The organism is Mesorhizobium sp. M7A.F.Ca.US.010.02.1.1, assembly GCF_004023085.1.
Taxonomy (GTDB): Bacteria; Pseudomonadota; Alphaproteobacteria; order Rhizobiales; family Rhizobiaceae; genus Mesorhizobium.
Genome location: NZ_RZRV01000001.1, coordinates 322,162 through 377,037, shown reverse-complemented (window position 1 = coordinate 377,037; position 54,876 = coordinate 322,162). Strand labels below are relative to the sequence as shown.

The following is a 54,876-nucleotide window of genomic DNA, read 5'->3' as shown; positions in this document are numbered from 1 at the left end:
AATTGCGGCTTTGAAAGACAACGCCGTCGATCTGAGTTTCAGCCTGAACCGCCAATACCGAGCCGGATTCGACCTTCGCGGCGGCCAGGCACAGATTGGAACAGAATGAGATTTTATCCAGCCGCCGAACGGATCGCTTTTTTCGGCACGCTTATCGCTGTTCTTGCCCTTGCATTGCTGCCTATACCCCGACTCGAGGAGTATGGGATCGATATCGGTTTCCGGTCCGACAAGCTGAACCACGCCAGCGCCTTTGCCGTCATGACTTTCCTTGGAGGGCTCGGCTGGCCCGATCGCAAGACAAGGCTGATCGTCTTCCTCGCCATGGTTGGAGCGGCGATCGAGGTCCTCCAGGGCACGGCGCTGATACGACGTGATCTGGATGTGTTCGACTGGGTTGCCGATTGCGCCGGCATCGCATGTGGCCTCGTGGCCGTGATCTGTGTGAACTGGATCTTGCGGCGCAGAGGTTGAGCCTGTTGTCAGGCCCGGAGTCCACGGCGTGGCCACAGGAGTTGAATTCCCGCTCCATTGACTCGATGAAATCGGATTGCGACGATCCGATCGGAGAGTGGGCGGGTTTCCCAATCACAGATGGACGAATGAAACTCCGGGTGCGGGCACCTGGACGGTGCCATTCAGCATTGAGGGATGATGACGATCAAGATCAGGCTTCCGGGTGGTGTGTTGAAGGTCAAGCAACGTCATGAACTGCGGCGGCGGGAGTACAAGGGCGAAGTCCCGGTCTGGCAGTGTGGCAAATATTTCGTCATCTGGTGGCCCAATACAATTCCTGATCGACCCTCCAAGAGCTCGAATACTGACAAGGAGCTTGAAATGACCCTTCCATCGACTGGAGAAGGCACGTAAGCTCTATGCATCATGGCTTTGCGAATCAGATTGCCGGGGGGCACACTGAAGGTGAAGACCTACCGCGAACTGCGTGATCGCGAGCGGGATCGCAGGGTGCCTGTGCTGAAATTGGGATCACTCTATTTCGTCTGGGCTTCGGCCAAACAGCATTCGCACAAACACAATCCGACGCTCTGATTTTTTTGCCGGGGTTCACACTTTTCCCTAAAATCGCTCCAGAGCCGCCCATTCGCAGGTAGCGCGACCTGGGTCAGCTTGCCTCGCGCATCGCCTCGGCCGCCTGCAGGTCGACCGACACCAGCTGACTGACGCCCTGCTCGGCCATGGTCACGCCGAACAGCCGGTTCATGCGCGCCATGGTGATGGGATTGTGGGTGATGATGACGAAGCGCGTCTCGGTGGTGGCGGCCATCTCGTCCATCAGGTTGCAGAAGCGCTCGACATTGTGGTCGTCGAGCGGCGCGTCGACTTCATCGAGCACGCAGATCGGCGCCGGATTGGTCAGGAACACCGCGAAGATCAGCGACATCGCCGTCAACGCCTGCTCGCCACCGGACAGCAGCGTCATGGTCTGTGGCTTCTTGCCGGGCGGGCGGGCAAGGATTTCGAGACCGGCCTCGAGCGGATCGTCGGATTCGATCAGCTGCAATTCCGCCGTGCCGCCGCCAAACAGATGCGAGAACAGCCGCTGGAAATGGCCGTTGACGACGTCGAAGGCGGCAAGCAACCGCTCACGACCTTCGCGGTTGAGGCTCTGGATCGCCTGCCGCAACTTGCGGATCGCCTCGATGATGTCCTCGCGCTCCGACACGATCGCTTCCAGCCGGTCGGATAGCTCCTTCTGCTCTTCCTCGGCGCGCAGGTTGACGGCGCCGAGCCGTTCGCGCTCGATCTTCAGCCGGTCCAGCTGACGCTCGATCTCGGCCATCTCAGGGATCGGGCTGTCAGCCTCAAGACCGGTATGGCGAATAACCAGATGCGGTGGTGTGTTCAGCGTCTCCTGGATGCGCGCCTCGACCTCCAGCCGGCGTTCGTCGGCTGCGGTCAGCCGCTCTTCGGCGCGAACGCGGGTCTCGCGCGCCTCGGCCAGGAACTGGATGGCGCCGGTGGCGGCCTTGTCCAGTTCGGATTGCCGGTTCTCCGCTTCCTGCAAACGGTCGGCCGCCGCCTTGCGCAAGCTCTCGGCCTCGGTGAGCTGCGACAGCAAGGCACGCCGCTTGGCGTCGATTTCATCGGGAGCATCGGCCAGCCGCTCGCGTTCGGCCTCGGCCTCGGCCTTGCGTTCGCCGAGCGATGCGATCTGCGTCGAGGCGTTTTCGGCCCGCTCCAGCCAGTTGCTGCGCTCGGCGCCAATGGCATCGAGCCGGCGCGCGCGCGCCTCGGCTTCGCGCCGCAGCCCCTCATGCACGGCACGCGCATCGGCAAGCGCGGCGCGGTCGCGGGCGACATTGGCCGAGGACTGTTCGAGCTGCAATTGCAGATCGCCAAGATCGGGCGCGTCCTGCAGCAGCATTTCCGCCTCGGCGAAGGCGGCCGAAATCTCCTCATGGCTGTCGACGATGCGGGCGCGCGCTTCATCGAGCGCGGCGCGCCGGCTCTGCAATTCGCCGCCGGCCCTCTCGGCCTCGGCCAGCGCATTGCGGGCAGCGTCCAGCCGATGCTGGGCGTCACGACCGGCCTGGCGCGTGTTGCGCTCGGCCTCGCTCGCCAGGCGGAGCGCCTGTTCAGCCTCTCCCAGCGCCTCCTCAGCCTGGCGCAGGACGAGTGTTGCTTGTATCGCCTCGGCATCGAGCTCAGCCAGCCGGTTCTTCTGCGCCAGCCGTTGTGCTGCGGCGGTCGGCGCATCGGCGCTGGCGGTGAAGCCATCCCAACGCCAGAGCGCGCCTTCACGGCTGACCAGCCTCTGGCCGGGAGCAAGCAGCGATTGCAACCGGCGGCCGTCGCCGGCGGAATCGACGATACCGATCTGCGCCAGGCGGCGGGCGAGCTGTGCCGGCGCGTGGACCACGCTGGCCAGGCTTTTGACGCCTTCCGGCAGAGCCGCGTCGCCGGACTGGATCGCGCTTTCGCCCCAATGCACCGGCGCGCTGCGGTCGAGCGGCACGTCGAGATCTTCGCCAAGGGCCGCACCCAGCGCCGTTTCGAAACCGCGATCGACGCTGATCTGTTCCAACACGGCCGGGAAGAGATCGCCGCTGGCTGCATTCAGGATTTTGGCCAGCGTGCGCGCTTCGGTTTCGATCCGTGCCAGCTCGGCCCTGGCATCCTGAAGCGGTGGCCGGGCGGCGCTTTCGGCAGCGCGGGCATCGATGACCGACTGCTCGGCCTCGGACACGGCAGCCTCGGCCTCCTCCAGCAGCGCCACGGCCTGTTCGACCAGCACCCGCTTCTCGGCCGGATCGGGCAGGCCAGCGACCTTGGAGAGTATCTCAGACAATTCCCGGTCGACATCGGCAAGCTGGCGCGCGAAGCGGTCGCGGCGTTCGGCGGTATCGCGCAGCGTCCGTTCGATCTGGTTGCGCGAGGCGGCAGCCTCGGCCCGTTCGGCGGTCAGCGCGGCGAGCTTGGCTTCGCTTTGCGAAAGCGTCGACGCCGCCTGTTCGAACGCCGCACGGGTGGTGGCTTCGCGTTCGGCGGCGCCGGCATTTTCCGAATTGAGTGCTGCCTCTTCGGTGCGCAGGCGCTCGAGAATGTCCGCATTGTCGCGGACCATGCGCTCTTCACGTGCGATATCGCCGTCGAGCTGCTGCAACCGGCGCTCCAGCTCGGTCTGACGGGCGCGGATGCGGCCGGCTTCCTCTTCGATCTGCGACTTGGCGATCGACAGGCGCTGGAAGGCAGCGGCGGCGGCGGCTTCCGCGTCGCGCAGGTCCGGCAGCCTATGAGCACCGATGCCTTGTTCCCTGGCGGCGGCCGTGTGGGCGGCGGCGCGGTCGCCGACAAGCGCTGTCGCAACCGCCAGCGCCGAACGCGCCTCGCCTTCCTGGGTCTTGGCCAGTGTCCAGCGCAAATGCAAGAGCGTCGCTTCGGCCTTGCGGATATCGGCCGACAGGTTCTTGAAGCGGGACGCCTGACGCGCCTGGCGCTTCAGGCTTTCGATCTGGCTTTCCAACTCGCCGACGACGTCGTCCAGCCGTTCGAGGTTCTGCTCGGCCGCCTTCAGCCGCAGTTCTGCCTCGTGGCGGCGGGTGTGCAGGCCGGAAATGCCTGCCGCCTCTTCGAGCAGCGCGCGGCGTGCCTGCGGCTTGGCCTGGATCAGTTCGCCAATGCGGCCCTGACCGACCATCGATGGCGAACGCGCGCCGGTCGACTGGTCTGCGAACAGAAGCTGCACGTCCTTGGCGCGCGCCTCCTTGCCGTTGATACGGTAAAGCGAGCCGGCCTCGCGCTCGATGCGACGCGACACCTGCAGTTCGTCGGCATCGTTGAAGGCAGCGGGCGCCGAGCGGTCACAGTTGTCGAGGAAAAGCGTGACTTCGGCGGTGTTGCGTGCAGGCCGAGTGCCCGAGCCGGAAAAGATGACGTCGTCCATGCCGGACGCGCGCATGTTCTTGTAGGAGCTTTCGCCCATCACCCAGCGCAGCGCCTCGACAAGGTTCGACTTGCCGCAGCCATTCGGCCCGACAATGCCGGTCAGGCCGCGTTCGATGACGAACTCGCCGGGCTCGACGAAGGACTTGAAACCGAGGAGGCGAAGGCGCGAAAACTTCATTCGCCCCGCCCACTAAGCGGATTTCCGTGATTTTGCGAAAGGAATCCGCGGCACGACAAGAAGCCGCGCGCGCCGAAGCGCCGCCGCCTCGGGGCTGACTGGACGTCAGAGCAGAGGGTCGATGATGGCCGACATTTCCTCAATCGACATCGCCCCCTTGTAGGTCTTACCGTTGATGAAGAAGGTCGGTGTCGAGTCGACCTTGAATTCATTGGCGCCGCGCTTCTGGACCGATCTCACATCGTCCAGAAGTTTCTGGTCCGTCAAGCAGGCCTCGAAGGACTCCTGTGTGAAACCGGCGAGCTTCGAGATTTGCAGCAGCGCATCCTTGGTATTCTGAACGCCAACCCAGTTCGCCTGCTGCCTGAACAGGACGTCGACCATGGGGTAATAGTTATCCTTGGCGCAGCGCGCCAGCATAAAACCGGCTTCGGCGCTCGGATCGAACGGGAATTCGCGCAGGATGTAGCGGACCTTGCCGGTGTCGATGTACTTGGTCTTCAGGTCCGGAAAGGTGGTCTCGGCGAAATGCGCGCAGTGCGGGCAGGTCATCGAGGCGTATTCGACGATGGTGACCTTGGCGTCATCCTTGCCAAGCTGCTTGTCGGGCAGCGCACCCGGCTTCATCAGCTCCGTCATGTCCACGGTGCCCTGGGCTTCCGGCGCGGTGGCGGCGGCCGGCGTGGCCGGCTTCGCGGGGGCGGCCGGGGCCGCAGGCTTCACATCCGCGGCCTTCGCCTCCTCGCCAGAGTCGCTGCAGGCGGCGAGCAGGGCCACCGCCGGAATGGCGGCCAGCGAAGACAGGAGGTTTCTGCGAGACAAGCTTTGGCCGAACGGGGGACGGTTCATACGAATCACCTGACAAGGGTTGGATTTTGCAATGCAAAGGCACGAAAAGGCGAGAGTTGGCGCGAATTAAGGCATCTCGATCCCCAATCCAATCGCGAAACCTGACAAGAGCGATCACGAATGCGAGATATTGACGACGAATCCATGACTTTCTTCGAGACGCCTATGATTTTCTCTCCCCAATAATGGTCGCGCCAAGTTTCTCCAGCGAGGCGCGCAGTTCATCATTATCGACCAGGCCGACAGTTCCCGACAATTTCGTCTTCTCAGCCGCCGTCAGCGGCCTCAGGGCCGGTTTGCGCTTTCCTTTGTCGGCTGTCACCGGCTTCTGCAGGATCCTGATGCGATTGATGGCGGTGAAGCCGAGGAAGGCGTTGACCCGGTTGATGATCTCGCCCGTCTCGTGCTGCAGATGAAGTGCCGCCATGCCTTCGCAGGCAATGACCAGCACGGCCGGCTCGAACGGATCGTCCTCATGCATACGGCGCGGCCACTGGATTTTTTCGGGGCGCGAATGGCTGGCCAGCCGCGGGCCGGCGATCTCGTCCCATGACTGGACGAGGCCGATCGAAATGCCGGCCCGCTTGCGCAGCACCGGATCGAGGATCCTGGTCGCGAGATCGCTGACCGGGACGGGATTGCCGTAGGGCGTTCTCCCTGCCATGTACGTCCTCCAGCGACGACCCAGCAGATACCGGCCAGGCCAATACAAGATCAATGGCACCAGCAGACCAGACCCGCAAGACCGCATCCTGGGATAGTGGCAAAGCCACATCCGGAGATAGCAGCACAGCTGCATCCGGTGTCAGCGACGATATCGCATCCCGCCTGCTCAGCTGGTACGATGTGCATCACCGTGAATTGCCGTGGCGCATCACACCAATTGAGCATGCGCGCGGCGTGCGGCCTGATCCCTACCGCATCTGGCTCTCCGAGGTCATGCTGCAGCAGACCACCGTCGAAGCGGTGAAGGCTTATTTCAAGGTATTCGTCGAGAAATGGCCCGATGTCGAAGCGCTGGCCGCGGCGCCCACCGAGGACGTGATGAAGGCCTGGGCCGGGCTCGGCTACTACTCCCGCGCCCGCAATCTCAAGGCCTGTGCCGATCTTGTGGCCGCGCGTGGCGGCCGGTTTCCCGACACGGAGACGGGTTTGAGAGAACTGCCCGGCATCGGCGCCTATACGTCGGCGGCCATCACGGCGATTGCCCTCGATCGCCCCGCCGCCGTTGTCGACGGCAATGTCGAACGTGTCATCTCCCGGCTGTTTTCGATCACAACCCCGCTCAGCGAAGCCAAGCCCGAGATCCGTGCCCATGTCGAGCGCATGGTGCCCGGGACAAGGCCTGGCGACTTCGCCCAAGCGATGATGGATCTCGGCGCCACCATCTGCACGCCACGCCGGCCGCGCTGCATGCTGTGCCCGCTGCGCGAAGACTGCAGCGCGGTCGTTTCAGGCGATCCCGAGCACTTCCCGGTGCGCCTGCCCAAGGCCGACAAGCCGCAGCGGCACGGCGCGGCCTTTGTCGCCGTGCGGGCCGACGGCGCCATCCTTCTGCGCAAACGGGCAGAGAAGGGTTTGCTCGGCGGCATGACCGAGGTGCCGACGACGGGCTGGACCGCGCGGATCGATGGGGCAACCACGGAAGCGGCCGCGCCCTTTCCCGCCGACTGGCGGCATGCGGGCCGCATTGCGCATGTCTTCACGCATTTCGCTCTCGAACTCGAAGTCTTTCACGCTCACATCAAAGGTGATGCGCCAGACGGGCATTTCTGGTCGCTCGCTCACGAGATTTCCGGCGAGGCGCTGCCGACTGTCATGAAAAAGGCAATCGAGGCTGCGATACCCGGCGCGACGAAAAAGCCGTCGCCACACAGTGCAAAGAGGCCCCATGACTGAAATACGCCACATCGTTTTCGACATCGGCCGCGTGCTGATCCACTACGATCCCAACATTCCGTTCAGCCGCCTCATTCCGGATGCCGAAGAGAGAAAGTGGTTTTTCGACAATGTCTGCACGCATGATTGGAACATCGAGCAGGATCGCGGCCGCACCTGGGAAGAGGCCGAGGCGCTGCTGATCGCGGACCATCCCGATCACGCGGAAAACATCCGCGGTTTCCGCCGCCATTGGCACGAGATGGTGCCGCATGCTTATGACGACAGCGTCGCCATCATGGTCGGCCTGATCGAGAGCGGCCACGACGTGACCATGCTGACCAACTTCGCCAGCGACACGCTGGCCGAAGCCCGCGAGCGCTTCGATTTTCTCAATCGTCCGCGCGGCGTCACCATCTCCGGCGAGATCGGCATGATCAAGCCCGATCGCGGCATTTACGATCATCACATCGCCGCCTTCGGCCTCGAACCGGCCGCGACGCTGTTCATCGACGACAGCCAGAAGAATGTCGACGGCGCCAAGGCGGCCGGCTGGCAGTCGGTGCTGTTCACCGATGCAAAGGCGCTTCAAGCAGACCTTGAGCGGCATGGCATCGCGACCTGATCGAGACCGGCAATGGGCAAGCTCGTTCTGACCTTCAACCCGGAATGGTCAATACTTGACGCCAGTGTCGAGCATGGCCACTTTCGAGGACGTGGCGATGCCTATTTCCCGACCGACGAGGTAAGCGAATTTATTGTGTCATTGCAGGCCTATCCGCTTAAACGCGCGGATCTGGTCCTGAGATCGCCCGGCCTGATAAGCATCTCGGTTTTCCCGGCGGATGGCGTCGGTCACCTGTTCGTCCGGATCGAGGTCGCGGAGGAGATCGAAGCCCGTGACTTCGCGCGTGTGCGACTCCGGACGGACTATTCGCGTCTGTCGCGTTTTGCCAGTCAGCTCTCACTGATGGCGAAAGGCGAGGTCAGCGAAATCATCCTGGAGGAAGACAAGGCCTGAGCTGCCGATCAGGCCCCTGCCCGCTCCATGCCGAGCCGCGCGATGCGGCGAAGCTCGTCGATCGGGGTCAGGCCACCGCTGCGCTCATAATGCCAGAAGGTCCAGCCGTTGCAGGCGTCCAGCCCCTGCACTTCGGCACCGATCTTGTGGATCGAGCCGGCGCTGTCGCCGATCGCCACCGTGCCGTCGGCGCGCACCTTGGCCGCCCAGCGCTTCTTGGCATCGTAGAGCGTCGCGCCCGGCATCATCAGGCCGGTGTCGATCAGGCTGACAAAGGCGACGCGCGGCTCGGCGCGCTTGCCCGTGAGAACGGTCAAGTCGGCCTCTTCCAGCGGCCGCACCGCGTCGATGCGCTCGTTGGCGGCGTCGATATAGGCCTGCTCGCGTTCGATGCCGACGAAATGGCGGCCGAGACGCTTGGCCACCGCGCCCGTGGTGCCTGAGCCGAAGAAGGGATCGAGCACGATGTCGCCCGGTTTGGTCGAGGCCATCATGATGCGGGCAAGCAGCGCTTCCGGTTTCTGCGTCGGATGCAGCTTGTCGCCATTGTCGTTCTTCAGCCGCTCGCCGCCGGTGCAGATCGGAAACAGCCAGTCGGAGCGCATCTGGATGTCGTCGTTGGACGCCTTCATCGCTTCGTAGTTGAAGGTATAGCCCTTGCCCTTCTGATCGCGCGTAGCCCAGATCATCGTCTCATGCGCGTTCTGGAAGCGGCGGCCACGGAAATTTGGCATCGGGTTGGTCTTGCGCCAGACGACGTCGTTAAGGATCCAGAAGCCGAGATCCTGCATCTTGGCGCCGACCCGGAAGATGTTGTGATAGGAGCCGATGACCCAGATGGTGCCGTTGGGCTTCAGCACCCGGCGCGCCGCCAGCAGCCAGGCACGCGTGAAAGCGTCATAGGCCTCGAAACTCTCGAACTGGTCCCAGTCGTCGTCGACGGCGTCGACCTTGGACTGATCGGGGCGGTGCAGGTCGCCGTCGAGCTGCAGATTGTAGGGCGGATCGGCGAAGATGACGTCGATCGATTTTTCGGGCAACCGGTCGAGCGCGGCGACGCAGTCGCCCTTGAGGATCGTGTCCAGCCATTCGGATTGCTGGGGAGCGTGGGATAGCTCGTCGAGAAGACGCACGGCAGACATTCTGACACCCAAGGCACGCGTTACTGTTTACTCTCCGTTATGGTTACCGATCAGCGTAAATATTCCGTGAAGGCCAAGGGACGGGTGTGGCGAATTTGCGAAGGCGGCCCTGTTGGTGTATGCCGCGCCGCCTGAGCCTTCCGAGGCCACTTCGCCCTCCTATTGTCCGGATCACCATGCCCCAGCCAGACCTTGTCATCTTCGATTGCGACGGCGTGCTCGTCGATTCCGAGATCATCGCCGCCCGCGTCGACGCCGAGCTTTTGACCTTGGCAGGATACGAGATATCGGCTGAGGAGATTTCGGAGAGCTATGCCGGCCTGACCTTCAAGGACATCATGCTGCGGGTCGAGGAAAAGTCCCGCATCCCCTTCCAGGCCTCTCTGATCGACAGGGAGGAACAATTGGTCGACCGCAAACTGCGCAGCGACGTCCGCGCCATCGATGGCGTGCGCGAGGCCGTTGCCGCGGTAAGCGTGCCGCGCTGCGTCTGCTCGAATTCACGCTCCGAGCGGATCGAATTCATGCTGGAAAAGGTGCATCTTCTGCCGTTTTTCACCGACCGGATTTTTTCGGCGATGGAAACACCGACCGGGAAAACGAAACCGGCGCCGGACGTGTTCCTGTTCGCGGCGGAGAAACTCAGCGCCAACCCGGCGAACACTTTCGTTATCGAGGATTCCGTGCACGGCGTTCACGGCGCAAGGACGGCGGGCATGCGGGTGATCGGCTTCACCGGAGCCGCCCACAGCTATCCCGGCCATGCCGACGCGCTCACCGAGGCCGGCGCCGAAACGGTGATCCGCCGCTGGGCAGAGTTGAAAAGCGTGATCGCGGCGCTGTCGGAGTGGTCGGACGCCTGAGGGCGATTGAATTTCGCCCTCGTGGCGGGACTTTTCTCGCCCGGTCGGTCTACCGTTCTCGTGCTTCAGAGTGGTAGGAGGCGATACTGCAATTTTGGGAGCTGGTTTTCATTTCAAAACCCTGATGGCTATGCGATGATTGCGTCATGACGATTGAGCTTGAAATCACGCCAGAGTTACAGGCCCGCATCGATGCTATCGCGGCGCGGTCCAGCCTGTCCGCGTCGGAAGTCGTTGCGGACGCGCTTGAGAACGGCCACTCCCTTGAGTGGCAGGAGCGGTTTTTAGACAAGGTGAACGCAGGAATTGAAGCGGCCGACCGTGGTGAATTTGCCAGCCGTGCCGATATCGAGCGGGTGTTGAACAAGTACCGCCCCACCTGATGCAGGTTTCATGGACGAGCGCCGCTCTCGACGACCTCGACCAGATTCAGGATTTTATCGCGCAGGACAGTCCCGTTGCGGCGTATCGGCTAACAGCCGATCTGATTGGTCGCACCGACGAACTCTTGGCGTCAAATCCCATGGTCGGACGCAAGGGACGAGCGGGCGGAACCCGCGAGCTTGTGATAGCGCGGACATCCTATATCGTTGTTTATCGGGTGCGCGGCAGTGACGTTGAAATCATCGCCGTTGTCCATGGGGCCAGAGAATGGCCGGAGAGCCTCACATAGCCCGCCCATGTCTTGTGTTCGCCGCTTAGTTCGTCGCGGCGGCTCTCTTCCTCTGCTTCTTCTTCGGCTTGTCGGCCGTTGCCTGATGCGCGGTTTCGTCATAGCCGGCAAAGGCCTGATAGTCCTGCGCCGTCGGCTCGGGCACGACAATATTGGAATCGGTGAAGACGAACTGCGTGGCGACCGAAGGATCGGTGACCTGGACCTGATACTGGTGGATCTGCGAATAGAGGACCTCGGTGCCATGCATCACAGCCGTGCGGATGGGCATGGTGATGGTGCCTGGAGAAAACTTCGGTCCGGGGACAATCTTGCCGGCGACCGCGATCTTCATCGTCAACTGGCCGTTGGCACGGCTGCAGTCGCGTGTCACGTCGCTGACCGATGCCTGGTAGATGATGTTGGCCGATTCGTCGGGCGGAGTTGCAGCAGCGGCGTCAGCCTCGGCCTGGGCCGCGGCATCCTGCGCGGCGTCGCCGGTCTTCTTGATCCTGGGCTTGGGCTTCTGAGCTTCCTTGGAATAGGTGTTGAAGAAAGCCGTGCCGTCCCGCACCGTCACCCTGGGACAATAGGCCTGCAACTGGCTGGCCAGTATCTTGGGATCCTGGGGCGGCGGTGGCGCCGTCGGGTCCTCCTTCTTGCCTATGCCGAGGTTCAGGATGCCATTGTCGCCCGATTGGCAGCCGGCGGCGGCAAGCATAAAGCCGGTGAGCGCAAGACCCGCCAAAAAGCGACCACTGAATGTACGAAACGCCATGAAACTGCACTTCCCTCTCGCAAAGCTGGTGACGTATATCAACCGCGCGGCAAAAATGCGACTGAGCCAGCGCAGAAATTAACCACCTTGCGGTGGATGGAAAAGCCAAGCAGTAACGGAATTGTGACATGCATTATGTGAGTACCCGCGGGGAAGCCCCCGTTCTTGGATTTTCCGACGCCGTGCTGGCCGGGCTGGCGCGCGACGGCGGGCTCTACGTGCCGCGCGAGTGGCCACAGTTTTCCGCCGCCGAGATCCGCGCCATGCGCGGCCTTGCCTATCCCGAACTTGCCATCCGCGTGCTGTCGCCGTTCCTTGGCGACGAGATCCCGGCCTCCGTTTTCGAGCGGCTGGTGCGCGAAGCCTATGCCACCTTCCGCCACGAGGCCGTCTGCCCGCTGGTGCAGACCGGCCCCAACACCTTCATCCTGGAACTCTTCCACGGGCCGACGCTCGCCTTCAAGGACGTGGCGATGCAGCTTCTGGCCCGGCTGATGGACCATGTGCTTGCCGAACGCGACCAGCACGCCACCATCGTCGGCGCCACCTCGGGCGATACCGGCGGGGCGGCCATCGATGCCTTTGCCGGTCGCAGCCGGACCGACATCTTCATCCTTTTCCCGCACGGCCGCGTCTCGCCGGTGCAGCAGCGGCAGATGACGACGTCGACGGCTGCAAACGTCCATGCGCTGGCGATCGAAGGCAATTTCGACGATTGCCAGGGCCTGCTCAAGGACATGTTCAACGATCACGGATTTCGCGACCGGGTGGCGCTTTCGGGCGTCAACTCGATCAACTGGGCCCGGATCATGGCCCAGATCGTCTATTATTTCTCCTCGGCGCTGTCGCTTGGCGCGCCGGACAGGCCGGTCTCCTTCACCGTGCCGACCGGCAATTTCGGCGATATCTTCGCCGGCTACGCGGCCAAGAAGATGGGCTTGCCGATCGAGCGGCTGGTCATCGCCACCAACGACAATGACATCCTGGCGCGGACCTTCGCGACAGGGGAATATCGCACCAAGGGTGTCTTTGCGACCACGTCGCCGTCGATGGATATCCAGGTGTCGTCCAATTTCGAACGCCTGCTGTTCGAGGCCTCCGGCCGTGACGCGGCGACCGTGCGGCGCTACATGGACGGTCTGAAGCAGTCCGGCGCTTTCACCATCGAACCCCAGCAAATCGCCGGGATGCGGTCGGAATTCGACGCCGGCCGGGCTGATATGGACGAGGTCGCCGCCACCATCCGCTCGACGCTCGCGGCCAGCAACTATCTGCTCGATCCGCACACCGCGGCAGCTGTGCATGTCGCTGCGGGCAAGGCGTCAGGCGCCGTGCCGATGGTGGTGCTGGGTACCGCACACCCGGCAAAATTCCCGGCCGCCGTCGAAGCCGCCAGCGGCGTGTCGCCCGCACTGCCCGCATGGCTAGGTGGGTTGATGACATCGGAGGAAAAATACACGGTACTTCCCTCCGACCTGAAAATGGTGGAAGATTATGTCGGCCGCCGCGCGCGGGCGGCGCGTTAAGGAGTACTAGCCATATGGGTGTTGAGGTAAGCCGTCTGTCGAACGGCCTGACAGTCGCCACCGAAACCCTTCAAAGCATCGAATCGGTTGCCCTTGGTGCCTGGGTCAAGTCGGGTGCCCGCAATGAACGTGAGGACGAGCATGGCATGGCCCATCTGCTCGAGCACATGGCGTTCAAGGGCACGAAAAGGCGGAGCGCCTTCGAAATCGCCTCGGAGATCGAGGACGTCGGCGGCGAGATCAACGCCGCCACCAGCGTCGAAACCACTTCCTACTATGCCAGGGTGCTCTCCGACGACGTGCCGCTGGCCGTCGACATTCTTGCCGACATCCTGCAGGAGTCCGAATTCGACCCGCAGGAACTCGAACGCGAACAGCATGTGATCCTGCAGGAGATCGGCGCCGCGCACGACACGCCCGACGACATCGTCTTCGACCGTTTCACCGAGACGGCGTTTCGCCACCAGACCATCGGCCGCTCCATTCTCGGCACGCCCGAAACGGTCAAATCCTTCACCTCCAAGCAACTCCACGACTTCATCGAGCGGCAATATGGCGCCGAGCGCATGGTGATCGTCGCCGCCGGCGACATCAAGCACGACAATTTCGTGCGCGAGGTCGAAAAGCAACTCGGCGGCTTCCGCAGCAAGGCCGACAGCACCATCCCGCAATATGCGCAATATGTCGGCGGCGACTTCCGTGAGGACCGCGACCTGATGGACGCGCAGATCGTGCTGGGGTTCGAAGGCCGGGCCTATCATGTGCGCGACTTCTATGCCTCGCAGGTGCTGTCGATGATCCTCGGCGGTGGCATGTCGTCGCGCCTGTTCCAGGAGGTCCGCGAGAAGCGCGGCCTGTGTTATTCCGTCTATGCTTTCCATTGGGGCTTTTCCGACACCGGCGTCTTCGGCGTCCATGCCGCAACCGGCCAAAGCGACATCGCCGAACTGGTGCCTGTCATCATCGACGAACTGCAGAAGGCCGGCGAGAAAATCCTGCAGGAAGAACTCGACCGGGCGCGCGCCCAATATCGCGCCGGACTGATCATGTCCGCCGAAAGCCCGGCCAGCCGCGCTTCGCAGATCGCACGGCAGCTGCTTCTGTTCGGCCGGCCGATCGCCAAGGAGGAACTGATGGAACGGCTGTCGGCGCTGACGGTCGAGCGGCTGACCGATCTATCGTCGCGCTTGTTCTCGACCAAGCCGACGCTTACCGCTGTCGGGCCTGTGGGCACACTGGCGCCATACGAGGCGATCCTCGAATCGCTCGCAGGCACGCAGACCACGGCCCGTAAGCTCGCCGTCTAAGCCCCTCGAAGCGTCGTGTTCGCGCTCCCTTTCTTTCGCCGCGACCTGCCGGCGCTGAAAGGCGACCGCGTCACGCTGCGCGTGCCGTTCACCAACGACTTCCGCGAGTGGGCGGCGGTGCGCGGCGAAAGCCGCGCCTTCCTCGAACCCTGGGAGCCACGCTGGACTCCCGATGAACTCGACCGCAACGCATGGCGGCTGCGCATCAGCCGCTACCGCGAGGATTATGCGCAGGGAACCGCGATCGCCTTCTTCATCTTCGAGAGGAGCAGTGGCAAGCTGGCGGGCGGCATCACGCTCGGCAACATACGCCATGGCGTCTCGCAGAGCGGCCATGTCGGCTACTGGATCGGCGAGCGCTTCGGCGGCCGCGGCCTGATGACCGACGCGGTCAAGGTGGTGGCCCGCTTCGCCTTCGATACGCTGAGGTTGCACCGGATCGAAGCGGCCTGTATTCCCGACAATATCCGGTCGATCCGCGTGCTTGAAAAAGCCGGATTTCGGCGCGAAGGACTGCTGCGATCCTATCTCAGGATCAACGGCATCTGGCAGGACCACTACCTCTACGCCCGGATCGCGGACGATCCGCCGGGCGTTGGAACGAAGGACTGATTTTTGACGAATTTCCTGCGCAACGGGTCGCTGTTCGCCTTTGTCCTCGCGACACTCCTGACGCTGTGCGCGGCATCGTCGGCCTTTGCCGTCGAACCGATCAAGATTGCCCGCGACGACGTCGCGCTCGACCTTTCCGGCGCCGTCGAGATCTACCGCAACCAGGGCGAGAATTTCCAGGTGTCGACCGCGCCGGGTCCGGACGGTATCGTGCGGCGCATCGAGGTCGAGGCCAATGATGCCCGTTCCACCGGCGACTGGGCTGTTTTCGCGCTCGCCAACACCACCGACCAGCAACTCGACCGGCTGATCGTCGCGCCGCATTTCCGCCTGGTGAATTCCGGCATCTTCTGGCCGGATCTCGGCTCGACCCGCATCGCCGCCATCACGCCCAGCGAAGGCTTCGCGCTCGATCGCCAGACCAGCCCCGACGCCGACGTTTTCCGGGTGACGCTGAACCCCGGCACGGTGATTACCTTCATCGCCGAACTGGCCTCGCCGAAGCTGCCGCAGGTCTACCTCTGGGATCCGGAATCCTACAAGGACTCGGTCAATTCCTACACGCTGTTTCGCGGCATCGTCATCGGCATTGCAGGCCTGCTGGCGCTGTTCCTGACCATCCTTTTCGTGGTCAAGGGAACCTCGATGTTCCCGGCAACCGCGGCACTTGCCTGGGCGGTGCTGGCCTATATCTGCGTCGATTTCGGCTTCCTCAACAAGATCATCGAGATATCGCCCGGCAACGAGCAGATGTGGCGAGCGGGAACGGAGGTGGCGCTGGCGGGAACCTTCGTGGTGTTCCTGTTCGCCTATCTCAACCTCAACCGATGGCACGGCCATTTCAGTTATGGCGCGCTGGTCTGGATCCTCGGACTGGTGCTGATCGCCGGCGTCGCCATCGTCGATCCGGCGGTCGCCGCCGGCATTGCCAGGCTGTCCTTCGCCGCCACCGCACTGACCGGGCTTGGCCTGATCATCTTCCTCGGCATACGCGGCTACGACCGTGCCATCATGCTGGTGCCCAGTTGGGTCATGGTGCTGTTGTGGCTATGCGGATCGTGGATGGCGATCACCGGCATGCTCGACAACGACATTGCCCAGCCGGCCCTGGGCGGCGGGCTGATCCTGATCATCCTTCTGATCGGCTTCACCGTCATGCAGCATGCTTTTGCCGGCGGCGCGCTGCATCAGGGCCTGTTCTCCGACCTCGAGCGGCAGGCGCTGGCGGTCGCCGGTTCCGGCGACACGGTATGGGATTGGGACGTGCTGCGCGACCGCGTCGTCACCAAGCCCGATGTCAGCATCCAGCTCGGACTGGCGCCGAACAGCCTTGGCGGCGCGGCCCGCAACTGGCTCCCGGTGCTGCATGCCGACGACCGCGACACGTTCCGCACCACGCTCGACGTCGTGCTCGAACACCGGCGCGGCCGGGTATCGCAGAATTTTCGCCTGCGCGGCGCCGACGGCCACTATCACTGGTTTTCGCTGCGCGCGCGCCCGGTCATCGGATCCGACGGCGAGGTTATCCGCTGCGTCGGTACCATGGTCGACGTGACCGAGCAGAAAAAGTCCGAGGAAAGGCTGCTGCACGACGCCGTTCACGACAATCTGACCGGTCTGCCGAACCGCGAACTTTTGATGAATCGGCTGGAAGCGATCATCTCGATCGCGCGCACCGAAGAAAAGGTGCGGCCAACCGTCTTCGTCATCGACATCGACCGTTTCAAGCAGGTCAATGACGGCCTCGGCATCTCGGCCGGCGACACCATCCTCTTGACCATCGCGCGTCGCCTGCACCGGCTGCTCAAGCCGAAGGATTCGCTGTCGCGCTTTGCCGGCGATCAGTTCGCGCTGATGCTATTGTCCGAACAGGACCCGGCCCGCATCGCCGCCGTGGCGGATGCCATCAAGCATGCCATCAACAACCCGATCACCTTTGCCAAGCGCGAGATCGTGCTGACCGCGTCGATCGGACTGATCACCTGGAATTCGCCGCAGATGTCGGCCGAGGACATGGTCAAGGATGCCGAGCTTGCCATGCACCAGGCCAAGCGCTTCGGCGGCGACAGGATCGAGCCGTTCCGTCCGGCCTTCCGCACTGTCGGCACCGACAGGCTGCAGTTCGAATCCGACCTGCGCCGCGCCATCGAGCGGCGGGAATTCACGCTTGCCTACCAGCCGATCGTGCGGCTTGAGGACGGCAGTGTCGCCGGCTTCGAGGCGCTGCTGCGCTGGGACCACCCGCGCCGCGGCATGATCCCGCCGGCGGATTTCATCCCGGTCGCCGAAAGCTGCGGGCTTATCGTGCAGCTCGGCCTGTTTGCCATGCAGCAGGCGGCGGAAGATCTCGCCAGCTGGCAAAAACAGATCGGTGACGCGCCGCTGTCGGTCTCGGTCAATTTGTCCAGCCGCCAGCTGATCCGCCGTGACCTGGTCAGCGACGTCCGCTCGGTCATCGCTCGGGCCAATCTGAAGCCGCGCTGCTTCCGGCTGGAGCTCACCGAATCGCTTGTGATGGACAATCCCGAGCAGACCGCCCATGTGCTGACCAAGCTGAAGCAGCTCGGCATCGGCCTGTCGCTGGATGATTTCGGCACCGGCTATTCCTCATTGGCCTATCTGACGCGTTTCCCCTTCGACACCATCAAGATCGACAAGAGCTTCGTCGACGACAACACGCCCAAGCGCGCGGTGCTGCTGAAATCGATGGTCAACATGGCGCATGAACTCGGCCTGTCCGTCGTCGCCGAGGGCATTTCGGACGAGAGCGACGCGCTGGAACTGCGCCAGATGGGCTGCGAATATGTCCAGAGCTTCATGTTCGGCGCACCAATGCCGGGCGACCAGGTGCTGAAGACGCTGAAGGAACAGTATCCGCTGACGCAAGCGTGATGGGATTCAGGCGCGCGTCGCCCAGGCGCGGACCTCTGCGATTGGCCGAGACGCCTATCGCTTCGTCATCCTAGGGCGAAGCAAGGAGCGCAGCGACGCGGCGCAGACCCTAGGATCCATGCCGTGAGGTTAAAGCGTTGAAAACGGTTCAGATTTCTTCGCCGCTGCATCCTTCGACATAGGTCACGGAATGGATCCCAGGGTCTCCGCGACGGAGCTTCGCTCCTGCTTCGCCCTAGGATGACGAAGGTGTAGGCGGCTTCGGCTAGCCGCGAATGTTGCGCATGACTGTTCGCGATTACGCGTGTCCGGCCGCCAAGCTGAGATGCGCAAGGTCGATACCGATCGAGGCGAGGATCCGGTCGTATTTGCGCTCGATGTCGGTGTCGAACAGAAGCTCGGCATTGGCCGGACAGGTCAGCCAGCCATTTTCGGCGATCTCGGTCTCCAATTGGCCGGCGCCCCAGCCGGAATAGCCGAGCGCCATCAGCGCATGACGAGGCCCGCGGCCGGACGATATTGCGCGCAATATGTCGACGGTCGCCGTCAGGCAGATGTCGTCGGAAACGGTCAGCGACGATTCCACCCGATAGTCTCCCGAATGCAGGACGAAGCCCCGGCTGCGGTCCACGGGGCCGCCATTGCGCACGACGAAATCGCGGGCCTGAGCCGGCAAGCGGATCGCCTCCTGCTCGTTCATGATGCCCAGTTGCACGAGCAGGTCCGGAAACAGCATCTGCTGCGTCTGGTTGATGATCAGGCCCATGGCGCCTTCATCGGAGTGTGCGCAGACATAGATGACCGAGCGCGTGAAACGGTCGTCCTTCATGCCGGGCATGGCAATCAGGAACTGATCGTCGAGAAAGCCGCGACTGGCGACCGTCTTCTTGTGGCGCAACAAGTCCATGAAGGGAGCGTAACGCGTTTCCAAAGCGCCGAAAAGATGCGCCGTGCTGGATTCGACCAAAGCCTGTTGCGGCGGCTCGAACATTCTTCTCCCTCGAAGTCACGCAAATATGATACCGGCAAGGCCATGAAATCATTGCGCGGCCACGAACGGACGATCAAATCACCGCCATGCGAAGCTTGAAAATCCTGCTGCTCGGCGCCGCCATCGGATCGGCAACCGCTCTTCCCGCCGCCGCCTCTTCGTCGGCGTGGTACAACAGTGAAGGCGGCAAGGTTCGGCTGGTGACATCAGGCAAAGCCGACGATGCCGGCCGTATCCAAGGCGTTCTCGATATTGCGCTCAAGCCTGGCTGGAAGACATATTGGCGCGATCCGGGCGACGCGGGCGTGCCGCCGCAACTCGACATTTCAGCCAGCACCAACATCGCCGACGCCACTCTGTCGTTTCCGGCGCCGCAGCGCCATGACGACGGCTATGGCAAATGGGCAGGCTACAACTATCCGGTTTCTCTGCCGGTGACATTCACGCTGGCGACGCCGAACCAGCCGGCGGTGATCGATGCCGACATCTTTCTCGGCATCTGCGAAACGATCTGCATTCCGGTGCAGACGCGGCTGACCGTCGACCCCGCCTCCGATCCGGACAATGCCGAGGACGCGGCGCTGGTGAAGGCGAGTTTTACGGCACTGCCTGGGCCCGCGAGGTCCGATTTCGGCATCAATGTGCTGCCGGGCGACCACGAGACGCTGATTGTCGAGGCGAGCTTTCCCGGCGATCCGGCGGCGGCGGATTTCTTCGTTGCCGGCGAGCGGGACTACATGTTCGGCACCCCGGCCCGCAGCGAAAAGGACGGCAAGCTGATTTTCACCGTGCCGATCCTCGATCGCCCCTCGACCACGCCGACCGATGGCGGGCTTCACTATACGCTGACGAGTACGGCGGGCGCGGTCGAAGGGGTTCTGCCTTTCCCTTGATCCAGCCTGTCCCAACGGTTGCAGGAAGCCGTTGAGTTCGCTACGCAAAGACACGTCCTTCCCATTTTCCCAAGCGAGGAATCCATGACCATTTCCGTTGGCGACAAGCTGCCTGACGTGACCTTCAAGACGATGACCGCCGATGGCGCCAAGCCGATCACCGGGGCCGAGATTTTCTCGGGCAAGAAGGTCGTGCTGTTTGGGGTTCCCGGCGCCTTCACACCTACCTGCAGCAACAACCATTTGCCGGGTTATCTCGAGAACCACGATGCCATCCTGGCGCGCGGCGTCGACACCATCGCCGTCGTTTCGGTCAATGACGTCCATGTCATGGGCGCCTGGGCGCACTTCACCGGCGGCGAGGGCAAGATCCTGTTCCTCGCCGACGGCAGTGGCGATTTCGCCAAGGCGGTGGGCCTCGATTACATCAGCAACGATATGGGCCTGCGCTCGAGGCGCTTCTCACTGATCATCGACGACGGCAAGGTCACCGCGCTCAATGTCGAGACCAAGCCCGGTGTCGACGAGTCCGGTGCGGCTCATATTCTGGGGCAGCTCTGAACTTCAGCGACAACGTCGGGCTGGACCGCAACGGTTGCCGCCGCCCGACGATCGCCCTTGTATTCCAGGGATTGCCTTTGGGGGGACCTCGATGTTTGACATGTTCTGGCGTGCTATCGCGATCGGCATCGGCGCTACGGTGGCGATGGATCTCTGGGCCATCTTCCTGCACAAGGCGTTCGGGCAGCCACGGCCGAACTGGGGGCCGGTCGGTCGCTGGGTCTGGCATCTCCGCGACAAGGTCTTTCACGATGATATCGGCGGTGCAGCGCCCTACGCGCATGAAAAGGCGCTGGGCTGGGCCTTTCACTATTTTGTCGGCATCGTCTACGGCATCATCCTGGTGGTGTTGGCCGGAGCGGGCTGGCTTGCCGCGCCGACATTCCTGCCGGCCTTCATCCTCGGCATCGTCACCGTCGGCGCCGGCTGGTTCCTGCTGGCACCCGGCATGGGCGCCGGCTGGGCCGCCTCGAAGCGGCCCAACCCGATGCTGATCCGTGCGCTGAACCTGGTGTCGCATACGGTGTTCGCGCTCGGGCTTTGGGGCACAGCGCTGCTGATCCGATAAACAGCTCGCTAGAACAAACGGTTCAGATCCCGCCGCCCATCCACCACACGGACGATTTCAACCCACTCGATACGGCCATCGTCCGTGTCCGGGATCGTTTCGTAGAGCAGTACAAACGGCGCCTCCACCAGCATCCGTACGGAAGACCTGATATCGGGTCGCCTAACACCCATGCGTGGATGGTCTGCCAGCTGCAAGGCCCGCGCTTCTAGTTGATCATAATAGCGATCGGCCGCTCGTATGTTTTCGCTGCCTATCATCACGTAGACGTCGATGAGGTCCGCCTTGGCCGCGGGTGACCAGACCAGCCTAACGGTCATTCCGCGAGGCTTCCGCCAGCCTTCGCCGAGCTTCCTTTCGCAACGCGTCGAAATCCACAGGCTCCGGCCTCCCACTTGCCTTGCCTTCATCCCACAGGTGCCTTAGCCGGCGGATATCGTCATGCCGAAGTTCACGCTTGGCCAGCCAATCCCGCACCGCTTCACGCACAATCTCGCTTGCGGTGGCATACTCGCCCGCCTCGACAGCCTCACGCATCACAGCTGCTTGTTGCGGGGTCACAGCCACGCTCATTTTTTCAACGTTTGCCACGCCGTTTCCTCATCGCATTTTGCTCTATGGTAGGAAATATTACTCCCATCCGTATTCTGGAGCAACTGCGACGCCACCAAGGCCTTACGTCCGCTGGACGCTGGTCAAGGCAGCCTGTCGATCGGCCGCCAGCCGTGGATAACGTGATGCGCGCCTAGCCGCGCCGCTCCGGAAATTCAATAGCTCTGGGTCGAGCGCCGCACTTTCGCGATTGCCGGTTGTTTGGCCGGCGCAGCAGGCTTTGGCGCGGCTGCAGGCTTGAACGGACCTTTCTTGAACGGTGCCATGCCTTCGCGCGCAAGCTCGTCGGCGCGCTCGTTCTCGACATGACCGTCATGGCCCTTGACCCAGTTCCAGGTGACCTTGTGGCGCTTGTTGGCCTCGTCGAGCGCCTGCCAGAGTTCACCGTTCTTCACAGGCTTCCTGTCGGCGGTCTTCCAGCCGTTCTTCTTCCAGCCGTGGATCCACTTGGAAATACCGTCCATGACATACTTGCTGTCGGTGTGAAGGTCGACCGTGCACGGTTCCTTCAGCGCGTTCAGCGCCGAAATGGCGGCCAACAGTTCCATGCGGTTGTTGGTCGTCTCGGCTTCGCCGCCGGAAAGCTCCTTGGTGGTGCCGTTGAAGCGCAGGATCGCGCCCCAGCCGCCGGGGCCGGGATTGCCCGAACAGGCGCCGTCGGTGAAGATCTCAACCTGTTTGCTCATGATACTCATATCAGGCCAATCCATATTCCGAAGACGATTTGATCGCCCGGTGGAACCGCATCCTTCTGATGTATTCGGTCGGATCGCGTTTCATCACCAGCCCGCCATCGGGAACGGTCAACCAGTCGTACAGCCGGGTCAGCATGAAGCGCAACGCCGAACCGCGCGCCAGCATCGGCAGCGCAGCCTTTTCCTGGTCGCTCAGGGGCCGGAGGCTCTGGTAGCCGGCGAGCAGCGCCTTGCCCTTGGTGAGATTGAAGGAAAAATCCTTCTCGAAGCACCAGGCGTTGAGACAGGTGGCGACATCGTAGGCGTAGAGGTCGTCGCAGGCGAAATAGAAATCGATCAGGCCGGACAGTTTTTCGCCGAGGAAGAAAACGTTGTCGGGGAAAAGATCGGCATGGATGATGCCTTGCGGCAGGTCTTTGGGCCAGTTGCGCTCGAAATCGGCAAAGTCGGCATCGACCTCGGCGGCCAGACCCGGCTCGACCTCGTCTGCGCGATCGCGCGCTGCATCCCAGAGCTTGCGCCAGCCGTCGATGGCCAGGGCATTCGGACGCGTCATCGAAAAATCGGCGCCGGCCAGATGCAATTGCGCCAGCGCCTTGCCGACCTCGGCGCAATGCGTTGCTGTGGGCCGCCGCAACGAAAGCCCTTCCAGGAAGGTGATGATGACCGCCGGCCGGCCGGCGAGCGTGCCGATGACGCTGCCGTCATGCGCGGTCACCGGCAGCGGGCAGGACACGCCCTTGTTGGCGAGATGGCCCATTAGCCCCAGGAAAAACGGCAAATCCGCCTTTTCGACGCGCTTCTCATAGAGCGTCAGGATGTAGGAGCCGCTGGAGGTGTGCAGCAGGAAGTTCGAGTTCTCGGTACCTTCGGCGATGCCCTTGTAGGACAGGAGATCGCCGACCGGATAGTGCTTCAGGAATGCGCCGAGTTCGCCTTCCGCAACGTCGGTGTAGACCGCCATGTGGCTTACGCGGCTCCATTGACGAAGGCCATGTCGGCCCGCGTCAGTTCGACATCGCGCAATACCCGCATGACCGGAAAATCCTCCGTTTCCGTGGCCGTGATGGCCAGATCGATCGTGACATGGAAGCGCTGCCGGAACGCGTCGATGATCTCGTCGACGATGATTTCGGGCGCCGACGCGCCGGCCGACAGGCCGAGCGTCGAGATGTTGCCGATGTCATTCCACGGAATCTCGGCGGCGCGCTGCACGAGAAGCGACATGGTGGCGCCTGCACGCTCCGCGACTTCGACAAGTCGTCGCGAATTGGAGGAATTCGGCGCGCCGACGATCAGATAGAGATCGGCGCCCGGCGCGGTGTCCTTGACGGCTTCCTGGCGGTTGGTGGTGGCATAGCAGATCGATTCCGCCGCCGGTGCCTGCAGCGCCGGAAAGCGATCCTGCAAGGCGCGGATGATGCCGGCGGTGTCCTCGACCGACAATGTGGTCTGGGTAACGAAGCCGAGCGCCTGCGGATCGGCGGGCGAGAGCTTTGCGGCATCGGCTTCGGTTTCGATCAGCGTCACCGCTCCGTCCGGCAGCTGGCCCATGGTGCCGATCACCTCGGGATGGCCGGCGTGACCAATCAACAGCACATGACGGCCGAGCCGCTGATGGCGCATCGCTTGCTTGTGGACCTTCGACACCAGCGGGCAGGTGGCATCGAGATAGAAGAGATTGCGCGCCTTCGCATCCGCCGGCACCGATTTCGGCACGCCATGCGCCGAGAACACGACGGGCGACTGCCGATGTTCGGCCGGTATCTCGGAGAGTTCCTCGATGAAGACGGCGCCAAGGCTTTGCAGCCCCTCGACGACGTAGCGGTTGTGCACGATCTCATGGCGGACATAGACCGGCGCGCCATATTTCTTCAGCGCCAGCACGACGATCTGGATGGCACGGTCGACACCGGCGCAGAAACCGCGCGGCTGGCAGAGCCGGATCGTCAGAGGTGGTTTGGTGGTTGTCTGAAGCATTAAATCCGGGCCGGTTGATCAAAGCCGAAATGAGGTGCGCACCCCTGCCCTGTCAAGGGCATCAGCCGCGTTCATTCGTCTTTCGCGGGACGGCGAAGCCGCAGGATGAGCACGGCTGCGAGCGCCGCGGCAAGCCCGTACCAGGTGACAGCATATTGCAGATGGCTGTTCGGGAGGTCGATGATGGTGACGCCGCCAACCGGCAAGCCGCCTGGGTTTGGCGTCTTGTCTGCGTCGATGAAGATCGGCACCAGCGCGGCGCCCGCCGGCAGACCGGCGCTCGCAGCCATCACGTCGCGGTCCTTCCAGTAGAAGATGTTCTTCGCCACGTCGTTGTCGGGCAGCATCATCGACGGCTTCGCCGGCAGCGGGTTGCGGGCCAGCCCGGTCACGGTCACTCTGCCAGTCACCTGTCCCTTGGCGCGCTTGGCGGCGTCCTTCAGATCGTAAGGCACGAAGCCGCGATTGACCAGGACGAAGCGGCCGTCGTCGAGCGACAGCGGCGTGTAGACATTGAAGCCGGCGTCACCTTCCCAGGTTGCGTAGAAATGGCGTTCGCCTTGATGCAGGAACGTGCCGGTGACGGTAACCGGCGTATAATCGACATCCCCGGTGGCGGCGAACTCTTTCTCGACCGCAACCAACGGCAAGGGCGCCGAATGGGTACGCTGGTCGATGGTCTGCAGAAGGCCTTCCTTCCAATACAGGCGCTGCACTTGCCAGGTGCCGAGCACCAGCAGGATCAGGAACAGCACAAGGCCAAGGCCGAGCAGCAATGCCGATCGCGGCCGCGAACGACCGTCAGTTTTAACGGAAGCCTCGCTCATTCGCCGCGATCCAGCCGGCCCTCGGCCGCTTTGTTGCGGTATTGCAGCGTCAGCAGCACGCCCTTGATCAGCCGCAGCGCCGTCAAGCACAGCACAACAGCCAACGGAATCCAGACCAGCAAATGCAGCCAGAGCGGCGGGCTGAGCGTGACTTCTACCCAGAGCGCCAGGCCGACGATGATAAAGCCGATGATCAGGATCACGAACACCGCCGGCCCGTCGCCGGCATCAGCGTAGGAATAATCGAGGCCGCAATTGACGCATCGCTTGCCGACGGTGAGGAAGCCGGAGAACAACCGCCCCTCGCCGCAACGCGGGCAGCGGCCATGCAGGCCGGCCGAGATCGGATCGATCGGCGGCCAGATCGCCCTGTCTTCACTCATGGGAGCGTCGTCGCTCATTGCCTACCGCTCGATCTCGATCGGTGTGCCATCGGCCACCATCGCCCAGATTTCGTCCATATCGGAGTCCGTAACCGCAATGCAGCCGTCGGTCCAGTCGACCAATTGAAGCAGCCAGCCCCACCAGCCATAACCGTTTGGCTGGCCGTGGATCATGATCATGCCGCCCGCGTCGACATTGCGCGCCCTGGCGGCCGCCAGATCGTCGGTGTTAGGGTAGGAAATATGGATCGACCTGTGCGCGATGCTGTTCGGGTTGCGCCAGTCGAGGACATAGTTCCCCTCGGGCGTGCGTTGATCGCCCTCCTGGTGCTTATGCCCGACAGGATCGCCGCCGAGTGCGATGCCGTAGCTGCGCAGGATCTTGCCGTCGCCGATGAGTTCCAGCCGGCGTTCGGCTTTGTGGACACGCACCAGATCCACCTTCTCGCCGGCAAAGGCCGGGAGTGCCGCGATCATCAATGCGCAAATGGCCCGGAAAATTGTCAGCCGCATCGGCTTTCGATCAGCGATCATTGCGCCAAAAAGAAGAAGGCGGCCACGTTGCCGCGGCCGCCTTCTCGAAATGGAAATTCCTCAGGCCAGGATCAGTGGCCCTCGATCACCGCGCCGACCGATCCCCAGACGTAGATCGAGGCGAACAGGAACAGCCAGACCACGTCGACGAAGTGCCAGTACCAGGCGGCCGCCTCGAAGCCGAAATGCTGCTTGGGGGTGAAATCACCCTTCATCGCCCGGATCAGGCAGACCAACAGGAAGATGGTGCCGATGATGACGTGAAAACCGTGGAAGCCGGTCGCCATGAAAAAGGTGGCGCCATAGATGGAATCCTTGAAGGCGAACGGAGCATGCATGTACTCGTAGGCCTGCACCATGGTGAACAGCATGCCGAGGCCAACAGTCAGCACCAGGCCGTTGATCAGGCCTTTGCGATCGCCATGGATGAGCGAATGGTGCGCCCAGGTCACCGTGGTGCCGGACAGCAGCAGGATGACGGTGTTGTAGAGCGGCAAATGGAAAGGATCGAGAACTTCCATGCCCTTCGGCGGCCAGACACCGCCGGTAAACGCGGTGCGGGCATATTGCTGGGCTTCGCTCGGAAACAGGCTGGCATCGAAATAGGCCCAGAACCAGGCAACGAAGAACATCACCTCCGAGGCGATGAACATGATCATGCCGTAGCGCAGATGCAGCGACACGACACGCGTGTGATGGCCCTCATGCGCTTCCTTGATCGTGTCCGACCACCAGGCGAACATGGTGTAGAGGATGATCACGAGGCCGATGAAGAACAGCCATGGATTGGCGATGTTGAAGCCGAAGATCGGGAACGAGCCGCCCTTCAGGTACTCCATCAGGCAGACGCCGCCAAAGGCGGTGACAAGTGCGCCTACCGATCCCAGGAAAGGCCACGGGCTCGGGTCGACGAGATGATAGTCATGCTGTGGTTTTGCGTGCGCGTCTGCCATATCAACCCCCGAGATTTGCTTCGGTATTCGAAATTGTCTTGCTATTGCCCTCGGCCGGCTCCGAGGAGGCAACCGGCTTGGTCTTCTCGACCGGGAACATCGTGTAGGACAGAGTGATCGTCTTCACGTCCTTCAGTTCCGGCACATTGACGATGTCGGGGTCCACGTAGAACAGCACCGGCATGTCCAGCGTCTCGCCGGGCTTCAGCGTCGTGTCGGTGAAGCAGAAGCACTCGACCTTGTTGAAATAGGGACCTGCCAGTTCAGGCTGCACGTTGAAGGTGGCGCGGCCGGTCACCGGACGATCGAACTTGTTGGTCGCCTGATAGTGCGCCTGCACGGTCTCGCCGATCTTCATCGTCATCGAGCGCTGGACCGGCTGGAACTCCCACGGCACGCCAGCGATGTTGGCATCGAAGCGGACAGTGATCTCGCGGTCGAGCACGCGGCCGGCATACTGCTTCTCGGCACGTTGCGTCGTGCCGCCATAGCCGGTCGCCTGGCAAAACATCTTGTAGAGCGGCACCGCGGCATAGGCCATGCCGATCATGCCGGTGAAAAAGGCGAGGCAGACAGCCGCGACGATGACGTTGCCGTTCTTGCCAGCCGCTTTTTTTGAGGTCTCGACGCTCATCACATCGTGCCCAGATTGTGGCCGAACTTCACGATCGTCGCGATGTAGAAAATGACCACCAGCAGCGCCAGCGCCACACCGATGGCGATAGAACGGCTGCGCTGCGCCTTCTTCTGACGCTCGGTCAACGTGACGGTCTCGAGCTTTTCCTCGATCATGGTCATGCTCCACCCATGGCAAGCGCGCGTTCGACAACGCTGTCGGCCAGATAGGCAGCGAAGATGGCGAAGAGATAAAGCAGCGAATAGGCGAACAGGGCCTTGGCCGGTTTCATGACGCGGTCATCGTCGGCCATGCCAAGCACTTTCCACGCGTACCAGACAAAACCGACTCCCAGAAGCAGGGCGGCCACGCCATAGAACGTCGTGGTGTAGCCAAGCAGCCACGGCAGCACGCCGACCGGGGCCAGCACCAGCGCATAGGCGAAGATCTGGCGGCGGGTCGAAGCGTGGCCGGCGACGTTAGGCATCATCGGAATGCCGGCCTTGGCATAGTCCTCGGACTTGAACAGCGCCAGCGCCCAGAAATGCGGCGGCGTCCACAGGAAGATGATCAGGAACAGGACAATGCTTTCGAGGCTGACTGTCCCCGTCACCGCGGCCCAGCCGATCACAGGCGGAATGGCGCCGGCGGCGCCGCCGATGACGATGTTCTGCGGCGTCCAGCGCTTCAGCCACATCGTGTAGACGACGGCGTAGAAAAAGATGGTGAAGGCCAGCAGCGTCGCCGCCAGCCAGTTGACCAGCACGCCGAGCGTCATCACCGACAGCACCGACAGCACCAGCCCGAAGGTCAGCGCTTCGTGCGGCTGGATGCGACCGGCCGGGACCGGACGGGTGGCGGTCCTGGTCATCACGGCATCGATGTCGGCATCGTACCACATGTTGAGCGCGCCGGAGGCACCAGCACCTATTGCAATAGCCAGGATGGCGATCACCGCCAGCAGAGGGTTGATGGTCACGGGTGCGGCGACAAGGCCGACAAAGGCGGTGAACACCACCAGCGACATGACGCGCGGCTTCAGCAGCGCGAAGAAATCGCCCGCCGTCGCTTCCGACATGCGAAAGCCCGCTTCGTCAATCAATGGGTCGTCGACAAGGGCCATGCGTACTTAAGTCCATCATCCGTTGGCCAAAACCGCCGGCGGACCGGCGGCTTCGTATTCGAGCGGGCAGCCGCCTTACTTGATTTTCGGCAGCTGTTCCCACTGGTGGAAGGGCGGCGGCGAAGGCAGCTGCCATTCGAGCGTCGTTGCGCCCTCGCCCCATGGGTTGGCGCCGGCGATCCGCTTCTTCTGGAAGGCCTCGAACACGCCATAGAGGAAGATCAGGACGCCGATGGCCGAGATATACGAGCCGATGGACGACACATAATTCCAGCCGGCAAACGCATCGGGGTAGTCGATGGTGCGGCGCGGCATGCCGGCGAGACCAAGAAAGTGCTGCGGGAAGAAGATCAGGTTCACGCCGACGAAGGTGACCCAGAAATGGGTGTTAGCGATGACGGGCGAATACATGTAGCCGGTCATCTTCGGGAACCAGTAGTACCAGCCGGCGAAGATGGCGAACACCGCGCCCAGTGACAGCACGTAGTGGAAGTGGGCAATGACGAAATAGGTGTCATGCAGCGAGCGGTCGAGACCGGCATTGGCCAGCTGGACGCCGGTGACGCCGCCGATGGTGAACAGGAAGATGAAGCCCAGCGCCCACAGCATCGGCGTCTTGAACGAAATCGACCCGCCCCACATCGTCGCGATCCAGGAGAAAATCTTCACGCCTGTGGGCACCGCGATGACCATGGTGGCGAAGACGAAATAGCGCTGCGTGTCGAGCGACAGGCCGGTCGTGTACATGTGGTGCGCCCACACGATGAAGCCGACGGCGCCGATCGCCACCATGGCATAGGCCATGCCGAGATAGCCGAACACCGGCTTCCTCGAGAAGGTTGAGATGACGTGACTGATGATGCCGAAGCCCGGCAGGATCAGGATGTACACTTCAGGGTGACCGAAGAACCAGAACAGGTGCTGGAAGAGGATCGGGTCGCCGCCGCCGTCGGGCGCAAAGAAGGTGGTGCCGAAATTGCGGTCGGTGAGCAGCATGGTGATACCGCCGGCCAGAACCGGCAACGACAGCAGGAGCAGGAAGGCGGTGATCAGCACCGACCAGGCAAACAGCGGCATCTTGTGCAGCGTCATGCCAGGCGCGCGCATGTTGAAGATGGTGGTGATGAAGTTGATGGCGCCAAGGATCGACGACGCACCGGCAATGTGGATCGACAGGATCGCCAGATCCATGGCCGGCCCGGGCTGGCCCGAGGTCGAAAGCGGCGGATAGAGCGTCCAGCCGCCACCGACGCCAAACGCGCCGGGCGCGCTCGGCACGAACATCGAGGTGAGCAGCAGGATGAACGCCGGCGGCAGCAGCCAGAAGGAGATGTTGTTCATGCGCGGGAACGCCATGTCGGGCGCGCCGATCATGATCGGAACCATCCAGTTGGCGAAACCGCCGATCAGCGCCGGCATGACCATGAAGAAGATCATGATCAGGGCGTGCGCGGTGGCGAACGCATTGTACATGCTTTTGCCGCCGTCGATCGCGGCGTCACCGTTCATGCCATAGACCATTTGCGCCAGGCCGCTGAAGATCTGGATGCCAGGCTCCTGCAGCTCCATGCGGATGGCGACCGACAAGGCACCGCCGATGATGCCGGCCATGATCGCGAAGATCAGGTAGAGCGTGCCGATGTCCTTGTGATTGGTCGAATAAACCCAGCGAACCCAGCCGTGATAAGGCTTGTGGTCGTGCCCGTCGTGAGCTGCAGCGTCTGCCATGTTCCGCTCCGTTCCCTAAATCTTGCTAACCCGCGGCATCAGTTGCCGGCGGCCGCTACCTTGTTCTGGCCGTCCACCTCGGCCATCAGCGTCTTGTTGGCGCCGGGCAGATCGGTCTTGGCTGCCGCCAGCCAGGTCTTGAACTGCGCGTCGGAGACGACGCGAATGGCGATCGGCATGAAGGCATGGTCCTTGCCGCAGAGCTGCGAGCACTGGCCGTAAAAAATACCTTCCTTCTCCGCCTTGAACCAGGTCTCGTTGGTGCGGCCCGGAATGGCATCGATCTTGATGCCGAACGACGGCATGGCAAAGGAGTGGATCACGTCGGTCGCGGTCACGAGCACTCGGGTCATGGTGTTGACCGGCACCACCAGTTCATTGTCGACCGCGAGCAGGCGCGGATAAACCTTGCGGTCCTCCTTGCCGGCGCCGGCGCGGTCGGTGTCCTGGAGGATCGCGGAGTTGAAGGAGAGCGTGTTTTCGGTCTGGTACTCGTAGTCCCAGTTCCACTGGTTGCCGGTCGCCTTGACGGTCAGCTTTGCTTCTTCCGGCGGCGTATATTGCGCGGTCAGCAACTGGAACGAGGGAATAGCCAGGCAAAGCAGGATGACGACCGGACCGACAGTCCAGATCACCTCGATCAGCGTGTTGTGGCTGGTCTTGGACGGAACCGGGTTCGCGCTCGCACGGAATCTGACGATGCAATAGGCGAGCAGAAGCAGCACCAGGATGGTGATCGGGACGATGAACCACATGGTGTAGTTCCCGAACCACTCGATCTGCCGCATCATGTCGGTCGCCGGCGCCTGGAAGGTTGTCTCCCAGTTCTTGGGCTGGTCGGCATGGGCGGATGCGCCGGCGAAAAACGTGATAGCGGCACAAGCACTTAGAAACTTGGCACTTGCTGGAACCTTGGCGTTTGCCAGGAAATTTCTCATCGCCCTCATCGTCTCCCAGTTCCTCGCTGCGGTACCCACGAGAATAACGAACAATGCCGGGACGGGAATCCCGACAGTTTCAAGCTGGTTCAAACCATACTCTTTTTCCCTCCGCAAGAAAGGAGCGGACGAAACCGTGCGGCATTTTTGCGCGCAAGCCCGGATGTGCCTTTGGCGGCAGCCGCGGCAGCACCGAATCGCCTACAGTGAGCCCGCAGCAGCATTCCCGCGGGCCGCACGTGCCGAACGTCGCAATTCGGGCGAAATTGGCAGGGAAAAGCGCCCTATTGGCTTTTTCGGGGCAGACCTGGTGCGGTCTCGTCCTTTACTTGGCTTTGGCGCGGCTTAAAGTGCCGTGATTCGCAATGGAGCCGTCATGAATTACTGGCTTTCGAGAAACTCTCGGTTTTCGAGAAACTGGGCGAAGGTCATCTTTCTCGCCGCCCTGTCTGGCATCGGCTTGTCCGCGATCGTGTCCGGCACGGCCAACGCCGCGCAGCCGAGCGGCACCGTGCGCTCGACGCATGGCGCATGGTCGATCATCTGCGACACACCGGCCGGCGCCACCTCGGAACAATGCGTGATGATGCAGAACGTCGTCGCCGAGGACCGTCCCGAGATGGGACTGTCGGTCGTGGTGCTGCGCACCGCTGACAACAAGGCGGAGATCCTGCGCGTGCTGGCGCCGCTCGGCGTGCTTTTGCCCAACGGGCTCGGCCTCAATGTCGACGGCAAGGATATCGGCCGCGCCTATTTCGTGCGCTGCTTCCAGGACGGCTGCTATGCCGAGGTCATTCTCGAAAAGCCGCTTCTCGACACGCTGAAGACCGGCACGTCGGCCACCTTCATCGTCTTCCAGACCCCGGAAGAAGGCATCGGCATCCCGGTCGACCTCAAGGGTTTTGCCGACGGCTTCGCCGCGCTCCCCTGACAGCCCGGCGACATCACCGACTTCATCAACCAGAAGTGACATCGGCCGGCTGCTGGCAAACCGCTTTTGTCTTCACAATGCGGCAGAACGATTGTCTCGGCGCACCTTCGCGCCTACATCGTGGCAAAGACCCATTCCTCCTGTGAACGGACGCGCCATGAACAGCCTGATCGGCCAATTCGACATTTCAGACGATCGCATCAAGCAGATCGTCGCTGAGACCATCACCGGCGCCGATGACGGCGAGCTGTTCCTCGAATACAGCGAGAGCGAAGCGCTGATGTTCGACAACGGCCGGCTGAAGACCGCCAACTTCAACACCGACCAGGGTTTTGGCCTGCGTGCGGTTGCCGGCGAAGCCAGCGGCTATGCCCATTCCAGCGACCTCTCCGAAGCTTCGCTGCTGCGCGCGGCCGATGCCGTTTCAACCGTCAAGGGCGGTTATTCCGGCACGCTTGCCGCCGCACCCGCCCGCACCAACCGCCATCTCTATGGCGAAGAGAACCCGATCCCCTCGCCTTCCTTCGAGGCCAAGGCAAAGCTCTTGCAGGAAATCGACGCTTGGCTGCGCGCCGAGGATCCGCGCGTGCGGCAGGTTTCGGCATCGCTCGCCGCATCCTGGCAGCATGTCGAGATCGTGCGCGCTGATGGCCAAATGGTGCGCGACATCCGCCCGCTGGTCCGCATCAACGTCTCCGTCGTGGTCGGCGATGGCGACCGCCAGGAGAGCGGCTCCTACGGCATGGGCGGCCGCAAGGCGTTTGGCGAATTCCTGGTCGAGGACAGCTGGAAGCACGCCGCCAAGGAGGCGCTCAGGCAAGCCCTGGTCAATCTCGAGGCCATACCGGCCCCGGCCGGCACTTTCGACATCGTCTTGTCCAGCGGCTGGCCGGGCGTCATGCTGCACGAGGCCGTCGGCCATGGGCTGGAAGGCGATTTCAACCGCAAGAAGACCTCGGCCTTCGCCGGCCTGCTAGGCCAGCAGGTCGCCGCCAAGGGGGTGACCGTCGTCGACGACGGCACGATGCCCGAGCGGCGCGGCTCGCTGACCGTCGACGACGAAGGCACGCCTTCGGCCCGCAATGTGCTGATCGAAGACGGCAAGCTGGTCGGCTACATGCAGGATCGCCAGAACGCCCGGCTGATGGGCATGAAGGCAACCGGCAACGGCCGTCGCGAAGGCTACGCCCACCAGCCGATGCCGCGCATGACCAACACCTACATGACATCAGGCGACATGGAGCCGGACGAAATCATCGCCTCGGTCAAGAACGGCATTTATGCTGTCTCCTTCGGTGGCGGCCAGGTCGACATCACCTCTGGCAAATTCGTGTTCGGCTGCACCGAGGCCTACATGATCGAGAACGGCAAGGTGACGCAGCCGATCAAGGGCGCGATGCTGATAGGCAACGGCCCGGACGCCATGCACCGCGTGTCGATGATCGGCAACGACATGAAGCTCGACACCGGCATCGGCATGTGCGGCAAGGCCGGACAGGGCGTGCCCGTCGGCGTCGGCCAGCCGCATCTGCGCATGAATCAGATGACGGTCGGCGGCACGCGGGTCTGATGCGATGGCCACTGGAGAAAAATCCGTTGCCTCCAGTTCAACCGCCGATCAGCTCACACGGCCTGCTCCGGTCTTTCCCCCAACGCGACCCGAGGATGTGTTCGGGTCGCTGCCCAACAGAGGCAAGTCGAAAACATTGAGAGAAATAGAAACGGGCGTGCTCGCGGAAGCACGGCGTCGCCAAACCAGCGAATGATCTACCGCCTCTTCTTCGGCTTCTCCAGCAGCGCCACTGCCTCGACATGCGGCGACCACAGGAACTGGTCGATCGGGGTGACGCTTTTCAAGGTGTAGCCACCGTCGAGCAGGATGCGCAAATCCCGCGCGAGCGTCACCGGATTGCAGGACACCGCCGCAACGTAGGGAACATCCGAGCGGGCGATCTGCTTCGACTGGTCCTCGGCGCCGGCGCGTGGCGGATCGAACACCAGGCCGTCGAACGCATTCAACTCCTTGAACGTCAGCGGCCGGCGGAACAGGTCGCGGCGTTCGCCCGTCACCCGCTTCAGGCCAGTGGCGAAACGCGATCCACGGTCGAGGGCCGAAAGGGCTGCCGCATCGCCCTCCACCGCATGGACTTCCGACTTCGCGGCCAGGCGCAGAGCAAAACTGCCGCAACCGGCGAAAAGATCCGCCACCTTCTTGGCACGCTTCAGATGCCCGCCGACGATATCGGCCATCGCCTGTTCGGCGGCCTCGGTTGCCTGCAGGAACGCGCCCGGGGGCAAGGCTACAGCGACGCTGCCGAACATGACCACCGGCTTCCTCGGCTCGATGATGATTTCGTCATCGATGGACAGCCTGGCAAAGCCCTGCGCCATGACGAAATTGGCAGCGATGCGGCGCTGATGCTCCCCCAGCTTGCCGGATTCATGAACCGCGACATCGAGACCCGAACCGGTCACGGTGACCGCCAGCCGGAACGATTTGGTGGTTGCGCAGACCAATTCGGCGAGCGCCTTCAACCGATCGAGCGAAGCGACGATCTCCGGCAGCGAGATCGGGCATTCCGATATGGCGATGATCTCTGGCGACAGATGGCGATGGAAGCCGAGCAGCATGCCTGTATCGGTGCGGCGGGCGGCAAGCACGACACGGCGGCGCGTCTGCGGCGCGCAGGCGACCAGGTCACCGATCTCGCAATCGATGCCTTTGCCCTTTAGGATGTGCGCCACCTTTTCGCGTTTCCACTGGCGATAGGCTTCGGCTTCGAAATGCTGGAGCGCGCAACCGCCGCATTCGGTGAAATGGTGGCAGGCGGGATCGATGCGCAGCGGCGATGATTCCAGCACCGCCATCAGCATGGCGCGATCCCTTTCGCGCGCGGCGGTAACCGTTTCACCGGGCAGTGTGAAGGGAATGAACAGATCCCCTGTCTCGGTCTCGGCGACACCGTCGCCCTGAGCGCCAAGTTTCCTGATGCTGAAGCGCGCGCTCATCGGTCCTTGATCCCACCGAGCAGGAATTCGCGATTGCCGTCGCCGCCCTCGATCGGCGACAAATGCAGGCCCAGCGAGCGCCAACCGGGAACGGAGTCCAGCCAATCCTGCAGCAGGCCGGCGACACGAGAGGCGTCGTAGGGATCTTTCAACAGACCACCCTTGCCGATCGCATCACGGCCCGCCTCGAATTGCGGCTTGACCAGAAACATGGCCTTGGCGCCAGCCTTCGCCAGACCAAGCGCCGGCGGCAGCGCCAGTTTCAGCGAGATGAAGCTGACGTCGGACACGATGAAATCCGGAATACGCCCGCTGAGATCGGCAACAGCGAGGTCGCGGGCGTTCAGTCCTTCGATCACCGTCACACGCGGGTCGCCGCCGATATCAGGATGCATCTGGCCATGACCGACATCGACCGCGGTGACATGGGCCACGCCGCGCTCGAGCAACACCTGGGTGAAGCCGCCGGTCGAGGCGCCGATGTCGAGCGCTTCACAGCCGGCAGGGTCGAGGCCGAAATGATCGAGCCCACCGATCAGCTTGAGTGCCGCGCGCGACACATAGCCTTGCGCCGGATCATCGATGGTAACAAGGCATTGCGGCAAAACGCTCTGGCCGGGCTTGCGCGCAATGACGCCGTCGACGGTCACCGTGCCACGCTCGACCGCGTCGCGGGCACGTGAGCGGCTGGCAAACAGCCCGCGCTGGACGAGCAGGTCGTCGAGCCGCTGGCGTGCGCTGGCTGGCAAAGGCGAATTCATCGGCCTTCATGGCGAAAGCCGACGACGATGGCAAGAGCGCCAGATGGAAGCATTTCGTCTCCCGTTCCATCGTCACACCCAGCATCTTGCACCGTGACGATGGTGAGGCGTTCCGTCCCGCCGACCATCCTTATGAATATCCATGCGTTACGCCCGTTGAGACGGATGACCGCCGAAGCATGGGGTCTCGCCGCCTGCGGATAAATACCAAACACCTAGAAAGCCTCATGATTTCTTAACCAATTTTCATCGCATTTGCTTGAGGACTTCAATGTTATGACCGCGACGACCGGAAAACCCGGATGGAGAGGCGGCAACCTTGGAAATGGCCAGCGATATCGTCTACAAGGTTCTTGACCGGATTTCCGGCGCCGGCCTGCTGGCGACCGGACTTCTGTTGCTGACTGCTTTGGTCAGCGCCCTGGTCGCCTACTGGCGCACGGTCGAGAAAAAGAGCTGGAAAGAGTTCTTCGAGTTCGCAGTCCCGCATGAGGTCATCACGCATCCCTCGGCGAAAGCCGACCTTTTGTTCTGGGTGACGCGGAAGGCGCTGATGCCATTCCTCATGCTGCCCGCCGGCGTCGTCTTCGTCAGCGCCGTCGGCTATGCGACGAACTGGTTGCTCTCCACGCTGCTGGCAATCCAGCCGCCCCTGATCAAAGGACCGGCAGGGCCGGTGACGGTGACGATCTTCACCATCACCATGCTGCTTGCCTACGACATTTCGTACTATCTCTATCACGTCGCCCAGCACCGCTACCCGGTGCTCTGGGAACTGCACAAGGTCCACCATTCGGCCGAGGTGATGGTCGGCATCACCAAGGATCGCGTCCACCCGCTCGACGAATTGATGAACCGGGCCTGGGACGGCGTCATTCCCGGCATCTGCTTCGGGATCTGGTCGCTGGTGTCGCTGAACCTCGTCGAGCTGACGGTCTTCGGCGTCAACGTCTACATCATACGCAACATCCTGATGATGGATTTCGTCAGGCACACGCATTTCAAGATCTCGTTTGGACCATTGAACAATCTGATCCTGTGTCCGCACTGGCATCAATTGCACCACAGCACCGACCCGCGCCACTACGACAAGAACTTCGGGCTGCTCTTCTCGTTTTGGGATCGGCTCTTCGGAACGCTATGCGTTCCCAGACCCGACGAGGACTTCAAGTTCGGTTTGATCGAACGCAACGTGCGCGACTACCAGTCGCTCGCAGGCCTCTATGTTCTGCCGCTGAAGCGGATGTGGCGGCAGATCGCCAGACATTTCCGCACCGACAAGCCCGAGCCACAGCAATCGCCGCAAGGGGGCAAGCCATGAACGGACCCGCCGTGTTCCGGATGCCGCGAACGCACCGGATCGAAATTGCGACGTCGTCAGCGCGACTGGCAGAAATCGCGCCCGCCTGGGCAGCGCTCTGGCAACGCGCCGGCGGCCTCGTTTTCCAGCATCCCGACTGGATCTCGGCCTGGTGGCACACCACACCGCATCAGGACCGCCGCGGTCTCAGGATCGGCATGGTCTGGAGCGGCGAGCGCCTCGAGGCCGTCATTGCGCTCGCGACCTTCTGGCGCTCGGGCATCCGTATGCTGGAGTGGGCGGCGAAAGATCACTGCGACTATGGCGATGTCCTGCTTGCTCCCGATGCCGAGCCACAGATCCTGCCGCAACTCTGGCAACATATCCTCGACGATGGCGGCTTCGATCTTGCCTACCTCAATCGTCTGTTGCCCGATGCCCGATTCCGGACCCTGCTCGGTCCCGCCGCCCCAGGCCAAGACAATATCTTGCAGCCAAGCCACCGCAGCGAGGTCAGCTATCGAGTTTCCGGCGCCGGGCAACGCGGCGCACAATGGTTTGAAAGCCAGTCGAAAAAAACCCGGCAAAACTATCGCCGTGGCTACAAATTCATGGAGGAAGGCGGCGCGCTGCGTTTCCGCCTGATGGACGCGCACGAAGCCCGCGAGCCGGTGCTGGAGCGCGTCGCGGCACTGAAGCGGGTATGGCTTGCAAAACACGGCCGCGTTTCGGACCTCTTCGACGAAGGTTCCCCCGCGCTGGCGGCACTCATATCCGTTCTGGCCAAGCTTGGATTGCTGCGCATCTTCGTGCTCGAACGCGAAGACGAGATCATCGCCATATCGATCAATTTCGAGCAGCATGGAACGATGATGGCTTTCGTCACCACCTATGATCCGGCCTTCGAACGGGCCTCGCCAGGCATGGTCTTGATGATGGATTACATCCAGTGGTCGTTTGACCGGGGCTTGACCACGATCGATTTTCTCTGCGGCGGCGAGGATTTCAAGCGCCGCTTTGCGACGCATTCGGTGACCTTGTCGTCGGTGGTGGGTGGACGAAACCTGCGCGGACGCCTAGCCGCCCTGGCAGACCGCGCCCGCCACGCGGCGCAATCCTGGCGCCCCGAGAAACCGGCGCAGCAAGCGGAGTTGGTTGCGGCGGAGTAGCATTGCCAGCGCCTTCTTAGATCACCCGCACAGCGGCAAGCACATTGAAACGATCGGGCAATCCCGATCAAGGCTTGCTGCTCTCCAGCTCAGAATACGCTTCGCGGAACCGGACGCTCGACGGCTGGAGACAACCCATCCTCACGCCCTCCTGAAGCTTGCTCGCGTGCAGGCTCGATGGCAACCGCAGGCGCGGAAACAGGGGCCGGCAGAACCACCAGTTGCGGCACCTGCTTGAATGAAAAGCCGCCGCGGATGTCGCCCATCTTGCCAGCGATGATGCCCATCGCCGCCTTTTCGAGGCTGCGATCATAGCGCGTTTCGGCTGTGGCCGGCGCGACGATGACGGCGCAAAGCGCTGCACCGCACAGAAGCGTTTTCATTGTTGTTGTCTCCCTGCCTGATCACGATCTAGCAGGGCGCCATTGAAAAACGGCCAACAGACACGGTAAGCAAAGCGCCAAACGTCAGCGTAAACAACGCGTTAAGATCGTTGGCCGGCAAACCGATTCAAGTCATTGAGACTTTGATTCAGGCGCGCTGGGCGTGGACTGTGTGCCCGAGTGCCACGAACACGGTGCGCACGATGCCGGCAGCATCGAGCCCGGCATCGGCATACATCTTTTCCGGCTTGGCGTGGTCGGTGAACGCGTCGGGCAGTACCAGCGGGCGCACCTTCAGGCCGCTTTCCAGTAGGCCTTCATGGGCGAGGAACTGCAGCACGTGGCTGGCGAAGCCGCCGACTGCGCCCTCCTCCACCGTCACCAGCACCTCATGCGAGCGGGCCAGCCGCCGGATCAGATCCTCGTCGAGCGGCTTGGCGAAACGGGCGTCGGCGACCGTCGTGGACAGCCCGGCAGCCCCTAGCTCCTCCGCGGCGATCAGGCAATCCTGCAGCCGCGTGCCGAAGGACAGCAATGCAACCTTGGTGCCCTCCTTGACGACGCGGCCCTTGCCGATTTCGAGAACCGAGCCGCGCTCCGGCATGTCGACGCCGACGCCGTTGCCGCGCGGATAGCGGAAGGCGATCGGGCCGTCATCATAGCTTGCCGCGGTGCGCACCATGTGGCGCAGCTCCGCCTCGTCGGCGGCGGCCATGACGACGAAACCCGGCAGTGTCGCCAGGAAGGTGGTGTCGAAGGCGCCGCAATGGGTGGCGCCATCGGCGCCGACGAAGCCGGCCCGGTCAATGGGAAAGCGCACCGGCAATTTCTGGATGGCGACGTCGTGGACGACCTGGTCGTAGGCGCGCTGCAGGAAGGTGGAATAGATGGCCGCGAACGGCTTGTAGCCTTCGGTGGCAAGGCCGGCGGCGAAGGTCACCGCGTGCTGTTCGGCGATGCCGACATCGAAGGTGCGCGACGGGAACGCTTCACCGAACAAATCGAGGCCGGTACCGCTCGGCATGGCTGCGGTGACGGCGACGATACGGTCGTCCTCGCGGCCCTCCTGGACCAGGCTTTCGGCGAACACCTTGGTGTAGGCCGGTGCGTTGGCTGGCGCCTTGGCCTGCGCGCCGGTGATGACGTCGAACTTGTTGACGCCGTGATATTTGTCGGCAGCGGCTTCGGCCGGCGCATAGCCCTTGCCCTTCTGGGTGACGACATGGATGAGCACCGGGCCTTCGCCATTGTCGCGGACGTTTTTCAGGACCGGGATCAGATGCTCCAGATTGTGGCCGTCGATCGGGCCGATGTGATAGAAGCCGAGTTCCTCGAACAGCGTGCCGCCGGTGACGTAGCCGCGTGCATGCTCGACTGCCCTTGTGATCGCACGATCCGCGCGCTTGCCGAGATAGGACGTCAGTTTCTTGCCGAAATCGCGCAGGCCGATATAGGCCTTGCCGGAGGCCAGCCGCGCCAGATAGGCGCTCATCGCGCCGGTCGGCGGCGCGATCGACATGTCGTTGTCGTTGAGAATGACGATCAGCCGTGCATCGAGCGCGCCGGCATTGTTCATCGCCTCATAGGCCATGCCGGCAGACATGGCGCCGTCGCCGATGACGGCAATGACGTTGTTGCGGCCGCCGGAGAGATCGCGGGCGGCGGCCATGCCGAGGCCGGCCGATATCGACGTCGAGGAGTGGGCGGCGCCAAAGGGATCGTACTCGCTCTCGGCGCGGCGGGTGAAGCCGGACAGACCGCTTTCCTGGCGCAGCGTGCGGATACGGTCGCGGCGGCCGGTCAGGATCTTGTGCGGATAGGCCTGGTGGCCGACATCCCAGATCAGCCGGTCGTCGGGGGTGTTGAAGACATAGTGCAGCGCCACTGTCAGCTCGACCACGCCAAGCCCTGCGCCCAGATGACCACCCGTGCGGGACACGGCGTCGACCAGCTCGGCGCGAAGCTCGGACGCCAATTGCGGCAGTTCACTTTCGGCAAGCGTGCGCAGGTCGGCCGGGATGCGGACCTTGTCGAGAAGCGGCGTATGCGGCGTTGCGTTCACGGTGCTCGGGCTTTCGGTTGATGGGCGAATAGGCCGCCGGCCGGCGAAAGTAAATGTGTGTCAGTGACGCGGATCAGGCCCTAGTCTTTTGTCTATGCATTTCGTTCTGCCACTTTTGGGTGACAGGGCATCAGCTTTCCGGCAGCGGAATAAACTCTTCCTCGTCTCCGGGAACGATGTCGAAGCGGCCCGTCTTCCATTCCTCTTTCGCCTGTTCGATGCGCTCCTTGGACGACGAGACGAAATTCCACCAGATGTAACGCTTCGAACCAAGAGAGGCGCCGCCGAACAGCATGAAATGCGCCCCGGTCTGCGACGACACGACGATCTCGTCACCGGGACGGAACACCAGCAGCCGTTCGGCTGGGAATACATCACCCGAAATTGAGACCTCGCCTTCCAGCGTATAGATGGCGCGTTCTTCCGCATCAGCAGGGATTTTCACGCTGGCGCCGGGCGCCAGGCGCAGGTCGGCGTAGAGCGTCTCCGTGTCGGCCCTGACCGGGGACCGCAGTCCCTGGAAATCGCCGATGATGAGGCGCCCGTTGACGCCTTCGGCTTCGATCTCGGGAAGCCGAAGCGCTGCGGTATTCTCGAAAACCGGTGCCACCTCTTCCTTGTCGTCCGGCAGCGCCAGCCATGTCTGCAGGCCGGATACCGACATCGGCGCGCCACGCAGTTCCTCCGGTGTACGCTCCGAATGGACGATGCCGCGGCCGGCGGTCATCAAATTCACGTCGCCGGGCTGAATGACCATTTCGGTGCCGAGTGAGTCGCGGTGCCGGATCTTGCCGTCGAACAGATAGGTGACCGTCGACAGGCCGATATGCGGATGCGGACGGACATCCAGTGCCTGACCGGCGCGCAGGACCGCGGGCCCCATGCGGTCGAAGAAGATGAAAGGCCCCACCAGCCGCCTTTTTGCCGTCGGCAGGGCACGGCGCACCTGAAAACCGCCGATATCCTTGGCGTTGGGTATGACCATCAATTCGATCTGATCGCTGGCGAAGGCATCGCCTGCCTCAGGGTCTTTCCCGGGGAAGAAGCTCATGGACTCTCCTTGTCGGTGGTCGAAGGCCGCCTGGCCGCATCAGGCAAAGCGGATCGCCGCCTTTGCCCGCAGCTTGGCCGCCACCTCTTCGCGATTACGCGGATGCTGGTGGGTTTCCAGGGAATCGAGCAGTTCGCGCGCCGAGGCGGCGATGGCTTCGACGGCATGGTCGAAGGCGTGCTGGTTCTGCTTCGAGGGTCGCGTGGTTCCGCTCAGCTTGCGGACGAACTGAAGAGCCGCGTCGCGCACCTCGTCATTGGTTGCCGGCGGATCAAAATTGAACAGGGTCTTGATGTTTCTGCACATCGCTTCCGTATCTCCTCTTGTCCTTGAGCTGTTTCAATCGGAACGAGTTATATCCTCGATCATGATCATGTCCAAAAACCGGTGAGGCGAGGCCATCGTTCGGACCGAGCCTCAATCCGCGTCGAGTGGCTCCGTTCCAACCGGCTTGCCGTCGCGCGACAGCCTGATCTTCTCGACCTTGTCCTCGGCGGCCTTCAGCAGCCGGTCGCAATGCGCCTTCAGCGCCTCACCACGCTCATAGATCTTGATCGACTGGTCGAGCGGCACGTCGCCACGCTCCAGATCATCGACGATCTTCTCCAGCGCATCGAGTGCCTGCTCGAAGCTCATCGCCTTGACGTCTTCGTTGGTCTCATCGGCCATCATTCATCCTTTCATCAGTCGCCCGACATGGGCGGCGACCGAAAATGCCAATCCCTGCAGATCGTAGCCGCCCTCGAGCAGGCTGACGAGCCGGTTGCCGCTGTGGCGTGCCGCGCGCTGCATCAGCTGGCCGGTCGCCCAGTCGAAATCATCCTCGGTCAGATTGATCTCGGCCAGCGGATCGCGGTGGTGCGCGTCGAACCCCGCCGAAATGATGATCAGGTCGGGCGCGAAATTGTCGAGCGCGGGCAGGACGCGCGACAGGAAGGCATCGCGAAACACTTCGCTGCCGGTCTGCGGCGCCAGCGGTGCGTTGACGATGTTGCCGGCGCCCGTTTCGGTCTTCGCTCCGGTGCCGGGATAAAGCGGCATCTGGTGTGTCGAGCAATAGAGCACCGACGGATCGTCCCAGAAAATATCCTGCGTGCCATTGCCGTGATGCACGTCCCAGTCGACGACGGCAACGCGCTCGACACCGTGTTTCTTCTGCGCATAACGCGCCGCGATCGCCGCCGTGTTGAACAGGCAAAAGCCCATCGCCGTGGTCTTTTCGGCATGATGGCCGGGCGGCCGGGCGGCGACGAAGACGTTGTCGGCGCGGCCCGAAAAGACATCATCGACGGCGGCGTTGGCGGCGCCGATCGCGGTGATCGCCGCTTGCCAGCTCTTCGGGCTGGCAGTGGTGTCGGCATCGATGCGGGCAATCCCCTCGTCGGGGATGGCGGCGCGCACGCGGGCGACGAAATCGGCGGGATGCGCGTAGAGGATGGTGGCCTCGTCGCCTTCCGGCGCCTGAATACGATCGAGCCCGGCAAAGGCTTCGTCGTCGAGCACGCGCTCGATGGCGCGTAAGCGGTCGGGCCGCTCGGGATGTCCGGGCGGCGTGAGATGCTCGAGGAAGATCGGATGGGTGTAGAGACGGGTGGTCATCGTCCTAATCTAGTGACCCGGATCGACAAAGGCCATGCACGGGCGGCCGATGACTGGGGAAAATCGCGACTGCGTCCATTCGCGTCGCCGCAGGCATTGGCCCCGCGGGCGCTTCGGCGTAAGGTCCCTGGTACTGCCTGGTGCCCGCCGCAAGCGGGAGAATCGGGAACACGGTTGAATTCCGTGGCGTGCCCAACGCTGTGAGGGGGACCGCGCCGGTAAATGCCACTGTCGATGACGGGAAGGCACCGGACGCGGGTTGATCCCGAGCCAGAAGACCGGCCTGGCAGGCATTGTCATCCGCGTGGTCAGGCGGATGGCATCAGAGCGACGTGCGTCTACTTGGACGCACAAAGTACGCTCTGTCAGTTTTGAATCTGCAATCGCAAGGGGACAAGCGATGCCGGAACACATGACCGCTGCCATTGACGATGGATTTGACCAGAATGCGCGCGATGCGGTCTACCGCGCCATGTTCACGCGGCGTGACGTGCGCAGCCATTTCCTGCCCACCGCGATCGATGACGACGTGCTGGCACGGCTGCTGCTTGCCGCCCATCACGCGCCATCGGTCGGCTTCATGCAGCCATGGAATTTCATTGTCATTCGCGATGTCAAACGACGGGCGGAGGTGCGCGACCTGTTCCTGGCCGCGCGAGAACAGGAACTGCCGGCGATCGAGGCGGAAAAACAGGCGCTGTACCGCAAGCTCAAGCTGGAAGGCATCTGCGAGAGCGCGCTCAACATCTGCATCACCTGCGACCGGCAGCGCTCGAAGGGTTCGCCGCTGGGACGCTGGCACAATCCGGAGATGGATCTCTACAGCACCGTCTGCGCGGTGCAGAATTTCTGGCTGGCCGCGCGTGCCGAGGGCGTTGGCGTCGGCTGGGTGAGCATCATCGAGGCTGAGGCGCTGAAGCGGCTGTTGGCCATTCCGGACCACGTAACGCCGATCGCCTATCTCTGCGTCGGCCGTGTTTCCGAGTTCGCTCCCAAACCGGACCTTGAAACGCATGGCTGGGGACGGCGGCTGCCGCTGCCGGAGCTGATCATGAGCGAGACCTTTTCCGGGCAAGGCGAGACACAGCTCAAATCCACCGTGGCGCGCCTCAACACCGTTTCTGCCTCACCAGACATCACCCGCCCAGCGGATCAGGGTGTGGCGCCGGCCGTACCCCAGCGCGAACCGCCGAAGGAGGCCAGCGCCTTGTCCTTGAGCTCTCTGAACTTCGACGACGCCTCGGCCAGCCGGGCGTCCCAGGCGGGATCCGGCACCTGGCCCGCAATGGTCTTGAAATAGACCTGCATCAAGCAGGCGATGGCGAAGGGTTCAATGAACGCCGCCTTGAATGCCCAGGCGAAGACGATGGCGAGCACAAAAGCCCAGCCGGCGAGCTGACCAGGCATCAGGAACAGAATTGCGCCAGCAGGCGCCAGCATCATCAGAAAGATGATGAATGACACGCCCCACATGATGACCGCCAGCCAGACGGCGTTCTTGACCATGACCTTGCCGTTCTGGGCATACAGCACGACGCCTTGGCGCGCCGTCTCGAACGGCGAGGCTGAATTGATGCGGATGTTGTAGCCGAGGATGATCTCGTCCACATAGGTCAGCGACAGGCGGATCACGGTGTTGATGAAGGAGACCAGGCCGCTCAGGCCCGGTATCGGCAGGAAGGCGGCGATACCGCCGAGCAGGCTGGTGATGGCGCGGATGGCACCCTTGACGAGTTGGTCGACGACGAAAAGGGTGTTGGCCTCGGCAAAACGCTGGGTCACGATATCCCTGGCGTAGGCGATCTGGTCCTGACCGCCGGGAATGTCGCGGCCGTCGATCAGATGAACCATGACGGCGATGTGGCCGGCCTTGACGATGTAGAGGATGTATTCGCGGATCCAGTAGACCGCGATCGAGACGATGCCAAACCCGACCACGCCGCCCCACAGGGCAAAGGACATGGGCCCGTCGGGATCGGTGGAGATATGGCCGACGCCATAGCCGACCGAGGCACCGGTGCCGGTCGCCATGATGTAGGCCAGTGTGATGCCGAAATAGACGATCATGCGAAAGACGATGAACGGCCAGGTCCGCATCATGATGGACACCGACCGGCCGATCTCGAAATCCCACATGTGCCCCGAATCTCCGCCTCAGAGATGGTGGAAGAGGATGGGCTCAACCCGGCGATTGTCAATTGCCGGCCCTTGACGCCGAAGGGCAACGAATTCGGGCTGACGGTTTTCTTTCGGAGCCTTTCGCCGGCGCGCGGCTGACGGAGCATCAAACGAAAAACCCGCCTGTGCGGCGGGTCACTGGCGCAAATCAGCACCATGGACGAATATATACCTTAGCTGAGGTCACCGAGTCAAGAAAAAATTCCTATCGGGAACAGCTGCCGGGCACGAAAGCTCCGGTGGGAACTTCAATTCGACTGCGGGTCCGGCTTCTTGAGCAGGCCTTCGAGCAGTTGCTTGAACGCCGTCACCACCTTCTTCGACGTCGCTTCGGGGTCGCTCGAATTGGCGATCCGTTGCGCTGCCTGGCTGCTCGCTCCGTTGATCAATCGCGAGGCCGTCTCGGGGTCGAGGCTGGAGACAACGACCCCCTCCTCCTGCAGCGCGGTCAGATGGTCGGTCATTGAAGCGATGCACGCACTGCAATTCGGCCATTGCGCTGGATCCCCCAGCACGGCCGGGCCATCCCGGAACATGATGCGCTGGATTTCCGGCTCCAGCGCCATCTCGATATAGGTCGAGCATTCGTCGACGAAATGTTGCCAACGGGTCGGCGCTCTCGACGCGACCTCATTGATGCGCGCCGCCATCTCGCCGTCAATCTGGGCTATGACCGCCTGCAACAGCCCCTTCTTGTCGCCGAAATGATGATAGAGCGCACCGCGCGTCAGCCCGGCCGAAGCGGTGAAATCATCCATCGAGGCTTCCGCATAGCCTGTTGTGCCGAAGGCATGACGGGCCGCCGCAATAAGCTTTGCGCGCGTCTCGGCGATCATCTCCTTGCGGGGTTTGTGCATGTGTCCTGGACCTATTCACATACGATTCGTATGCTAATTGACATACGCGGCGTATGCTCTATCTAATAATCATACGCTCCGTATGTAATTGTCCAATCGTCCTTTGTCGAGGAACCAACCGATGCAAAATCCCTATGCGGAAATCTTTCGTGCCCCCGGCGCCAAGGGCTTTGCGGCCGCCGGCTTCCTAGCGCGCCTGCCGATCGCCATGGCGCCCATCGGCATCGTGGCGATGCTGTCGCAGGCGCGCGGCGAATACTGGCTGGCTGGAGCCGTCTCGGCGACATACGCGCTGGCCAACGCCTTCGTCGCGCCGCAAATATCGAGACTGGTGGACCGCCTGGGCCAGACACGAATCGTCGTGCCCACCACTATCATCGCGGTGCTGGCTTTCGCCGTCCTCATAGCGGCGGCCAACCAGGACTGGCCGGTGTGGACGCTGTTCGTGTCGGCACTCCTGGCCGCCGCCATGCCAAGCATACCTGCGATGGTGCGGGCGCGCTGGACAGAGATTTTCCGAGGACGACCGCAGATGAACACCGCATTCGCCTTCGAGTCCGTGGCCGATGAACTGGTCTATATCGCCGGGGCATCGTTATCGGTCGGCCTGAGTGCCGCCCTATTCCCGGAAGCCGGCGTTCTGGTGAGCACATTATTTCTCGCATTCGGATCAGCGGCCTTCATCCTGCAACGCTCGACCGAGCCCCAGGTGCGGCCGGTCGACCATAACTCAAGCGGCTCGGCGATCCGCCTGCGGCCGGTTCAGATCATCACGCTTGCCCTGATCTTCGTCGGCGCAACCTTCGCGACGACGGAAGTGACCACCGTGGCGATCACCAAGGAGCTTGGCCAACCCGGCGCCGCCAGCCTTGTCATCGGCGTTTATGCGCTGGGATCGTTCGTGCTCGGCATCATCGTCGGCGCGCTCAGCCTGAAGGCGCCGCTGCAACGCCAGCTCGCCATCGCAGTCGCCCTCGTCGCGCTCGGCACGCTGTTGCCGCTCGCCGCCGACACCGTGCCGCTGCTGGCGCTGACCGTGTTCATCAGCGGTGTGGCGATCTCGCCGACCTTCATCACGGCCTTCGGCCTGATCGAGCGGCATGTGCCGGAAGCGATGCTGACCGAAGGCATCACCTGGGTCATGACCGGCATCGGCATCGGCATGGCGCTGGGCTCGTTCGCGGCCGGCGCGGTGGTGGATGCGTTCGGTGCACCGAACGGGTTCTGGGTGTCGGTGGCTTCAGGCACGATCGCGCTGGCCACGGTGCTGCTTGGCCAACGCAGCCTTGCCACGACTGAGTGCGAGATGGACGTATGTGAAGCGGCCGCGATTGCCGCGGAATAATCAGATAGCGCCCGGTTTCGAGCCGGGCGCTAGCTGCCTAGAGGATCTCGGTCTTGGCGATGTGGATGCCAAAACCTTCGAGGCCGACATAGTGGCGTTCGCGCGAGGCGATCAGGTTGATCGAGGAGATGCCGAGATCCTTGAGGATCTGCGCGCCGAGCCCGATCTCGCGCCACTCGTTTTCGCGGCGGCGAGCCTCTTCGTGATCCTCGCGGTCGCCGCTGGCCGGCCGTTTGCGTTCCTGATGCGCAACGCCGACGGAGCCTTCTCTGAGATAGACGATGACGCCGCGCCTGCGCTCACCCATCGCCTTCATGATGGCGTCGAGCCGGTGGCTGGTGCCGAAGACATCGGTCACCACATCCTCGGAATGCAGACGCACCGGGACCTCCTCGCCGTCGCGGATGTCGCCGAAGACTATCGCGACGTGATGCATGGAGTCCCACGGCAGCGTGTAAGTGAAGACCTGTGCCTTGCCGCCGAGCGTGTCGATTTCCGAGCACGCGACGCGTTCGACCAGAGTTTCCTTGCGCTGCCGGTAGGCGATGAGGTCGGCGACCGAAACCTGCTTCAGCCCATGCTCCTCGGCGAAAGCCTGCACCTGAGGGCCGCGCTTGACGGTGCCGTCATCATTGACCAGCTCGGAAATGACGCCGACCGGCGGCAGGCCGGCGAGCTTGCACAGGTCGACCGCGGCTTCGGTATGGCCGGAGCGCATCAGCACGCCGCCTTCGCGCGCAATCAAAGGGAAGATGTGGCCGGGCCGGACGAAATCCGAGCCACCGACATTGCCGTTGGCAAGATTGCGAACGGTCAAAGTGCGATCTTCGGCCGAGATGCCCGTGGTGGTGCCATGCTTGAAATCGACGCTGACGGTGAAAGCCGTGGTGTGGGCGGAATCGTTGTCGGCGACCATCGGCGCAAGGTTAAGCCGCTTGGCTTCTTCGCGCGGCATCGGCGTGCAGACGATGCCGGACGTGTGGCGAACGATGAACGCCATTTTTTCGGGCGTGCAGTGGACGGCGGCGACGATCAGGTCGCCCTCGTTCTCGCGCCCGTCATCATCCATGACGACGACGATCTCGCCGCGTTCGAAAGCACGCAGGGCTTCGACGATTTTTTTCTGGTCGTAAGGCATGGGTACTCGCTTCGCTCGCAGGGGAATAAGGGAGTAGGGCAGTACGGGAGTAGGGGAAAAGCAAAAAGATTTGGCCGGCCGGACTAAGAGCGCAACATATTGCCCTATTCCCCTATTCCCCTATTCCCCTCCCCGTCTGTCCCCGATGCCGCAGATAGTGGTCGGCGATCGCACAGGCAACCATTGCTTCGCCGATCGGCACGGCGCGGATGCCGACGCATGGATCGTGGCGGCCCTTGGTCATGATCTCGACGTCCTTGCCGTCCTTGTCGATCGACTTTCGCGGCGTCAGGATCGACGAGGTCGGCTTGACGGCGAAACGGGCGACGATCGCCTGGCCGGTCGAGATGCCGCCAAGGATGCCGCCGGCATTGTTGGACAGGAACACCGGCTTGCCGTCATTGCCGATGCGCATCTCGTCGGCATTCTGTTCACCGGTGATGCGGGCGGCCTCGAAGCCGTTGCCGATCTCGACGCCCTTGACCGCGTTGATCGACATCAAGCCGGAGGCGATGTCCTGATCGAGCTTGGCATAGATCGGCGCGCCGAGGCCTTGCGGAACGCCGTCGGCGACGATTTCGATCACCGCACCGACCGAGGAGCCCGCCTTGCGGATGCCGTCGAGATATCTGGTGAAGACAGGAACGGACGCCGGATCGGGGGTGAAGAACGGATTTTCGGCATCGCCGATGAAATTCCAGTTCCAGTTGGCGCGGTCGATGGATTTTTCGCCCATCGACACCAGCGCGCCGCGCACCACCACGCCCGGAACCACCTTGCGCGCCAAGGCACCGGCCGCCACCCTGGCTGCCGTCTCGCGGGCCGAGGAGCGGCCGCCGCCGCGATAATCGCGCACGCCGTATTTCACGTCATAAGTGTAGTCGGCATGGCCCGGCCGGTATTGGCGGGCGATCTCGCCATAATCCTTTGAACGCTGGTCGACATTCTCGATCAGCATCGACACCGGCGTGCCGGTGGTGATCATCGTCTCGCCGTCCTCGTCGAAAATGAAGCCAGACAGCACCTTCACTTCATCTGGTTCGCGACGCTGCGTCACGAAACGTGATTGCCCCGGCCGGCGCTTGTCGAGTTCGACCTGGATATCGTCGCGCGTAAAGCGGATGCCAGGCGGGCAGCCGTCGACCACGCAGCCGAGGGCGGCGCCATGGCTTTCCCCCCAGGTGGTGACGCGGAAAAGGTGGCCGAACGTGTTGTGAGACATGGAAAGTGCCCTGCCCGGCAGCGGAGCCGGCTGAAGCCTGCCTTCTATTGGCGTTTTTCGCAGTGGTCAAACTGTCATCCCAGCCGTTTAAGTTTTGACACATTCGGCTGGTTTCTGCTTTCTTCGATCCGCCGTTGAGTATCCGCCGCCGCCGTGCCGGTGCAATGATAAAGAGGAACGATTATGCGTACCCTGATTGGCGCCGTTGCCGCCACGCTGCTGCTTTCCACCGCCGCTTTCGCCGGCCAGACCGAAGGCCTGATCAAGAAGATCGACAAGGACACGGCGACGCTGACGCTGGATGACGGCAAGTCCTACAAGCTGAACGCCGAGACCGATCTCGACGCGCTGAAGCCGGGCATGGACATCGTCATCGCCTACGATGTAACCAATGGTGAAAACATCGTCACCGACATGGAACTGCCGGACAGCTCTGCCAACTAGAGCTTCCAGTAAAAATCGGGCGGTGGCTCGCCCTCAGAGGTGGGCTTACAGCCATTCCAGGCTCTTGCCTTCAAGCTTGAGCAGACGATCCTGCGGTATCTCCAGGTTCGCCGCCTCGGCCTCGGCAATGCCCAGCACAAAGCGAAACAGGGTCCGCATGACGCCGCCATGAGTCACGCAGATCGACTGGCGGTCGATCGCGTCGAAGCATGGCCTCACCCGTTCGAGCAGCATCTGATAGCTCTCGGCGCCTTCGCCGGGGGGCTGAAAGTTCCACTTGTCCAGAGCCCGCGTCATGCTCGCTCCGGGATACCGTGTCTCGAGTTCGGGAAAGGTAAATCCCTGCCAGTCGCCGAAATTGACCTCGACGAGGCGCGGATCGGTTCGATAGGCACCCGGATCGAGCTTCATCGCAGCGCGAATACGCTGCATCGTTTCGCGCGTCCGTTTCATCGGACTGGCGAGGAAATCGAATTCCCAGGGATTTGGGACCAACGCGGCTAGCCGAAGCCCGTTTCCGGTCGCCTGCTCGCGGCCAAGAGCGTTGAGATCGGTGTCGGCCTGCCCCTGAAGCCGCATTTCGGCGTTCCACGCGGTCTGGCCGTGGCGCGCGATATAAACCAGCGGGTACATCAGGTCTTCCGGTGCGGGATCGGGACGGACGACGGTTGGCCGGGTGTTAGTCCTTGACCGTCGAAATATCAGGCGCGTCGACCGCCTTCATGCCGACGACGTGGTAGCCCGAATCGACGTGATGCACTTCACCGGTGACGCCGCGCGACAGGTCGGACAGGAAATAGACGCCGGAATCGCCGACTTCCTCCTGCGTCACCGTCTGCTTCAGCGGCGAATTGTACTCGTTCCACTTCAGGATGTAGCGGAAATCGCCGATGCCAGAGGCCGCAAGCGTCTTGATCGGGCCGGCCGAAATGGCGTTGACGCGGATCTTCTTGGCGCCGAGGTCGACCGCCAGGTAGCGCACGCTGGCCTCGAGCGCCGCCTTGGCGACACCCATGACGTTGTAGTGCGGCATGACCTTTTCGGCACCGTAGTAGGTCAGCGTCAGCAACGAGCCGCCATTGGTCATCAGCGCCTCGGCGCGCTTCGCAATGGTGGTGAAGGAATAGACCGAAATGTCCATGGTGCGCAGGAAATTGTCGCGCGTCGTCTCGACATAACGGCCGGTCAGCTCGTCCTTGTCGGAGAAGGCGATGGCATGGACGAGGAAATCAAGCTTGCCCCAATGTTTGGCGACATTGGCGAAAACCTCGTCCAGGCTCGCCGGATCGGTGACGTCGCAATGGCCGGCGACAAAGGCACCCAGTTCCGCCGCCAGTGGCTCGACGCGCTTCTTGAACGCCTCGCCCTGATAGGTCAGCGCGATCTCGGCGCCATGGTCGACGCACGACTTGGCGATGCCATAGGCAATCGACCTGTTGTTGGCGACGCCAAGAATGAGGCCGCGCTTGCCGGCCATTAGGCCCTGTCCACCCGCCATGTCAGCGCTCTCCGCAAGATTTCAGCTTTGTGGGTTGCCCTATCGCACAGGCACAGAGCCCCTTCAAGCGCTCAAACCGGACAGTTCAGGGACAAAAGCCGCCGATCAGCCTTTTTGGCTGCGCAACAGCGCTTCGAGCGCGCTATCACCGCCTTCCGGCAGCATGATACGCACGTGGGCATAGAGATCGCCGTGACCGCCGGCCTTTTCCGGCAGGCCCCTGCCCTTCAGCCGCAGGACCTTGTCGGAGCTCGACCAGGCAGGAATGTTGACCGCAAGCCTGCCGGTCGGCGTCTCGACCGGCACCTTGGCGCCGAGCACCGCATCCGCCAGCGCCACCGGCAGATCGGCGTGCAGGTCGCGGCCCTCGATGCGGTAGCGTGGATGGCGGCGCAGATGGATCTTGACCAGCGCGTCGCCTGGCTGGCCCGGCCCCTGCTCGCCTTGGCCTTTGAGGCGGATGGTCTGGCCATCCTCGACATAGGCCGGCAGCTTGACCGCCACCTTGCGGCCGTCGGGGAACATCGCCGTCACCTTTTCGGCGGTCGCCGCTTCCTCGATGGTGACGTCGAGCGTCACGTTCAGATCGGCTGCTGTCGCCTGCTGGCGGCGATCGCCCGTTCCGGGACCGCGCGCGCCCGAAAAAGTGTCGCCAAAAATCTGGCTGAAGATGTCGCTGTTGCCGTCGAACGGATCGCCACCCGGTCGGCCAGAGCGGAATTCGAACCGCGAACCGCCCGGACCTTGCTGCCGGCGGAAGCCGCCGAAGGGATCGCCGCCACCGGCAGCGCCCTCAAAGCCTTGGAATCGCGGCTTGCCGTCGGCGTCGATTTCGCCGCGATCGAAAGCGGCGCGATTCTTTTCGTCGCCGACGATCTCATAGGCCTGGTTGGCCGCGGCAAAACGGTCCTTCGCCTTGGGATCATTCGGGTTCTGATCCGGATGATGCTTCTTGGCGAGTTTCCGGTACGCCGACTTTATGTCCTTGGCCGATGCGTTCCTGGCAACGCCCAGCACCTCATAGGGGTCGCGCATGCTTACTGCCCTGGAGTAGAGTTGAGTCTCTGGTTGCCTCCTATATGCGCTCGCATAGGAAGAAATTCCAGTGCTGGAGCAGCATATCAGACGCGGAAAATCAGAGTGCCTTGAAGTCCTGCATGCGCCAGCCACCGGCGCTGGCCAGGCACAGTTCGCCTTCGAACATGGCAACGCCGTCAAAGCTTTCGCGCGAGGCCTTGAAGCGGCGGCAGGTCTGGCCGTTGTCCTTCAATTCCGCCAGATCGGTGATGGAACCGCGCGAGCCGGTATCGGCATTGGCCCATGGGACGGCCTGCCCGCCGAGCTGCTCAATGTCGGCCGAGGAGACTGCATTGCCGATCGTCGTCTGGTCGGAGTCGCGATCCAAATTGGCCGGCGCGGCCGAGGCCGACGTGCTGCTGGTCAGAATCGAGCGGTCGACTTCGGCTTTTTCCAGGCTGAAGCCGCCGGCGCCACACGCGGCAAGCGGCAAGGCGACCGCCACGATCGCGGCTTTCGCGCTGGCCGAAGCGATAACGCTCCATTGCCTGCTGTCAAAAGCTTGCGCGATACGCGACAATCGGCAGCCTCCCCCTTGCTTCGTTAAGAATCTTGGTTTTGTAAGAATCTTGGCTTCGTGACAATTTGAGAAAAACTATGAGTGACACTGAGTTAACAAGCGGTGACTTTACCGAGGCTGCCGAGCCGTTTCGCCTCTTTGCCGCATGGCTGGACGACGCAACGAAAAGCGAGCCGAACGACCCCAACGGCGTGGCTCTGGCGACCGTCGATGCCGACGGCATGCCGGATGTGCGTATGGTGTTGCTCAAGGGATTCGATGAAGGCGGGTTTGTCTTCTACACGAATTTCGAGAGCGCCAAGGGCCAGGAGATTCTTGGCAGCATGAAGGCGGCGATGTGTTTCCATTGGAAGTCGCTGCGCCGCCAGGTGCGCATTCGCGGACCGGTGGAGATCGTCAGCGACGCCGAAGCCGACGCCTATTACGCGACGCGGCCGCGCGGCAGCCGCATCGGCGCCTGGGCCTCGAAACAGTCGCGACCGCTGGAAAGCCGCTTTGCGCTGGAAAAGGCGGTGGCAGAATACACGGCACGCTACCCGGTCGGCGAGATCCCGCGGCCAAAGCACTGGTCCGGCTTCCGAATCGTGCCCAGCACCATTGAGTTCTGGCACGACAGGCCGTTCCGGCTGCACGACCGGCTCGTTTTTACGCGCAGTGCGAAGGACGGCTGGGACAAGACACGGCTTTATCCCTGAGGCTCAGGCCTTCTTTCTCGTCATGAACGCGGTGAGCGCAGCGCGGGCCTCATCGGACTTCAGCCGCTCGCGAAAATGCTCGCTTTCCTCGCCGATGCGGGCGACGAGGTCGTCTCGCGAGCCACGCATC

General features: G+C 62.7%; 60 protein-coding genes, 1 pseudogene and 1 riboswitch (2 of these 62 cut by a window edge). Of the genes and pseudogenes, 24 read left to right on the top strand and 37 right to left on the bottom strand.

Annotated elements, in window-relative coordinates; all coding sequences use genetic code 11:
• The 3 genes from EOA19_RS01835 to EOA19_RS01825 form a co-directional block, all read left to right on the top strand.
• On the top strand, positions 1-14 hold the 3' end of the coding sequence (locus EOA19_RS01835) for a hypothetical protein (RefSeq protein WP_128302504.1). Its footprint begins 868 nt before the window's first position; the window shows 14 of its 882 coding nt (coding positions 869-882); its start codon lies off the left edge, out of view; it ends in the stop codon at positions 12-14.
• Between the two features lie 91 nt (positions 15-105).
• Entirely contained in the window at positions 106-474 is a 369-nt protein-coding gene (locus EOA19_RS01830) for a hypothetical protein (protein ID WP_023808577.1), read from the top strand.
• Positions 475-654: 180 nt separating this feature from the next.
• Positions 655-870: a hypothetical protein gene (locus EOA19_RS01825; protein ID WP_128302503.1), complete on the top strand. Its 216-nt coding sequence runs from the start codon at positions 655-657 to the stop codon at positions 868-870.
• Positions 871-1,123: 253 nt separating this feature from the next.
• Here the strand turns inward: EOA19_RS01825 and smc are convergent, their stop codons facing one another.
• The 3 genes from smc to EOA19_RS01810 all read right to left on the bottom strand — a co-directional run bounded on the left by smc (position 1,124) and on the right by EOA19_RS01810 (position 6,098).
• Positions 1,124-4,585, bottom strand: a complete 3,462-nt coding sequence (gene smc / locus EOA19_RS01820) for a chromosome segregation protein SMC (protein WP_128302502.1) — start codon at positions 4,583-4,585, stop codon at positions 1,124-1,126.
• Between the two features lie 105 nt (positions 4,586-4,690).
• Positions 4,691-5,434 (bottom strand): DsbA family protein, encoded by a 744-nt coding sequence (locus tag EOA19_RS01815; protein WP_128302501.1) that lies wholly within the window; start codon positions 5,432-5,434, stop codon positions 4,691-4,693.
• Between the two features lie 163 nt (positions 5,435-5,597).
• Positions 5,598-6,098, bottom strand: coding sequence for a DUF721 domain-containing protein (locus tag EOA19_RS01810; RefSeq protein WP_127290824.1), 501 nt, complete (start codon positions 6,096-6,098; stop codon positions 5,598-5,600).
• 53 nt (positions 6,099-6,151) lie between these two features.
• Here EOA19_RS01810 and mutY point away from each other — a divergent pair, with 53 nt between their 5' ends.
• Genes mutY through EOA19_RS01795 form a run of 3 tightly spaced genes read left to right on the top strand, consistent with a single transcriptional unit; the run spans position 6,152 to position 8,333 of the window.
• Complete coding sequence (gene mutY / locus EOA19_RS01805) at positions 6,152-7,333, top strand: A/G-specific adenine glycosylase (protein WP_023808582.1); 1,182 nt, start codon at positions 6,152-6,154, stop codon at positions 7,331-7,333.
• Positions 7,326-7,937 carry an HAD family phosphatase gene (locus EOA19_RS01800; RefSeq protein ID WP_023808583.1) on the top strand — a complete coding sequence of 204 codons (612 nt, stop codon included), beginning with the start codon at positions 7,326-7,328 and terminating at the stop codon, positions 7,935-7,937. Before mutY ends, EOA19_RS01800 begins: the two co-directional genes overlap by 8 nt.
• 12 nt (positions 7,938-7,949) lie before the next feature.
• Entirely contained in the window at positions 7,950-8,333 is a 384-nt protein-coding gene (locus EOA19_RS01795) for a hypothetical protein (protein WP_023808584.1), read from the top strand.
• An 8-nt stretch (positions 8,334-8,341) separates the two neighbouring features.
• On the opposite strand, the gene EOA19_RS01790 is transcribed toward EOA19_RS01795, so the two are convergent.
• Positions 8,342-9,475 carry a site-specific DNA-methyltransferase gene (locus EOA19_RS01790; protein WP_023808585.1) on the bottom strand — a complete coding sequence of 378 codons (1,134 nt, stop codon included), beginning with the start codon at positions 9,473-9,475 and terminating at the stop codon, positions 8,342-8,344.
• A 176-nt stretch (positions 9,476-9,651) separates the two neighbouring features.
• On the opposite strand from EOA19_RS01790, the gene EOA19_RS01785 reads away from it, so the two are divergent.
• The 3 genes from EOA19_RS01785 to EOA19_RS01775 all read left to right on the top strand — a co-directional run bounded on the left by EOA19_RS01785 (position 9,652) and on the right by EOA19_RS01775 (position 11,011).
• Complete coding sequence (locus EOA19_RS01785; protein WP_023808586.1) at positions 9,652-10,338, top strand: HAD family phosphatase; 687 nt, start codon at positions 9,652-9,654, stop codon at positions 10,336-10,338.
• Between the two features lie 146 nt (positions 10,339-10,484).
• Positions 10,485-10,721, top strand: a complete 237-nt coding sequence (locus EOA19_RS01780) for a transcriptional regulator (protein WP_023808587.1) — start codon at positions 10,485-10,487, stop codon at positions 10,719-10,721.
• The gene (locus tag EOA19_RS01775) at positions 10,721-11,011 is read left to right on the top strand and encodes a type II toxin-antitoxin system RelE/ParE family toxin (RefSeq protein ID WP_023808588.1); all 291 of its coding nucleotides are present in this window, start codon (positions 10,721-10,723) and stop codon (positions 11,009-11,011) included. The genes EOA19_RS01780 and EOA19_RS01775 overlap by 1 nt, the downstream gene beginning before the upstream one ends.
• 25 nt (positions 11,012-11,036) lie before the next feature.
• On the opposite strand, the gene EOA19_RS01770 is transcribed toward EOA19_RS01775, so the two are convergent.
• On the bottom strand, positions 11,037-11,768 hold the full coding sequence (locus EOA19_RS01770) for a hypothetical protein (protein WP_023808589.1): 732 nt from the start codon (positions 11,766-11,768) through the stop codon (positions 11,037-11,039).
• Between the two features lie 128 nt (positions 11,769-11,896).
• Between EOA19_RS01770 and thrC the strand changes: the two genes are divergently transcribed.
• From thrC to EOA19_RS01750, 4 genes are read left to right on the top strand one after another with little or no spacing between them, the layout of a single operon-like run.
• On the top strand, positions 11,897-13,294 hold the full coding sequence (thrC, locus tag EOA19_RS01765) for a threonine synthase (RefSeq protein ID WP_023808590.1): 1,398 nt from the start codon (positions 11,897-11,899) through the stop codon (positions 13,292-13,294).
• 14 nt (positions 13,295-13,308) lie between these two features.
• Positions 13,309-14,601 carry a pitrilysin family protein gene (locus EOA19_RS01760; protein WP_023808591.1) on the top strand — a complete coding sequence of 431 codons (1,293 nt, stop codon included), beginning with the start codon at positions 13,309-13,311 and terminating at the stop codon, positions 14,599-14,601.
• 15 nt (positions 14,602-14,616) lie between these two features.
• Positions 14,617-15,213 carry a GNAT family protein gene (locus EOA19_RS01755; RefSeq protein WP_128302500.1) on the top strand — a complete coding sequence of 199 codons (597 nt, stop codon included), beginning with the start codon at positions 14,617-14,619 and terminating at the stop codon, positions 15,211-15,213.
• 3 nt (positions 15,214-15,216) lie between these two features.
• Positions 15,217-18,105, top strand: a complete 2,889-nt coding sequence (locus tag EOA19_RS01750; RefSeq protein WP_128302499.1) for an EAL domain-containing protein — start codon at positions 15,217-15,219, stop codon at positions 18,103-18,105.
• A gap of 298 nt (positions 18,106-18,403) precedes the next feature.
• Here the strand turns inward: EOA19_RS01750 and EOA19_RS01745 are convergent, their stop codons facing one another.
• Positions 18,404-19,012: a YqgE/AlgH family protein gene (locus EOA19_RS01745; RefSeq protein ID WP_023808594.1), complete on the bottom strand. Its 609-nt coding sequence runs from the start codon at positions 19,010-19,012 to the stop codon at positions 18,404-18,406.
• 170 nt (positions 19,013-19,182) lie between these two features.
• Here EOA19_RS01745 and EOA19_RS01740 point away from each other — a divergent pair, with 170 nt between their 5' ends.
• The 3 genes from EOA19_RS01740 to EOA19_RS01730 all read left to right on the top strand — a co-directional run bounded on the left by EOA19_RS01740 (position 19,183) and on the right by EOA19_RS01730 (position 21,118).
• The gene (locus tag EOA19_RS01740) at positions 19,183-19,989 is read left to right on the top strand and encodes a protein-disulfide reductase DsbD domain-containing protein (RefSeq protein WP_128302498.1); all 807 of its coding nucleotides are present in this window, start codon (positions 19,183-19,185) and stop codon (positions 19,987-19,989) included.
• An 84-nt stretch (positions 19,990-20,073) separates the two neighbouring features.
• Complete coding sequence (locus tag EOA19_RS01735) at positions 20,074-20,550, top strand: peroxiredoxin (protein WP_128302497.1); 477 nt, start codon at positions 20,074-20,076, stop codon at positions 20,548-20,550.
• A gap of 91 nt (positions 20,551-20,641) precedes the next feature.
• The gene (locus tag EOA19_RS01730) at positions 20,642-21,118 is read left to right on the top strand and encodes a DUF2938 domain-containing protein (RefSeq protein WP_128302496.1); all 477 of its coding nucleotides are present in this window, start codon (positions 20,642-20,644) and stop codon (positions 21,116-21,118) included.
• An 8-nt stretch (positions 21,119-21,126) separates the two neighbouring features.
• On the opposite strand, the gene EOA19_RS01725 is transcribed toward EOA19_RS01730, so the two are convergent.
• The 14 genes from EOA19_RS01725 to coxB all read right to left on the bottom strand — a co-directional run bounded on the left by EOA19_RS01725 (position 21,127) and on the right by coxB (position 31,624).
• Positions 21,127-21,438, bottom strand: coding sequence for a type II toxin-antitoxin system RelE/ParE family toxin (locus EOA19_RS01725; protein ID WP_128302495.1), 312 nt, complete (start codon positions 21,436-21,438; stop codon positions 21,127-21,129).
• The gene (locus tag EOA19_RS01720; protein WP_127290846.1) at positions 21,428-21,709 is read right to left on the bottom strand and encodes a type II toxin-antitoxin system ParD family antitoxin; all 282 of its coding nucleotides are present in this window, start codon (positions 21,707-21,709) and stop codon (positions 21,428-21,430) included. The genes EOA19_RS01725 and EOA19_RS01720 overlap by 11 nt, the downstream gene beginning before the upstream one ends.
• A 176-nt stretch (positions 21,710-21,885) precedes the next feature.
• A complete protein-coding gene (gene rnhA / locus EOA19_RS01715) occupies positions 21,886-22,416 on the bottom strand; it encodes a ribonuclease HI (protein ID WP_128302494.1) in 531 nt (176 codons plus the stop codon).
• Positions 22,417-22,426: 10 nt separating this feature from the next.
• Positions 22,427-23,389, bottom strand: coding sequence for a homoserine kinase (locus EOA19_RS01710; RefSeq protein ID WP_023808603.1), 963 nt, complete (start codon positions 23,387-23,389; stop codon positions 22,427-22,429).
• Between the two features lie 5 nt (positions 23,390-23,394).
• On the bottom strand, positions 23,395-24,405 hold the full coding sequence (gene ispH / locus EOA19_RS01705; RefSeq protein ID WP_128302493.1) for a 4-hydroxy-3-methylbut-2-enyl diphosphate reductase: 1,011 nt from the start codon (positions 24,403-24,405) through the stop codon (positions 23,395-23,397).
• 71 nt (positions 24,406-24,476) lie between these two features.
• Positions 24,477-25,232 (bottom strand): SURF1 family protein, encoded by a 756-nt coding sequence (locus EOA19_RS01700; protein ID WP_164892813.1) that lies wholly within the window; start codon positions 25,230-25,232, stop codon positions 24,477-24,479.
• Positions 25,229-25,615 (bottom strand): DUF983 domain-containing protein, encoded by a 387-nt coding sequence (locus tag EOA19_RS01695; protein ID WP_023808606.1) that lies wholly within the window; start codon positions 25,613-25,615, stop codon positions 25,229-25,231. Before EOA19_RS01695 ends, EOA19_RS01700 begins: the two co-directional genes overlap by 4 nt.
• Positions 25,616-25,636: 21 nt before the next feature.
• Positions 25,637-26,128: a L,D-transpeptidase family protein gene (locus tag EOA19_RS01690; RefSeq protein WP_127320373.1), complete on the bottom strand. Its 492-nt coding sequence runs from the start codon at positions 26,126-26,128 to the stop codon at positions 25,637-25,639.
• 92 nt (positions 26,129-26,220) lie between these two features.
• Entirely contained in the window at positions 26,221-27,102 is an 882-nt protein-coding gene (locus EOA19_RS01685) for a cytochrome c oxidase subunit 3 (RefSeq protein WP_023808608.1), read from the bottom strand.
• Position 27,103: 1 nt separating this feature from the next.
• Positions 27,104-27,736, bottom strand: coding sequence for a cytochrome c oxidase assembly protein (locus tag EOA19_RS01680; protein WP_127290858.1), 633 nt, complete (start codon positions 27,734-27,736; stop codon positions 27,104-27,106).
• Positions 27,736-27,894 (bottom strand): hypothetical protein, encoded by a 159-nt coding sequence (locus EOA19_RS01675; RefSeq protein ID WP_013532777.1) that lies wholly within the window; start codon positions 27,892-27,894, stop codon positions 27,736-27,738. Before EOA19_RS01675 ends, EOA19_RS01680 begins: the two co-directional genes overlap by 1 nt.
• A gap of 2 nt (positions 27,895-27,896) precedes the next feature.
• On the bottom strand, positions 27,897-28,841 hold the full coding sequence (locus EOA19_RS01670; RefSeq protein ID WP_128302492.1) for a heme o synthase: 945 nt from the start codon (positions 28,839-28,841) through the stop codon (positions 27,897-27,899).
• Positions 28,842-28,916: 75 nt separating this feature from the next.
• A complete protein-coding gene (ctaD, locus tag EOA19_RS01665) occupies positions 28,917-30,569 on the bottom strand; it encodes a cytochrome c oxidase subunit I (RefSeq protein WP_023808611.1) in 1,653 nt (550 codons plus the stop codon).
• Positions 30,570-30,607: 38 nt separating this feature from the next.
• Complete coding sequence (gene coxB, locus EOA19_RS01660; protein ID WP_164892812.1) at positions 30,608-31,624, bottom strand: cytochrome c oxidase subunit II; 1,017 nt, start codon at positions 31,622-31,624, stop codon at positions 30,608-30,610.
• A gap of 259 nt (positions 31,625-31,883) precedes the next feature.
• On the opposite strand from coxB, the gene EOA19_RS01655 reads away from it, so the two are divergent.
• Complete coding sequence (locus EOA19_RS01655; protein WP_023808613.1) at positions 31,884-32,438, top strand: invasion associated locus B family protein; 555 nt, start codon at positions 31,884-31,886, stop codon at positions 32,436-32,438.
• Positions 32,439-32,595: 157 nt separating this feature from the next.
• Positions 32,596-34,008: a metalloprotease TldD gene (gene tldD, locus EOA19_RS01650; RefSeq protein ID WP_128302490.1), complete on the top strand. Its 1,413-nt coding sequence runs from the start codon at positions 32,596-32,598 to the stop codon at positions 34,006-34,008.
• 197 nt (positions 34,009-34,205) lie between these two features.
• Here the strand turns inward: tldD and EOA19_RS01640 are convergent, their stop codons facing one another.
• Together EOA19_RS01640 and EOA19_RS01635 are read right to left on the bottom strand one after the other, a co-directional pair.
• A complete protein-coding gene (locus tag EOA19_RS01640; RefSeq protein WP_023808615.1) occupies positions 34,206-35,447 on the bottom strand; it encodes a class I SAM-dependent RNA methyltransferase in 1,242 nt (413 codons plus the stop codon).
• A complete protein-coding gene (locus EOA19_RS01635; protein ID WP_128302488.1) occupies positions 35,444-36,208 on the bottom strand; it encodes a TlyA family RNA methyltransferase in 765 nt (254 codons plus the stop codon). The genes EOA19_RS01640 and EOA19_RS01635 overlap by 4 nt, the downstream gene beginning before the upstream one ends.
• A 325-nt stretch (positions 36,209-36,533) precedes the next feature.
• Here EOA19_RS01635 and EOA19_RS01630 point away from each other — a divergent pair, with 325 nt between their 5' ends.
• On the top strand, positions 36,534-37,529 hold the full coding sequence (locus EOA19_RS01630) for a sterol desaturase family protein (protein ID WP_023808618.1): 996 nt from the start codon (positions 36,534-36,536) through the stop codon (positions 37,527-37,529).
• Positions 37,526-38,677, top strand: coding sequence for a GNAT family N-acetyltransferase (locus EOA19_RS01625; protein ID WP_023808619.1), 1,152 nt, complete (start codon positions 37,526-37,528; stop codon positions 38,675-38,677). The genes EOA19_RS01630 and EOA19_RS01625 overlap by 4 nt, the downstream gene beginning before the upstream one ends.
• Before the next feature lie 89 nt (positions 38,678-38,766).
• On the opposite strand, the gene EOA19_RS01620 is transcribed toward EOA19_RS01625, so the two are convergent.
• The 6 genes from EOA19_RS01620 to EOA19_RS01595 all read right to left on the bottom strand — a co-directional run bounded on the left by EOA19_RS01620 (position 38,767) and on the right by EOA19_RS01595 (position 43,772).
• Positions 38,767-39,060: a hypothetical protein gene (locus EOA19_RS01620; protein WP_023808620.1), complete on the bottom strand. Its 294-nt coding sequence runs from the start codon at positions 39,058-39,060 to the stop codon at positions 38,767-38,769.
• A gap of 148 nt (positions 39,061-39,208) precedes the next feature.
• Entirely contained in the window at positions 39,209-41,122 is a 1,914-nt protein-coding gene (gene dxs, locus EOA19_RS01615) for a 1-deoxy-D-xylulose-5-phosphate synthase (protein WP_128302487.1), read from the bottom strand.
• Between the two features lie 130 nt (positions 41,123-41,252).
• A complete protein-coding gene (locus tag EOA19_RS01610) occupies positions 41,253-42,173 on the bottom strand; it encodes a pirin family protein (RefSeq protein WP_023808622.1) in 921 nt (306 codons plus the stop codon).
• 39 nt (positions 42,174-42,212) lie between these two features.
• Positions 42,213-42,479: a DUF2277 domain-containing protein gene (locus EOA19_RS01605; protein WP_027035955.1), complete on the bottom strand. Its 267-nt coding sequence runs from the start codon at positions 42,477-42,479 to the stop codon at positions 42,213-42,215.
• Positions 42,480-42,590: 111 nt separating this feature from the next.
• The gene (locus EOA19_RS01600; RefSeq protein WP_127268720.1) at positions 42,591-42,842 is read right to left on the bottom strand and encodes an exodeoxyribonuclease VII small subunit; all 252 of its coding nucleotides are present in this window, start codon (positions 42,840-42,842) and stop codon (positions 42,591-42,593) included.
• Between the two features lie 3 nt (positions 42,843-42,845).
• Positions 42,846-43,772 (bottom strand): histone deacetylase family protein, encoded by a 927-nt coding sequence (locus EOA19_RS01595; RefSeq protein ID WP_127290880.1) that lies wholly within the window; start codon positions 43,770-43,772, stop codon positions 42,846-42,848.
• 121 nt (positions 43,773-43,893) lie between these two features.
• Positions 43,894-44,074, top strand: a riboswitch (cobalamin riboswitch).
• Between the two features lie 14 nt (positions 44,075-44,088).
• Between EOA19_RS01595 and bluB the strand changes: the two are divergent.
• Positions 44,089-44,802 (top strand): annotated as a pseudogene (bluB, locus tag EOA19_RS35750) (5,6-dimethylbenzimidazole synthase); the annotation flags it as partial.
• Positions 44,803-44,924: 122 nt separating this feature from the next.
• Here the strand turns inward: bluB and EOA19_RS01585 are convergent.
• Positions 44,925-45,908, bottom strand: a complete 984-nt coding sequence (locus EOA19_RS01585) for a hypothetical protein (protein ID WP_245486021.1) — start codon at positions 45,906-45,908, stop codon at positions 44,925-44,927.
• Between the two features lie 290 nt (positions 45,909-46,198).
• On the bottom strand, positions 46,199-46,807 hold the full coding sequence (locus EOA19_RS01580; protein WP_027035960.1) for a TetR/AcrR family transcriptional regulator: 609 nt from the start codon (positions 46,805-46,807) through the stop codon (positions 46,199-46,201).
• 121 nt (positions 46,808-46,928) lie between these two features.
• On the opposite strand from EOA19_RS01580, the gene EOA19_RS01575 reads away from it, so the two are divergent.
• Positions 46,929-48,152, top strand: coding sequence for an MFS transporter (locus EOA19_RS01575; protein ID WP_128302485.1), 1,224 nt, complete (start codon positions 46,929-46,931; stop codon positions 48,150-48,152).
• 37 nt (positions 48,153-48,189) lie between these two features.
• On the opposite strand, the gene ribB is transcribed toward EOA19_RS01575, so the two are convergent.
• A complete protein-coding gene (gene ribB / locus EOA19_RS01570; protein ID WP_127268178.1) occupies positions 48,190-49,290 on the bottom strand; it encodes a 3,4-dihydroxy-2-butanone-4-phosphate synthase in 1,101 nt (366 codons plus the stop codon).
• 112 nt (positions 49,291-49,402) lie between these two features.
• Positions 49,403-50,512: a chorismate synthase gene (gene aroC, locus EOA19_RS01565; RefSeq protein WP_128302484.1), complete on the bottom strand. Its 1,110-nt coding sequence runs from the start codon at positions 50,510-50,512 to the stop codon at positions 49,403-49,405.
• 183 nt (positions 50,513-50,695) lie between these two features.
• Between aroC and EOA19_RS01560 the strand changes: the two genes are divergently transcribed.
• A complete protein-coding gene (locus EOA19_RS01560; RefSeq protein WP_023808632.1) occupies positions 50,696-50,956 on the top strand; it encodes a DUF1344 domain-containing protein in 261 nt (86 codons plus the stop codon).
• Between the two features lie 45 nt (positions 50,957-51,001).
• On the opposite strand, the gene EOA19_RS01555 is transcribed toward EOA19_RS01560, so the two are convergent.
• The 4 genes from EOA19_RS01555 to EOA19_RS01540 form a co-directional block, all read right to left on the bottom strand.
• Positions 51,002-51,589, bottom strand: a complete 588-nt coding sequence (locus EOA19_RS01555; RefSeq protein WP_023808633.1) for a histidine phosphatase family protein — start codon at positions 51,587-51,589, stop codon at positions 51,002-51,004.
• A 46-nt stretch (positions 51,590-51,635) separates the two neighbouring features.
• A complete protein-coding gene (fabI, locus tag EOA19_RS01550) occupies positions 51,636-52,454 on the bottom strand; it encodes an enoyl-ACP reductase FabI (protein WP_023808634.1) in 819 nt (272 codons plus the stop codon).
• Between the two features lie 105 nt (positions 52,455-52,559).
• Entirely contained in the window at positions 52,560-53,489 is a 930-nt protein-coding gene (locus tag EOA19_RS01545; RefSeq protein ID WP_023808635.1) for a J domain-containing protein, read from the bottom strand.
• Positions 53,490-53,589: 100 nt separating this feature from the next.
• Entirely contained in the window at positions 53,590-54,051 is a 462-nt protein-coding gene (locus EOA19_RS01540) for an RT0821/Lpp0805 family surface protein (RefSeq protein WP_023808636.1), read from the bottom strand.
• A 77-nt stretch (positions 54,052-54,128) separates the two neighbouring features.
• On the opposite strand from EOA19_RS01540, the gene pdxH reads away from it, so the two are divergent.
• Positions 54,129-54,746 carry a pyridoxamine 5'-phosphate oxidase gene (gene pdxH / locus EOA19_RS01535; RefSeq protein ID WP_023808637.1) on the top strand — a complete coding sequence of 206 codons (618 nt, stop codon included), beginning with the start codon at positions 54,129-54,131 and terminating at the stop codon, positions 54,744-54,746.
• A 3-nt stretch (positions 54,747-54,749) separates the two neighbouring features.
• On the opposite strand, the gene EOA19_RS01530 is transcribed toward pdxH, so the two are convergent.
• Positions 54,750-54,876, bottom strand: the 3' end of a protein-coding gene (locus EOA19_RS01530) for a crotonase/enoyl-CoA hydratase family protein (protein WP_023808638.1). The gene runs 626 nt beyond the window's last position; 127 of the gene's 753 nt are visible here — the last part of the coding sequence; the start codon falls outside the window, past its right edge — the gene reads right to left on this strand; the stop codon is at positions 54,750-54,752.

Excerpts from the sequence above, each read along its gene's own strand:
- EOA19_RS01725 (WP_128302495.1), bottom strand. The coding sequence starts at position 21,438 with ATGACCGTTAGGCTGGTCTGGTCACCCGCGGCCAAGGCGGACCTCATC.
- EOA19_RS01685 (WP_023808608.1), bottom strand. The coding sequence starts at position 27,102 with ATGGCAGACGCGCACGCAAAACCACAGCATGACTATCATCTCGTCGAC.
- EOA19_RS01545 (WP_023808635.1), bottom strand. The coding sequence starts at position 53,489 with ATGCGCGACCCCTATGAGGTGCTGGGCGTTGCCAGGAACGCATCGGCC.
- EOA19_RS01785 (WP_023808586.1), top strand. The coding sequence starts at position 9,652 with ATGCCCCAGCCAGACCTTGTCATCTTCGATTGCGACGGCGTGCTCGTC.
- EOA19_RS01555 (WP_023808633.1), bottom strand. The coding sequence starts at position 51,589 with ATGTACCCGCTGGTTTATATCGCGCGCCACGGCCAGACCGCGTGGAAC.
- EOA19_RS01710 (WP_023808603.1), bottom strand. The coding sequence starts at position 23,389 with ATGGCGGTCTACACCGACGTTGCGGAAGGCGAACTCGGCGCATTCCTG.
- aroC (WP_128302484.1), bottom strand. The coding sequence starts at position 50,512 with ATGTCTCACAACACGTTCGGCCACCTTTTCCGCGTCACCACCTGGGGG.
- fabI (WP_023808634.1), bottom strand. The coding sequence starts at position 52,454 with ATGGCGGGTGGACAGGGCCTAATGGCCGGCAAGCGCGGCCTCATTCTT.
- EOA19_RS01600 (WP_127268720.1), bottom strand. The coding sequence starts at position 42,842 with ATGGCCGATGAGACCAACGAAGACGTCAAGGCGATGAGCTTCGAGCAG.
- EOA19_RS01690 (WP_127320373.1), bottom strand. The coding sequence starts at position 26,128 with ATGCGGCTGACAATTTTCCGGGCCATTTGCGCATTGATGATCGCGGCA.
- EOA19_RS01640 (WP_023808615.1), bottom strand. The coding sequence starts at position 35,447 with ATGAGCGCGCGCTTCAGCATCAGGAAACTTGGCGCTCAGGGCGACGGT.
- EOA19_RS01800 (WP_023808583.1), top strand. The coding sequence starts at position 7,326 with ATGACTGAAATACGCCACATCGTTTTCGACATCGGCCGCGTGCTGATC.
- EOA19_RS01675 (WP_013532777.1), bottom strand. The coding sequence starts at position 27,894 with ATGATCGAGGAAAAGCTCGAGACCGTCACGTTGACCGAGCGTCAGAAG.
- EOA19_RS01740 (WP_128302498.1), top strand. The coding sequence starts at position 19,183 with ATGCGAAGCTTGAAAATCCTGCTGCTCGGCGCCGCCATCGGATCGGCA.
- ctaD (WP_023808611.1), bottom strand. The coding sequence starts at position 30,569 with ATGGCAGACGCTGCAGCTCACGACGGGCACGACCACAAGCCTTATCAC.
- EOA19_RS01780 (WP_023808587.1), top strand. The coding sequence starts at position 10,485 with ATGACGATTGAGCTTGAAATCACGCCAGAGTTACAGGCCCGCATCGAT.
- EOA19_RS01635 (WP_128302488.1), bottom strand. The coding sequence starts at position 36,208 with ATGAATTCGCCTTTGCCAGCCAGCGCACGCCAGCGGCTCGACGACCTG.
- EOA19_RS01610 (WP_023808622.1), bottom strand. The coding sequence starts at position 42,173 with ATGAGCTTCTTCCCCGGGAAAGACCCTGAGGCAGGCGATGCCTTCGCC.
- thrC (WP_023808590.1), top strand. The coding sequence starts at position 11,897 with ATGCATTATGTGAGTACCCGCGGGGAAGCCCCCGTTCTTGGATTTTCC.
- smc (WP_128302502.1), bottom strand. The coding sequence starts at position 4,585 with ATGAAGTTTTCGCGCCTTCGCCTCCTCGGTTTCAAGTCCTTCGTCGAG.
- EOA19_RS01670 (WP_128302492.1), bottom strand. The coding sequence starts at position 28,841 with ATGGCCCTTGTCGACGACCCATTGATTGACGAAGCGGGCTTTCGCATG.
- EOA19_RS01830 (WP_023808577.1), top strand. The coding sequence starts at position 106 with ATGAGATTTTATCCAGCCGCCGAACGGATCGCTTTTTTCGGCACGCTT.
- pdxH (WP_023808637.1), top strand. The coding sequence starts at position 54,129 with ATGAGTGACACTGAGTTAACAAGCGGTGACTTTACCGAGGCTGCCGAG.
- ispH (WP_128302493.1), bottom strand. The coding sequence starts at position 24,405 with ATGCTTCAGACAACCACCAAACCACCTCTGACGATCCGGCTCTGCCAG.
- EOA19_RS01770 (WP_023808589.1), bottom strand. The coding sequence starts at position 11,768 with ATGGCGTTTCGTACATTCAGTGGTCGCTTTTTGGCGGGTCTTGCGCTC.
- EOA19_RS01760 (WP_023808591.1), top strand. The coding sequence starts at position 13,309 with ATGGGTGTTGAGGTAAGCCGTCTGTCGAACGGCCTGACAGTCGCCACC.
- EOA19_RS01695 (WP_023808606.1), bottom strand. The coding sequence starts at position 25,615 with ATGAGTGAAGACAGGGCGATCTGGCCGCCGATCGATCCGATCTCGGCC.
- EOA19_RS01620 (WP_023808620.1), bottom strand. The coding sequence starts at position 39,060 with ATGAAAACGCTTCTGTGCGGTGCAGCGCTTTGCGCCGTCATCGTCGCG.
- EOA19_RS01680 (WP_127290858.1), bottom strand. The coding sequence starts at position 27,736 with ATGAGCGTCGAGACCTCAAAAAAAGCGGCTGGCAAGAACGGCAACGTC.
- EOA19_RS01730 (WP_128302496.1), top strand. The coding sequence starts at position 20,642 with ATGTTTGACATGTTCTGGCGTGCTATCGCGATCGGCATCGGCGCTACG.
- EOA19_RS01655 (WP_023808613.1), top strand. The coding sequence starts at position 31,884 with ATGAATTACTGGCTTTCGAGAAACTCTCGGTTTTCGAGAAACTGGGCG.
- EOA19_RS01625 (WP_023808619.1), top strand. The coding sequence starts at position 37,526 with ATGAACGGACCCGCCGTGTTCCGGATGCCGCGAACGCACCGGATCGAA.
- ribB (WP_127268178.1), bottom strand. The coding sequence starts at position 49,290 with ATGCCTTACGACCAGAAAAAAATCGTCGAAGCCCTGCGTGCTTTCGAA.
- EOA19_RS01815 (WP_128302501.1), bottom strand. The coding sequence starts at position 5,434 with ATGAACCGTCCCCCGTTCGGCCAAAGCTTGTCTCGCAGAAACCTCCTG.
- EOA19_RS01745 (WP_023808594.1), bottom strand. The coding sequence starts at position 19,012 with ATGGACTTGTTGCGCCACAAGAAGACGGTCGCCAGTCGCGGCTTTCTC.
- EOA19_RS01700 (WP_164892813.1), bottom strand. The coding sequence starts at position 25,232 with ATGAGCGAGGCTTCCGTTAAAACTGACGGTCGTTCGCGGCCGCGATCG.
- EOA19_RS01585 (WP_245486021.1), bottom strand. The coding sequence starts at position 45,908 with ATGTGGGATTTCGAGATCGGCCGGTCGGTGTCCATCATGATGCGGACC.
- EOA19_RS01580 (WP_027035960.1), bottom strand. The coding sequence starts at position 46,807 with ATGCACAAACCCCGCAAGGAGATGATCGCCGAGACGCGCGCAAAGCTT.
- rnhA (WP_128302494.1), bottom strand. The coding sequence starts at position 22,416 with ATGAGCAAACAGGTTGAGATCTTCACCGACGGCGCCTGTTCGGGCAAT.
- EOA19_RS01735 (WP_128302497.1), top strand. The coding sequence starts at position 20,074 with ATGACCATTTCCGTTGGCGACAAGCTGCCTGACGTGACCTTCAAGACG.
- EOA19_RS01575 (WP_128302485.1), top strand. The coding sequence starts at position 46,929 with ATGCAAAATCCCTATGCGGAAATCTTTCGTGCCCCCGGCGCCAAGGGC.
- EOA19_RS01795 (WP_023808584.1), top strand. The coding sequence starts at position 7,950 with ATGGGCAAGCTCGTTCTGACCTTCAACCCGGAATGGTCAATACTTGAC.
- EOA19_RS01630 (WP_023808618.1), top strand. The coding sequence starts at position 36,534 with ATGGCCAGCGATATCGTCTACAAGGTTCTTGACCGGATTTCCGGCGCC.
- mutY (WP_023808582.1), top strand. The coding sequence starts at position 6,152 with ATGGCACCAGCAGACCAGACCCGCAAGACCGCATCCTGGGATAGTGGC.
- EOA19_RS01605 (WP_027035955.1), bottom strand. The coding sequence starts at position 42,479 with ATGTGCAGAAACATCAAGACCCTGTTCAATTTTGATCCGCCGGCAACC.
- EOA19_RS01775 (WP_023808588.1), top strand. The coding sequence starts at position 10,721 with ATGCAGGTTTCATGGACGAGCGCCGCTCTCGACGACCTCGACCAGATT.
- tldD (WP_128302490.1), top strand. The coding sequence starts at position 32,596 with ATGAACAGCCTGATCGGCCAATTCGACATTTCAGACGATCGCATCAAG.
- EOA19_RS01825 (WP_128302503.1), top strand. The coding sequence starts at position 655 with ATGACGATCAAGATCAGGCTTCCGGGTGGTGTGTTGAAGGTCAAGCAA.
- EOA19_RS01595 (WP_127290880.1), bottom strand. The coding sequence starts at position 43,772 with ATGACCACCCGTCTCTACACCCATCCGATCTTCCTCGAGCATCTCACG.
- EOA19_RS01560 (WP_023808632.1), top strand. The coding sequence starts at position 50,696 with ATGCGTACCCTGATTGGCGCCGTTGCCGCCACGCTGCTGCTTTCCACC.
- EOA19_RS01810 (WP_127290824.1), bottom strand. The coding sequence starts at position 6,098 with ATGGCAGGGAGAACGCCCTACGGCAATCCCGTCCCGGTCAGCGATCTC.
- EOA19_RS01790 (WP_023808585.1), bottom strand. The coding sequence starts at position 9,475 with ATGTCTGCCGTGCGTCTTCTCGACGAGCTATCCCACGCTCCCCAGCAA.